Genomic DNA, 57,671 nt, shown 5'->3' with positions numbered 1-57,671 from the left:
TCTGCCTGTGGTGCAGCCTCGCCTGGGTCGCCACGATCATCATGTTCTGGTACGTGACCTCGTCCAACGTGCGCAACGACTTCCTGCCCGCCCCACGCTGGCTGAAGAGCTTCCTCGGCGAGTTCACCTGGGTCCTGCCGACCCTGCACATCGGCGTCATCGGCATGCTGATCCTGACCCGCTGGTGGGACTTCTGGACCAGCTGAGCCCGCCCCGGCCCCCGGGACCCGGGCCGGACCGCATTGTCAGTGGCGTGACATAGGGTTTTCCCCGTGGAGCCCGACCTGTTCACCGCCGCAGCCGAAGAACGCCAGGAGAAGGACCCGTCCAGCAGCCCCCTGGCCGTCCGGATGCGCCCGCGCACCCTCGACGAAGTCGTGGGCCAGCAGCATCTGCTGAAGCCGGGCTCCCCCCTGCGCAGACTCGTCGGCGAGGGCAACGGCGGGCCGGCCGGTCCCTCCTCGGTGATCCTCTGGGGCCCGCCCGGCACCGGCAAGACCACCCTCGCGTACGTCGTGTCCAAGGCCACGAACAAGCGCTTCGTGGAACTGTCGGCGATCACCGCGGGCGTGAAGGAGGTACGCGCCGTCATCGACGGGGCACGCCGCGCCACCGGCGGCTTCGGCAAGGAGACCGTCCTCTTCCTCGACGAGATCCACCGCTTCAGCAAGGCACAGCAGGACTCCCTGCTCCCGGCCGTGGAGAACCGCTGGGTCACGCTGATCGCCGCCACCACCGAGAACCCGTACTTCTCGGTGATCTCCCCCCTGCTCTCCCGCTCCCTGCTCCTCACCCTCGAACCCCTCACCGACGACGACCTGCGCGGCCTGCTGCGCCGTGCCCTCGCCGACGAGCGCGGCCTCAAGGAGGCCGTCACCCTCCCCGAGGACACCGAGGACCACCTGCTGCGCATCGCCGGCGGCGACGCCCGCCGCGCCCTGACCGCCCTGGAGGCCGCCGCGGGCGCGGCGATCGACAAGGGCGAGACGGAGATCGGCCTCCAGACCCTGGAGGAGACCGTCGACCGCGCCGCCGTGAAGTACGACCGCGACGGCGACCAGCACTACGACGTCGCGAGCGCCCTCATCAAATCCATCCGCGGCTCCGACGTCGACGCCGCGTTGCACTACCTGGCCCGGATGATCGAGGCCGGTGAGGACCCCCGCTTCATCGCCCGGCGCCTGATGATCTCCGCCAGCGAGGACATCGGCCTCGCCGACCCGAACGCGCTGCCCACAGCCGTCGCCGCCGCCCAGGCGGTCGCCATGATCGGCTTTCCCGAGGCCGCGCTCACCCTCAGCCACGCCACCATCGCCCTCGCCCTGGCCCCCAAGTCCAACTCCGCGACCACGGCGATCGGCGCCGCGATGGAGGACGTGCGCAAGGGGCACGCGGGCCCGGTGCCACCGCACCTGCGCGACGGCCACTACAAGGGCGCTGCCAAGCTGGGCCACGCCCAGGGGTACGTGTATCCGCACGACCTGCCCGAAGGCATCGCGGCCCAGCAGTACGCGCCGGAAGAGCTCAAGGACCGCGAGTACTACACCCCGACCCGGCACGGCGCCGAGGCGCGGTACGCGGACGCGGTGGAGTGGACCCGCAAGCATCTCGGGCGGGGCAGACCCTGACACGGGCCCGGCGCACCCTCCGGTCGAGAGGGGCCCGGAACCCCCTGTAGGATGACCGCAGCGCTGCGTCCCGTGTCCGGCTCCGGTCGGCACCACCAGAACGGGACATCCAGCCGGAGCCCCCGCCTCCACGGGGGGATTCCAGGAGCGTCGCGCACCGTCGAAGGTGTCGCGGGCAGCCCACCACCACCCGGTCACCGGGACGGTCGGTGGGCCACTCGCGTGCTGCACGTATGTGCCCAGACCAGGGAGCGGCTGCCCGGCAGGTCCGCAAGGACCCGCAGGGTTTCCCAGGCTGCGGATGCGACCTCCTCTAACCCTGGTGAAGCCGTATTCAGATCAGAAACATGAGGTGTTTGGTTCATGGCGAACCAGTCCCGCCCCAAGGTCAAGAAGTCGCGTGCCCTCGGCATCGCGCTGACCCCGAAGGCCGTCAAGTACTTCGAGGCCCGTCCCTACCCGCCGGGGGAGCACGGCCGCGGCCGCAAGCAGAACTCGGACTACAAGGTCCGTCTGCTCGAGAAGCAGCGTCTGCGCGCGCAGTACGACGTGTCCGAGCGCCAGCTCGTCCGCGCCTACGAGCGTGCCGCCAAGACTCAGGGCAAGACCGGTGAGGCTCTGGTCATCGAGCTCGAGCGCCGTCTCGACGCGCTGGTCCTGCGTTCGGGCATCGCCCGCACGATCTACCAGGCCCGCCAGATGGTCGTCCACGGCCACATCGAGGTCAACGGCCAGAAGGTCGACAAGCCCTCGTTCCGTGTCCGTCCCGACGACGTCGTGATGGTCCGCGAGCGCAGCCGCGAGAAGCCGCTGTTCCAGGTCGCGCGTGAGGGTGGCTTCGCCCCCGACGGCGAGACCCCGCGCTACCTCCAGGTGAACCTCCGCGCCCTGGCCTTCCGCCTGGACCGTGAGCCGAACCGCAAGGAGATCCCGGTGATCTGCGACGAGCAGCTCGTCGTCGAGTACTACGCCCGCTGATCCACCTGCGGACGCAGCACCACCTGCGCGTCAGCCCGCCGTCTCCCCGCCCTTCGAGGTGGGCGAGACGGCGGGCTCGCGCACGTCCGGGGGCAGCCGGGGCGGCGAAGGGACCGCACCGAGCGGCGGCGGCCCCGTCCGGCCCAGCGCCCGGACCACCGCCGCCTCCCGCCCGAGCAGCGCACCCTCCCGGACGCACTCCGCGTACCGCGCGTCCCCCAGGTGCTCCCGGGCCAGCGCCTCGCACCGCTCGTGCGGCACGCTGTAGTACGTCGAGCCGAAGAGCGGCAGGCCCACCGACGGCCACATCCGCGACGCCGCCCCCTGGAGCAGCGCCGCCTCGGCCGGATCGCCCTCCAGCGCCGTGACCAGGGCGAGCACCTCCACCGCGAGGACGGTGCCGAGAAGATCGTGGAAGGTGTGCGCGATGGCCAGGCACTCCCGCAGCAGCTGCCGGGTCCGCGCCGCGTCGCCCTCGGCCAGCGCCTGGTACGCGAGGACGTACAGCGCATAGGCCAGGGCCCAGCGCTCCCCGTGGTCCTCGCAGACCCGCCGGACGTCCTCGCACAGCCTCACCGCGCCCGGCAGATCGCCCTGGAAGGCCAGGGTCATCGCGAGCTCGACCTGGCCCATCAGCACATTGCTGTTCAGCTCGCCGATCTCGTGATACCGGTCCAGGGCCGAGCGCAGCAGGGTCTCCGCGCGCGCCATGTCGTCGGTGACCAGTGCCAGACAGCCGGTGCGGTGCTCGGCGTAGGCCACCGCCGTGGCGTTCCCGGTGCGCTCCGCCTCCTCCCGGCACTCCTGGAGCGCGGACAGCGCGGGCACCGTGTCGCCCTGGAGCACCGCGACGTAGCCGAGCACCCACAGGGCCTTCAGCCGCGACTGGTCGCGGTCGCCGTCCAGGTCCACGCTGCGCTCCAGCCAGTGTCTGCCCTCCGACAGCCGCCCGCAGCCGACCCAGTAGAACCACAGGGTGCCCGCCAGATACTGGCCCAGATGCGCGTCGCCCGGCTCGGTCAGACAGTGCTCCAGGGCGCGGCGCAGATTCGGCAGCTCCGACTCGACGCGCGCCGCCACCTCGCCCTGCCGGGGCGAGAACCAGTCCAGCTCGCACCAGGTGGCCAGGCCCATGTACCAGTCGCGGTGGCGGCGTCGCAGCCGCTCGGCGTCGCCCGTCGCCTCCAGCCAGTCCGCCCCGTACGCCCGGACCGTCTCCAGCATGCGGTAGCGCACACCCGCCACCGTCTCCTCGCGCGACAGCACGGACTGCGCGAGCAGCTCGCCCAGTACGTCGAGGACGCGGTCGGCGGCCAGTCCCTCGCCGGTGCACACGTACTCAGCGGCCTCCAGGTCGAACTGCCCGGCGAACACCGACAGCCGTGACCACAGCAGCCGCTCCTCGGGCGTGCACAGCTCGTGGCTCCAGCCGATCGCCGTGCGCAGCGTCTGGTGCCGCGCCGGGGCGTCGCGCGCACCCCCGGTCAGCAACCGGAAGCGGTCCTCCAGCCGGGAGAGCAACTGCGCGGGCGAGAGGGTGTTCAGACGTCCCGCCGCCAGCTCGACGGCGAGCGGGATCCCGTCGAGGCGCCGGCACAGCTCCGCCACCACCGACCGGTTGCCGTCGTGCACCGCGAAGCCGGGCAGCCGGGCCGCGGCCCGGTCCGCGAACAGCTCGGCGGCGTCCCGCCCGGGCAGCGGCGCCAGCGGGAACAGCTGCTCGCCGGCGACACCCAGCGGTCTGCGCCCCGCGGCCAGCACCCGCAGTCCCGGCGCACCGCGCAGCAGCCCGCCCACCAGCGAGGCACTCGCGTCCACGAGATGCTCGAACCCGTCGAGGATCAGGAGGAGTTGACGTTCGGCGAGGTGGTCGAGGAGCGTCTCGCGCGGCGGTCGCGACGTCTGGTCCGTCAGGCCGAGGCCCTCGACGACCGCGTACTCGACGAGGCCCGGGTCGCGGATCACGGAGAGGTCCACACGCCACACCCCGTCGCGCCGCTCGGCCTGGGCCGCGGCACGCGCCGCCAGTCTCGACTTGCCGACGCCTCCCATGCCGGTGACGGTCACCAGCCGCGCCGTGCCCAGGGCCCCGGCCAGCCCGGCCAGTTCGGCCGAGCGCCCCACGAACGCGTCGAGTTCCAGGGGCAGATTGCCGGGCACCGGACCACCGGCGCCCCGAGGGCCGTGAGAGCGTCGCATGGGACACGGAGAGTACTGATCCGTAAGCGTTCCGTACAATCACTTCCCGCAACTCCGCACGGGGCGGGCGGTAATGCGGTACGGAGCGGCGGCCCCGGCGCGATAGGCTCGGGGGACGACTTTTCGATGTTCAGGCATGCAGTCAGGGAGCGGGTGCGCAGTGTCGGGTGGAGAGGTGGCCGGGATCCTCGTGGCCGTCTTCTGGGCGATCCTGGTCTCCTTCCTCGCCGTCGCTCTGGCGAGGCTGGCCCAGACGCTCAGGGCGACGACCAAGCTCGTCGCGGACGTGACCGAACAGGCAGTCCCGCTCCTGGCCGACGCGTCCGCCGCGGTGCGGTCCGCGCAGACGCAGATCGACCGGGTCGACGCCATCGCGTCGGACGTCCAGGAGGTCACGTCGAACGCGTCGGCGCTGTCGACCACCGTCGCCTCCACCTTCGGCGGCCCCCTCGTGAAGGTCGCGGCGTTCGGCTACGGCGTGCGGCGTGCCATCGGAGGCCGTCGTGAGAATGTGCCCGAGAAGGCCCCCCGACGTACCGTGATCGTGGGCCGCACCGTCCCGTCCGCGCGACGGAGCAAGCGGAAGAAGGACTGACGCAGCGATGTTCCGCCGTACGTTCTGGTTCACCGCCGGCGCAGCCGCGGGTGTGTGGGCCACCACCAAGGTCAACCGCAAGCTCAGGCAGCTGACCCCGGAGAGCCTCGCGGCGCAGGCCGCGAACAAGGCGATCGACGCGGGTCACCGGCTCAAGGAGTTCGCGCTCGACGTCCGCGACGGCATGGCCCAGCGAGAGGCCGAACTCGGCGAGGCCCTCGGTCTGAACCACCGCACGGACGCCGAGCTCCCCGCGCAGCGGGGCATCGCCGCCATCGGAAACGACAAGCAGATCAAGTACATCGAGAACACGACGTACTCGTACAACCGGAATGAGGACCACTGATGGAGTCGGCTGAAATCCGCCGCCGCTGGTTGAGCTTCTACGAGGAGCGCGGTCACACCGTCGTCCCTTCGGCGTCGCTCATCGCGGACGACCCGACTCTGCTCCTCGTCCCCGCCGGCATGGTGCCCTTCAAGCCGTACTTCCTCGGTGAGGTCAAGGCGCCGTGGCCGCGCGCCACCAGCGTGCAGAAGTGTGTGCGCACGCCCGACATCGAAGAGGTCGGCAAGACCACCCGCCACGGCACGTTCTTCCAGATGTGCGGCAACTTCTCCTTCGGCGACTACTTCAAGGAAGGCGCCATCACCTACGCCTGGGAGCTGCTCACCACGCCCCAGGACAAGGGTGGTTACGGACTCGACCCCGAGCGTCTGTGGATCACGGTCTACCTCGACGACGACGAGGCCGAGACCATCTGGCGCGACAAGATCGGCGTCCCGGCCGAGCGCATCCAGCGCCTGGGCAAGAAGGACAACTACTGGTCCATGGGCGTCCCGGGCCCCTGCGGCCCGTGCTCCGAGATCAACTACGACCGCGGCCCCGAGTTCGGCGTCGAGGGCGGCCCGGCCGTCAACGACGAGCGGTACGTGGAGATCTGGAACCTGGTCTTCATGCAGTACGAGCGCGGCGAGGGCACCTCGAAGGAGGACTTCGAGATCCTCGGCGAGCTGCCCAGCAAGAACATCGACACCGGTCTCGGCATGGAACGCCTCGCCATGATTCTGCAGGGCGTGCAGAACATGTACGAGATCGACACCTCCATTGCCGTCATCAAGAAGGCCACCGAGCTGACCGGCGTCGAGTACGGCGCCGCCCACGACTCCGACGTCTCCCTGCGCGTGGTCACCGACCACATGCGGACGTCCGTGATGCTCATCGGCGACGGCGTGACCCCCGGCAACGAGGGCCGCGGCTACGTGCTGCGCCGCATCATGCGCCGCGCCATCCGCAACATGCGCCTGCTCGGTGCCACCGGTCCGGTCGTCAAGGACCTGATCGACACCGTGATCGCGATGATGGGCCAGCAGTACCCGGAGCTCATCACCGACCGCGAGCGCATCGAGAAGGTCGCCCTCGCCGAGGAGGCCGCCTTCCTCAAGACCCTGAAGGCCGGCACCAACATCCTCGACACCGCCGTCACCGAGACCAAGCAGTCCGGTGGCACGGTCCTCGCCGGCGACAAGGCGTTCCTGCTCCACGACACCTGGGGCTTCCCGATCGACCTCACCCTGGAGATGGCCGCCGAGCAGGGCCTCTCCGTGGACGAGGACGGCTTCCGCCGCCTGATGAAGGAGCAGCGGGAGCGCGCCAAGGCCGACGCCCAGGCCAAGAAGACCGGCCACGCCGACCTCGGCGCCTACCGGCAGATCGCCGACGCCGCCGGCGAGACCGACTTCATCGGCTACGACCGTACCGAGGGCGAGTCGACGATCGTCGGCATCCTCGTCGACGGCGCGTCCTCGCCGGCCGCCACGGAGGGCGACCAGGTCGAGATCGTCCTCGACCGCACCCCGTTCTACGCCGAGGGCGGCGGTCAGATCGGCGACACGGGCCGCATCAAGGTCGACTCCGGCGCCGTCATCGAGATCCGCGACTGCCAGAAGCCCGTCCCGGGCGTGTACGTCCACAAGGGCGTCGTCCAGGTGGGCGAGGTCACCGTCGGCGCCAAGGCCCAGGCCTCCATCGACGTCCGCCGCCGCAAGGCCATCGCCCGCGCCCACTCGGCCACGCACCTCACGCACCAGGCCCTGCGCGACGCCCTCGGTCCGACGGCCGCCCAGGCCGGTTCGGAGAACCAGCCCGGTCGCTTCCGCTTCGACTTCGGCTCCCCGTCCGCCGTACCGACGGCCGTGATGACCGACGTCGAGCAGCAGATCAACGAGGTGCTCGCCCGCGACCTGGACGTCCAGGCCGAGATCATGAGCATCGACGAGGCCAAGAAGCAGGGCGCCATCGCCGAGTTCGGCGAGAAGTACGGCGAGCGCGTCCGCGTCGTCACCATCGGTGACTTCTCCAAGGAGCTGTGCGGCGGCACGCACGTCCACAACACCGCCCAGCTCGGCCTGGTCAAGCTGCTCGGCGAGTCGTCGATCGGCTCCGGCGTGCGCCGCATCGAGGCCCTGGTCGGCGTCGACGCCTACAACTTCCTCGCCCGCGAGCACACGGTCGTCGCCCAGCTCCAGGAGCTGATCAAGGGTCGTTCCGAGGAGCTCCCGGAGAAGGTCTCCGCCATGCTCGGCAAACTGAAGGACGCCGAGAAGGAGATCGAGAAGTTCCGCGCGGAGAAGGTCCTCCAGGCCGCCGGCGGTCTCGTCGACTCCGCCAAGGACGTCCACGGCGTCGCCCTCGTCACCGGCCAGGTGCCGGACGGCACGACCGCCGACGACCTGCGCAAGCTGGTCCTCGACGTGCGCGGCCGCATCCAGGGCGGACGGGCCGCGGTGGTCGCCCTGTTCACCACGGTCAACGGCAAGCCCCTGACGGTCATCGCCACGAACGAGGCCGCCCGCGAGCGCGGCCTCAAGGCCGGTGACCTCGTCCGCACGGCCGCCAAGACCCTCGGCGGCGGCGGCGGCGGCAAGCCGGACGTAGCCCAGGGCGGCGGCCAGAACCCGGCCGCGATCGGTGAGGCCATCGACTCGGTCGAGCGCCTCGTCGCCGAGACCGCCAAGTAGAGAACGGTCAGGACCATGCGCAGAGGACGTCGACTCGCGATCGACGTCGGGGACGCCCGCATCGGGGTCGCCTCGTGCGACCCCGACGGGATCCTCGCCACTCCGGTGGAGACGGTTCCGGGGCGTGACATCCCCGCGGCCCACCGCCGGCTGAAGCAGCTCGTCGAGGAGTACGAGCCGATCGAGGTCGTCGTGGGGCTGCCTCGCTCCCTCAAGGGGGGCGAGGGCCCGGCCGCGGTGAAGGTCCGCGCCTTCGCCCAGGAACTCGCCCGGGGGATCGCCCCCGTCCCGGTACGGCTCGTCGACGAGCGGATGACCACGGTGACGGCGAGTCAGGGGCTGCGCGCCTCCGGCGTGAAATCCAAGAAGGGCCGGTCGGTCATCGACCAGGCGGCGGCGGTCATCATCCTGCAGCAGGCCCTGGAATCCGAACGGGTGTCAGGTAAATCTCCCGGCGAGGGCGTCGAAGTGGTCATCTGATCGCGATACGGTAACGTTCCGCGCGATGTGGTGGTGTTCGAACAGCCGCCGCACAGCAAAGAGGCGGACGGGAGCCGGGCTCACCGCACCAGCAGCCGCCGTCTCGCGGCTCGTAGGGGATCGATGACTGAGTATGGCCGGGGCGCAGGCTCCGAACCGTGGCATCCGGAGGACCCGTTGTACGGGGACGGCGGATGGGGAGGACAGGCCGCCGACGGCCAGTCCCCCTACGGCGGCCAGCCACAGCACTACCCGCAGGAGCCGCAGCAGCAGGCGCAGTACGGCGGCTGGGGCACGGGTCAGCAGGACGGCTACGGCCAGGGGCAGCAGCAGTATCCGCACCAGGGCCAGCAGCAGTTTCCCGACCAGGGCCAGCAGCAGTACCCGGACCAGCAGTACGCGGGCCAGGGGCAGCAGTACGTCGACCAGGGGCAGCAGCAGTACAACGACGGCAGCTGGAACACCGGGTCGCACACCCAGGTCCCGTACGCCGCCGATCCGGCCGACCCCTACGGCGGCCAGTACAGCGGTGGGCAGCCCGACTACTACAACACTCCGGACGCCTATCCGCCGCCGGAGCCGCCGGCCCGCCGACGCGCCGAACCCGAGCCGAAGACGGACTGGGACCCCGGTCCCGACCAGGGCGAACACGCCTTCTTCGCCGGTGGCGGAGACGATGACGACGACGACTTCGACGACCCGCAGGGACGCCGGGGCCGGGGCGACCGCCGCGGCAAGGGCGGGAGCAAGGGGAAGAAACGTCGCAGCGGCTGCGCCTGCCTCGTGGTCGTCCTGGTCTTCGGAGGAGGACTCGGCGGAGTCGGATACTACGGGTACCAGTTCTACCAGAATCGTTTTGGCCCGGCTCCGGACTATGTGGGCGAAGGCACCGGCGAGAGCGTGAACGTCCAGGTGCCCAAGGGTGCGGGCGGCGCGGAGATCGGGCGCCTCATGCGGGACGCCGGCGTCGTCAAGAGCGTCGACGCGTTCGTGTCGGCGTTCACCCAGAACTCCGAATCGGGCTCCATCCAGGCCGGCGCGTACACCATGAAGAAGCAGATGTCCGCCGCGAGCGCCGTGAAATGGATGCTCGACCCCAAGAGTCAGAACAACCTGACCATCAGCGAGGGGCAGCGGAACTCCGCGGTCTACGAGGCCATCGACAAGAAGCTCCACCTTCCGGGCGGCACCACCGGCAAGGTGGCCCAGAAGGAGTACAAGAACCTCGGTCTGCCGGACTGGGCGAAGACCGGCAAGGACGTCAAGGACCCGCTGGAAGGGTTCCTCTACCCGGCCACGTATCCGGCCGCCAAGGGCATGAAGCCCGAGGACGTCCTGAAGAAGATGGTCGCCCAGGCCAACCAGAGGTACACCGAGCTCGACCTCAAGGGGAAGGCCAAGAGTCTCGGCCTGGAGAGCCCGTACCAGCTCGTCACGGTCGCGAGCCTGGTCCAGGCCGAGGGCAAGACGCACGACGACTTCCGCAAGATGGCCGAGGTCGTCTACAACCGCCTCAAGCCGACCAACACCGAGACCAACCAGCTGCTGCAGTTCGACTCGACCTTCAACTACCTGAAGAAGCAGAGCAACATCGACATCAGCGAGTCGGAGATCAACAGCAACCAGGACCCGTACAACACGTACACGCGCAAGGGGCTGCCGCCCGGCCCGATCGGAAACCCGGGCGACGAGGCGCTGCGGGCCGCGCTCAACCCGACGGACGACGGCTGGATCTACTTCGTGGCGACCGACGGCCAGAGCAACACCGAGTTCGCCAAGACCTACGCCGAATTCCAGAAGCTCAAGGAAAAATTCAATGACAGCTCGGGCAAGAACTGACGCACGTCGGGCCGCCGTCCTCGGTTCCCCCATCGCGCACTCGCTGTCCCCGGTGCTCCACCGGGCCGCGTACACGGAACTGGGGCTCGGCGACTGGTCGTACGACCGCTTCGAGGTCGACGAGGAGGCGCTGCCCGGGTTCTTCGCGGAGCTCGGCCCGGAGTGGGCCGGGCTGTCGCTGACCATGCCGCTCAAGCGGGCCGTCATGCCGCTGCTCGACGAGATCAGCGACACGGCGGCCTCCGTCGAGGCCGTCAACACGGTGGTGTTCGGCGCGGACGGGCGCAGCGTCGGCGACAACACGGACATCCCCGGAATGGTCGCCGCCCTGCGCGAGCGGGGCATCGAGGAGGTGGACTCCGCCGCCATCCTCGGCGCGGGCGCCACCGCGTCCTCCGCGCTGGCCGCGCTCGCCCGGATCTGCACCGGCGAGGTCGTCGCCTACGTCCGCAGCGAGGGGCGCGCCGCGGAGATGCGGCAATGGGGCGAACGGCTCGACGTCGAGGTGCGGACCGCGGACTGGGCGGACGCCGAGCAGGCGCTCCGCGCGCCGCTGGTGATCGCCACGACTCCGGCCGGGACCACCGACGCGCTGGCCGCCGCCGTCCCGGAACGGCCCGCCACCCTCTTCGACGTGCTCTACGACCCGTGGCCCACGGACCTCGCGGCGCGCTGGTCCGCCTACGGCGGGGCGGTGGTCAGCGGACTCGACCTGCTGCTGCACCAAGCGGTCCTTCAGGTCGAGCAGATGACCGGACGGTCGCCCGCTCCGCTCGACGCCATGCGCAAGGCGGGCGAGCACGCGCTCGCCGCCCGCTAGGCCACCTCCGGCGATTCCCGCCCGCCTTTCGGGCGGCACAGGAGTTGCCGGACCGGCCCCGGCCCGGCGGGGTTTCCCGAACGCGCGCACCGGCTGGCGGCATTGCGCCAGTGCCCGTGATCGCAGAACCGTCACCGCGACGGCCTCCTACTGTTCCCAGCGGATGTTGCATGGACCATCCGTTTCCCGCGTGAGCCGCGGGCCGACAGGGAGCAGGACGGCTGACAGGTGAAACTCCGAACGGCAAGAAAGAGATGGGCCGTCGTACTGACGTCGGCTCTGACCCTGGGCATGCTGCCCTCGGCGTACGCCCTCGCCGCACCCCAGGCGCCGGGCGACGGCGGGGCCCCGGCGGGCAAGGCGGCGAACACGGCCGCGCGGACGGCCGGGACGGCGGCTGATCCGTCGGGTCCGTCCGAGGTCGCCGATCCGGACCGTACGCTTCCGAAGGGCTGGCGGACGTCGGACGACCGGGCCGTCACCGTGGCGGGCGACGCGCGGGGACTGCACGTCCTGGTCGCCGACAGCGCCGACGCCTACCGGTGGCAGGAGGCGGCCACGCTGCGGGAGGACGGGTTCGACGCGGACGCGTGGATCGGCAACGTGTGCGTCACGGGCTCCGGCAAGCGTGCCGTGGTGGCCTACGCGCCGCGGACCTTCACCAACACTCCCGCGCTGTTCGACCGCGGCGCCTTCGCCGCTGTGGTCGACCTCGGCACCCACAAGGTGACCAAGCTGCCGCAGCAGGTCTCGCTCGCCTACTTCAACCCGGGCTGCGGCACGGGGGAGACGGCGGTGCTGACCCAGTCCGCCGACGAGGAGGTCGGCAAGACGCGGCTGCTGCGGCTGAACACCGTCACCGGCAAGGTGGGCCGGACGGTCACCGTGCGCGGCGAGGCGACGTCCGCCGTCCCGGTCGGGGACGCGACGGTCGCCGCCCTCGGCAACCGGCTCACCCGCATCACGGGCAGCGGTTCCACCAAGCTGATCGGCCGGACCTCGGGTCCCGCGTTCCGGCTGCACCCCGACGCGGACGGCGGCGTCGGCTTCCTCGACCGGCACGGCAACGATGTCGCGGTCCGCCGGGCCGCGGGCGGCAAGATCTCGGAGCTGGCACACGGAGCCCTCGGCAAGGTGGGGCTGTCCGCCGGCACCGGCGGGCGGCTGTTCATCACCGGGAAGCCGCAAGGCGTCGCCCAACTTCCCAGCGGCATAAGGCGACTGGAGGCCGACGCCGGTACGGAGGTCTCCTCGCACGGCCGACTGGTCATCGAGCGGGCCGTCTCCAAGGGACTGCGCTCCCACGTGACCAGCCCGCTCGCGGCCACCGGTGACGACGGCCCGCTGCCGTTCACCATCGAGGCCCGGGTGCCCGCCACCGACAAGAAGGTGGACTTCACCGTCCCGCCGGACACCACCACCGGGACCGGGCAGCACTCGCCCGCGCTGCGGACCGCCACCGCGGGCGGCAGCACCAAGCAGGCCCTCGCCGCCACCGCCGCGGCCTCGTCCAACACGACGTCCGACCCCGAGCGGACCTGCTCCGTCCCGCGCAACGACGAGTCGCAGCAGGCTCTCCAGCCCACCCCGAACCAGGTCGAGTGGGCCGTCGACATGGCGATCCGCGGAAACCTCACCAGCGGCTACATCACCCAGGGCGGCTGGCGTTCGGCCGACGGCCTCGGTTCCTCGGTCTCGCCGTCGACGATGTTCCCGGTGCCCGCGCTGAAGGGAGCCGCCTCGGGTTCGCGGATCCCGGCGCAGGTGCTGCTGGGCATCCTGGCGCAGGAGTCCAACCTGTGGCAGGCGTCGTACCACGCTCTGCCGGGCCAGACGGGCAACGCGCTGATCGGCAACTTCTACGGCACGAACATCTACCCGGGCACCACCGGTTACGACCCGACCAAGATCTGGTCGATCGACTGGGCCAAGGCGGACTGCGGGTACGGCATCGGCCAGCAGACCGACGGCATGAGCGTCGCCACCCGTCAGCAGCCCGGCAAGCCGGGCGCCCTCCCCGCGGACCAGCAGCGGGCCATCGCGCTCGACTACGCCGCGAACATCGCCGTCGCCGCGCAGACGCTCGCGAACAAGTGGAACGAGCTGCACACCGACGGCCAGACGATCAAGATCAACGACGACGACCCCAAGTACATCGAGAACTGGTTCGCCGCCGCCTGGAACTACAACCTCGGCTACAACACGCCCGACTCCAGCGGCAAATGGGGCCTGGGCTGGCTGAACAACCCGGCCAACCCCAAGTACCCGGCCGACCGGTTCGCCTTCCTCGACAACAACCACTACGCGGACGCCGCCCAGCCGCAGAAGTGGCCCTACCCGGAGAAGGTGATGGGCTGGGCCGCTTTCCCGATCGACACCGGCCGCTCCTACAGCGACGCCGGCGTGCAGGACAGCGGCAACACCCACGGCTTCCAGGCGGCGTGGTGGGGCAACGCGGGAGCCCGTACGCGGGTCAAGCCGTCCCTGGACACCTTCTGCAACGGCAGCAACGGCTGTGACTCGGGCAACCCGCCGCAGTGCACCACGGAGGACTGCTACAAGCAGTACTGGTACCACGCCGACGCCAGCTGGAAGACGACCTGTTCCATCGAGTGCGGCAACGAGACCCTCACCTACAAGACGCTGCGTGCCGAACTCGGCCGAGGCAACAGCGGCCAGCCCAACTGCTCCACGAGCGGGCTTCCGTCGGGCGCCCGGATCGTCGACGACGTGGCCGCCGGGGTGCCGACCATGCGCACCGACTGCTCCAAGAGCTGGAGCAACGCCGGAACCATGTCCTGGGACTTCGCCGACACCCCGGGGACCGTCACCACGTACGAGGGCAAGGAGGACTTCCACCAGGTCGGCGGCGGCTTCGGCGCCCACTTCTGGTTCGCGCACACACGCAACAGCGCCAACCGCATCACGCAGATGAAGGTGACCGGCACCTGGACGCTGACCCAGCGGCTCGACCAGTGGGCACGGGTCATGGTGCACCTCCCGTCCACCGGCTCCGAGTCGCAGCAGGCCAGGTACGACATCACCCTCGGAGACGGCTCGACGCGGCACCGCACCATCAACCAGGTGACGTCGAAGAACGAGTGGTACCCGCTCGGCACGTACCACTTCGTCAACGGCTCCAAGCCGCAGAGCGTCTCCTTGAGCAACGCCGCGGGCGACGGCACGGCCGACGACGACGTGGCCTGGGACGCGGTGGCCTTCGTACCGCTGTCCGCGAAGCCGAAGGACTTCGTCGTCGCGATGGGCGACTCGTTCTCGTCCGGTGAGGGCGCGGGATCCTACGCCCCCGAGTCGGACATGGACTACGGCAAGCGGACGTGGAACGCCTGCCACCGCAGCGCCAACGCCTGGAGCCGCAAGGCCGTCCTGCCGGGCCGCTCGTCCTCCATCGGCGCGCTCGCCGACGCGAACGACCCGACCCTGGACTACCAGTTCGTCGCCTGCTCGGGCGCCTACACGGACAACGCGCTCGGCAAGTACTCGGCGGGCCGCGACGACCAGACGGCCCCGTGGGGCTGGGGGAACGACGGAGAGTTCGGGGAGATCCCGCAACTGGGCTCCGGTGTGCTCAGCGCGGACACGACGCTGGTCACGATCTCCATCGGTGGCAACGACGCGCGGTTCTCGCCCCTGGCGGCGGCCTGCGCGGCCACGGACTGCTCCGACAGCGGATACACGTACAAGAGCGACCCCAAGCCGCTCACGGAGTACGAGCCGGAGTTCATCGCCAACAGTGTCGGCCCCTGGGTCTCGGAGACCCTGACCGAGATCCGCTCGCAGGCGCCCAACGCCAAGATCGTGCTCATGGGGTACCCCCGGCTGTTCAGCCCCACGGCGTGTGCGGTCGAGTACAACGACCGTGAGGTCGCGATCTTCAACTCGTGGGCGGACAACCTCGCCACGGCGATGAAGCAGGCGGCGACGAGTTTCGGCGACCCGAAGATCGTCTACACGAACCCGCAGTACAAGTTCGAGGGCCACGCCTTCTGTGACGGGCCCCATTACATCAATCCCATTCAGATGAGTCCGAACGGTCCGGGAGATTTCCAGGAGGCCGCGATGCCCAGTCGTGGATCCATTCATCCCAATGATCTCGGCACCACCGCTTATGCGCAGGTGCTGGAGGACGCCCTGAACGGCACCCTGCACTGACGGCAGGCGGCCGGGGTGTCGCCCGCAGCATGGGCGCACACCCCGGCCGCACAGGTCAGAAGACGAACCAGCCGCCCCCGAAGACGCTTCCGAGCAGGTACGAGACGCCGGCTCCGACCAGCAGGAAGAGAAGCAGCACCGCCAGCGTCGCGAGGAGGAACTGGCCGCCGACCGATCTCAAAAAACGTCTCGCATTCACGCCCCACAGACTAGGCCCGGAGAGTCTGGCCGTTCGGCGGGGCGCCGCCCCCGACGCGCGACCCGCATTCTCCTCGCGGCCGGTCTCGCGAATCCTTTCGCGTGCATGTGTCCGTCTTCTCTGTCAGGGGAATGCGCGAGGAAAGGAGCGGGTTTCCCGGAATGTGGCCGGAATTCGCCGGTCGCGCACAGGTGACGTCCGGTCGCGCGCACGTGACGATGTGCGTCCGCCTGATGGACCTGCGACCGGAGCCGAGCCCTGGACGTGGGAGGATCGGAAGTGGCGGGCCAGGGCCGCGCACCCGGTCGCGCCGTCGGCGTACGCGAGGACGCGCGTACGCAGCAGCAGTACCAGGGCGCGAGCATGAGGAGCACCGTTGAGCAGGTTGCGCTGGCTGACCGCGGGGGAGTCCCACGGTCCCGCACTTGTCGCGACGCTGGAGGGCCTTCCCGCCGGCGTGCCGATCACCACGGAGATGGTGGCCGACCACCTCGCCCGGCGGCGCCTGGGCTATGGACGCGGTGCCCGTATGAAGTTCGAGCGCGACGAGGTCACCTTCCTGGGCGGCGTGCGCCACGGCCTCACGCTCGGCTCGCCGGTGGCCGTCATGGTCGGCAACACCGAGTGGCCCAAGTGGGAACAGGTCATGGCCGCCGACCCGGTCGACCCCGAGGTCCTCGCCGAACTGGCCCGCAACGCCCCGCTGACCCGGCCGCGTCCCGGGCACGCCGACCTCGCCGGCATGCAGAAGTACGGCTTCGACGAGGCCCGGCCGATCCTGGAGCGCGCCTCCGCCCGCGAGACCGCAGCCCGCGTGGCACTGGGCGCGGTGGCCCGCTCGTACCTGAAGGAGACGGCCGGGATCGAGATCGTCTCGCACGTCGTCGAGCTGGCTCAGGCGAAGTCCCCCTACGGCGTCTACCCGAAGCCCTCGGACGTCGAGCGCCTCGACGCCGACCCGGTGCGCTGCCTCGACGCCGACACGTCGAAGGCGATGGTCGCGGAGATCGACCAGGCCCACAAGGACGGCGACACCCTCGGCGGCGTCGTCGAGGTCCTGGCGTACGGCGTGCCCGTCGGCCTCGGCTCCCACGTCCACTGGGACCGACGTCTCGACGCCCGGCTCGCCGCCGCGCTCATGGGCATCCAGGCCATCAAGGGCGTCGAGGTCGGCGACGGCTTCGAGCTCGCCCGTGTGCCCGGCTCGAAGGCCCACGACGAGATCGTCCACACCGAGGACGGCATCCGGCGCAGCTCCGGCCGCTCCGGCGGCACCGAGGGCGGCCTCACCACCGGCGAGCTGCTGCGCGTCCGCGCCGCGATGAAGCCGATCGCCACCGTGCCCCGCGCGCTCGCCACCATCGACGTCGCCACCGGCGAGGCCGCCAAGGCCCACCACCAGCGCTCCGACGTCTGCGCGGTCCCGGCCGCCGGCATCGTCGCCGAGGCGATGGTCGCGCTCGTCCTGGCCGACGCCGTCGCCGAGAAGTTCGGCGGCGACAGTGTCCCGGAGACCCGCCGGAACGTGCAGTCGTACCTTGAGAACCTGGCCATCCGGTGACCGCCCCGCGCGTTGTCCTCGTCGGGCCCATGGGCGTCGGCAAGTCCACGGTGGGCGCGCTCGTCGCCGAGCGGCTCGGCTGCGTCTACCGTGACACGGACGACGACATCGTGGCCGCGCAGGGCCGCACCATCGCCGACATCTTCGTCGACGACGGCGAGCCGGCCTTCCGCGCGATCGAGAAGCAGGCCGTGCGCGAGGCCCTCGCCGAGCACGAGGGAGTCCTCGCGCTCGGCGGCGGCGCGATCCTCGACGAGGACACCCGCACGCTGCTCGCCGCGCACCTGGTCGTCTATCTCTCGATGGACGTCGAGGAGGCGGTCAAGCGCACCGGCCTCAACACCGCCCGGCCGCTGCTCGCCGTCAACCCGCGCCGCCAGTGGCGCGAGTTGATGGACGCACGCCGCCACCTGTACACCGAGGTCGCCGGGGCCGTCGTGGCCACCGACGGCCGCACCCCCGAAGAGGTCGCCCAAGCGGTCCTCGACGCACTGGAGTTGAAGGAAGCATGAGCGAGGCAGTGACCCGTATCCAGGTCGGCGGCACGGCGGGCACCGACCCCTACGAGGTCCTGGTCGGCCGTCAGCTCCTCGGCGAACTGGGCGCACTGATCGGCGACCGTGCCAAGCGCGTCGCGGTCATCCACCCCGAGGCGCTCGCCGAGACCGGTGAGGCGCTCCGCGCGGATCTGGCCGAGCAGGGCTTCGAGGCGGTCGCCATCCAGGTGCCCAACGCGGAGGAGGCCAAGACCGCGGAGGTCGCCGCGTACTGCTGGAAGGCCCTCGGCCAGTCCGGCTTCACGCGCACCGACGTCATCGTCGGCGTCGGCGGCGGCGCCACCACCGACCTGGCGGGCTTCGTCGCGGCGACCTGGCTGCGCGGCGTGCGCTGGATCGCCGTTCCGACCACCGTGCTCGGCATGGTGGACGCGGCGGTGGGCGGCAAGACCGGCATCAACACGGCCGAGGGCAAGAACCTCGTCGGCTCCTTCCACCCGCCCGCCGGTGTGCTCTGCGACCTGGCCGCGCTCGAATCCCTGCCCGTCAACGACTTCGTCTCCGGGCTCGCGGAGATCATCAAGGCCGGCTTCATCGCCGACCCCGTGATCCTGGAGCTCATCGAGGCCGACCCTCAGGCGGCGCGCACCCCCGCGGGCCCGCACACCGCCGAGCTCATCGAGCGCTCGATCAAGGTCAAGGCCGAGGTCGTCTCCGGAGACCTCAAGGAGTCGGGGCTGCGCGAGATCCTCAACTACGGGCACACGCTCGCGCACGCCATCGAGAAGAACGAGCGCTACAAGTGGCGGCACGGCGCGGCCGTCTCCGTCGGCATGCACTTCGCCGCCGAACTCGGCCGCCTGGCGGGCCGCCTGGACGACGCGACCGCCGACCGCCACCGCACCATCCTGGAGTCCGTCGGCCTCCCGCTGAGCTATCGCTACGACCAGTGGCCCAAGCTCCTGGAGAACATGAAGGTCGACAAGAAGTCCCGCGGCGACCTGCTGCGCTTCATCGTCCTCGACGGGCTGGCCAAGCCCACCGTCATGGAGGGACCGGACCCCGCCGTGCTGCTCGCCGCGTACGGCGAAGTGGGCGAGTAAGTCCCACAGAGGCGCCGTCCGTCCGATTCGCCTTGCGGCACGGGCACTTCGGGCCGACCCCGGCCGTTCACCAAACGACGGCCGGGGACGGTACCGTTCGGTAGCGAAGCGGGGTTCGCGCCCTGCTGCCAGCGCGCATTGCCTGCGGCGAGTGAGCCGAAGGGTCGCGCCGGTGCGGAGAGGACGAGCGTGCGAGGGCCCGTGGGGTCGCGCACGGCCGGACTCCCGACACCGGCTCCGGCGCCCGGACGTGAACCGAGCCCGAGAAGAACGAGACGGAGTGGCACCGGATGCAGGACGCAGTGGGGGCTCCGCTGCCACCGCCCCACCAGCCGGGGCACGGACCGGCCGCCGGCTGGTCGTCGGCCGGACACCACCCGGGACACCCGGGTCCCGCACCCGCCCCGGGTTTCGCCGGAGCGCCCGTACCTCCCGGGGTGCCACCCGCCCCGGCTCCGCAGCACGTTCACGCGCAGCCCCCCCACCAGGGCGCGCCGCAGCATGTGCACCACGCACCGGTCCCGCCGACGCCGGACACCACCGGGCATGTGCAGCTGCCGTCCGGTGCCCCGGTGCCGGTGCCCGCGCCGTCGCCCGCCGCGGAAGCGCCCGACCCCGCGGCCACCACGCTCGCGGTCCTGCTCATCGGCCCCGCGGGGGCAGGCAAGACCAGCGTCGCCAAGTACTGGGCGGACCACCGCCGGGTCCCCACCGCGCACATCAGCCTCGACGACGTACGCGAATGGGTGCGCTCGGGCTTCGCCGACCCGCAGTCCGGGTGGAACGACAACTCGGAGGCGCAGTACCGTCTCGCCCGCCGCACCTGTGGTTTCGCCGCACGGAACTTCCTGGCCAACGGCATCTCCTGCATCCTGGACGACGCCGTCTTCCCGGACCGCCCGGTCGTCGGCCTCGGCGGCTGGAAGCGGCACGTGGGGCCCGGCCTGATGCCGGTCGTCCTGCTGCCCGGCCTGGAGATAGTCCTGGAGCGCAATGCCGAGCGCTCCGGAAATCGCCGTCTGTCCGACGAGGAGGTCGCCCGCATCCACGGCCGCATGGCCGGGTGGTACGGCTCCGGGCTGCCCATCATCGACAACTCCCAGCTCGACGTCCCGACCACGGCCCGCGTCCTGGACGACGTGCTCGCCCGCTCGATCGCCAGCCCGCCGCAGTGGTGACGCGCACCTCCCCGCACCGCGGGTGAGCGGCGCAGGTCCGCCGCCGCGGTGAGGGCCCGGCCCGCCATCGCGACGACGGGCGGCCCGCGTCCACGGCGGTGGCGGACAGCCGCCGCGACGGCTCCTGCGCGCGCCGTCCGGCCCGCCCACCAGGCCCGCGGCGGCTGGGTGCCCGGCCGCTCCGCCTCCCGCCGGCCGGCCATCGCGCACTCCCGCCGGTTCACCGGAACGGCCCTTCTGGACCCGTCCGGCCTCTCTGGACCGGCGACATCCGGCCACCGCTCGTACGCTCGGTTCATGCCAGAGGTGTACGCGGCCCGCAGAGAGCGGCTCCGGGAGCGCTGTGCGGCCGGCGGGAGCGAGACGGCGCTCGTCACCCGCCCGGCCAATGTGAGGTACCTCGCCGGCGCGGCCCCGGCCGGTGCCGTGCTCCTGCTGGGAGTGACCGAGGACCTCCTGCTGTGCGGCAGTCCGCCGAGCGGCGAGGCAGGAGAAGGACGCCCCGACGAGACCCTGCTCGTGCGGGTGCTGCCGCGCGCCGGCGGTGATGCCGCCGTCGCCGCCGCCGACGTCGCTGCGTCCCAGGGCGCCGAGTCCGTCGCCGTCGAGGAGCATCATCTGACCGTGGCACGGCACCGCGCCATCCTCTCCGTGGCGCCGCAGCTGCGCCTCGGCGACCTGGGCGGAGCGGTGGAGCAGCTGCGGGTGATCAAGGACGAGGAGGAGATCTCCGCGCTGCGGATCGGCGCCGAGATCGTCGACCAGGCGCTGGGGGAGCTCCTGGAGTCCATCCTCGTCGGCCGCACGGAGCGGCACCTCGCCCTGGAACTGGAGCGCCGCCTCGTCGACCACGGTGCCGACGGCCCGGCCTTCCCGACCGCCGTCGGCACCGGCCCGAACTCCGGGCGGCGCGGGCACCGGCCCACCGACCGGCGTGTCGAGGAGGGCGACTTCCTCTCCGTCTGCCTCGGCGCGACCTACCGCGGCTACCGCTGCGAGATCGGCCGCACCTTCGTCATCGGCACCTCGCCCGCGGACTGGCAGATCGAGCTCTACGACCTGGTCTTCGCCGCCCAGCGGGCCGGGCGGGAGGCGTTGACACCCGGCGCCGCCTACCGTGACGTGGACCGGGCCGCCCGTCAGGTACTGGACTCCGCGGGGTACGCGGAGGCACTTCCTCCGCTGACCGGGCACGGTGTCGGGCTCGAAATCGACGAGGACCCGCAGCTGGCCCCCGCGGCCATGGGTAAACTGGACGCTTGTGTGCCGGTCACCGTCGAACCGGGGGTCCACCTCCCGGGCCGGGGCGGTGTCCGGATCGATGACACGCTCGTCGTCCGCCCCGAGGCGGACGGCGGACCCGAGCTACTCACCATCACGACCAAGGAGCTGCTCGCGCTCTAGCTTCGAGCTGTGCGCGTGTCCCGGGGTCGTCCACGTCAGTCCAGGAGATTCCGCAACCGTGGCTTCCACGAACGACCTCAAGAACGGCATGGTGCTCAAGCTCGAAGGCGGCCAGCTCTGGTCCGTCGTCGAGTTCCAGCACGTCAAGCCCGGCAAGGGCCCGGCCTTCGTGCGCACCAAGCTCAAGAACGTGCTCTCCGGCAAGGTCGTCGACAAGACGTTCAACGCCGGTGTCAAGGTCGAGACGGCCACTGTCGACAAGCGCGACATGCAGTTCTCGTACATGGACGGCGAGTACTTCGTCTTCATGGACATGGAGACCTACGACCAGCTGCACATCGACCGGAAGGCCGTCGGCGACGCCGCGAACTTCCTGATCGAGGGCTTCACCGCCACCGTCGCGCAGCACGAGGGCGAGGTGCTCTTCGTCGAGCTGCCGGCCGCTGTCGAGCTCGTCATCCAGGAGACCGAGCCGGGCGTCCAGGGCGACCGCTCCACCGGTGGCACCAAGCCCGCCACCCTGGAGACCGGCCACCAGATCAACGTGCCGCTCTTCATCACCACCGGCGAGAAGATCAAGGTCGACACCCGCACGAGCGACTACCTCGGCCGGGTGAACAGCTAACCGTGGCTGCCCGCAACACGGCACGCAAGCGCGCCTTCCAGATCCTCTTCGAGGGCGACCAGCGCGGCGTGGACGTCCTGACGGTCCTCGCGGACTGGATCCGGCACTCCCGGACCGACACGCGGCAGCCTCCGGTGAGCGAGTACACGATGGAGCTGGTCGAGGGCTACGCCGAGAAGGTGTCGCGGATCGACGAGCTCATCGCGCAGTACGCCGTCGGCTGGACGCTGGACAGGATGCCGGTCGTCGACCGCAACATCCTCCGCCTCGGCGCCTACGAGCTGATCTGGGTCGACGAGACCCCGGACGCCGTGGTGCTCGACGAGGCGGTGCAGCTGGCCAAGGAGTTCTCCACGGACGACTCGCCCTCGTTCGTGAACGGCCTGCTGGGCCGGCTGAAGGACCTGAAGCCGTCGCTCCGCCGCGACGAGGCCTAGCCGCACGACGCGCACCCGGGCGTGCGCCCGCAAGGGCGGTGCCCGCGGGTGTGCGCCACCGGGCGTGTGGCGCACGCGCAGGCGCGGTACCACGCACGCCACGCGCGCGGAGGTACGAAACGCCGGAGGGCCCGCAGCAGATCGTGCTGCGGGCCCTCCGGCGTTCTGGTATCCGGGAGGCTCCTGAGGCGCTCAGAAGGCCGCCGGGGTGGCCGGAACACCATGGTTCCGGCCACCCCGGCGGCACGTTTCTGCTGAGTGGTGCGAAGGGCTCAGGCCTCTTCGTGGGTGACGGCGCGACGCGCGTCCGCGTCCAGGACACCCCAGCTGATCAGCTGCTCGGTGAGGACCGAGGGCGACTGGTCGTAGATGACGGCGAGGGTGCGCAGGTCGTCCTGGCGGATCGACAGCACCTTGCCGTTGTAGTCACCGCGCTGCGACTGGATCGTGGCCGCGTATCGCTGGAGAGGGCCTGCCTTCTCCGCCGGGACGTGGGCAAGACGCTCCAGGTCGAGGACGAGCTTCGGCGGCGGCTCGGCGGCTCCGCCCGGGGTGGTGCCCGGCAGCAGCTCCTGCACCGGCACTCCGTAGAAGTCCGCCAGCTCCGCGAGGCGCTGCACGGTGACCGCGCGGTCTCCGCGCTCGTACGATCCGACCACGACCGCCTTCCAGCGACCCTGGGACTTCTCCTCGACGCCGTGGAGGGAAAGGCCCTGCTGGGTGCGGATGGCGCGGAGCTTGGCCCCGAGCTGTTTGGCGTATTCGCTGGACATATAGCTCCCCGGACGCTGTATCAACGTGCGGCTCCGCCGCGCGGCTGGTGACTCTGGTGACTCACTGTGAGGTTACGCAGCGTTACTCTTCCCCGTCAAGCCGAACGGTTCGCAGCGACCCTTCCGTGGGAGTCACGCGCGGTGGCTCAAAGGGATGTGATCAGGCGCGTTGCCGGGCTGGTAAGGTCGATGGCGCAATTCCGACGTCCTTTAATGATCCGTCCCGTGAGGCGGAGAAGGAGGTCCGTTTCGTATGGACACAGAGCAGGACAAGCCGCAGCACGAGTCCGATGCACGGCCCGTTCTCGAAGGCCCCGACATCGCGCGGGTGCTGACCCGTATCGCCCACGAGATCGTCGAGCGCGCCAAGGGCGCCGACGACGTGGTGCTCCTCGGCATTCCCACCCGAGGCGTCTTCCTGGCCCGCAGACTCGCGGCCAAGCTCGAAGAGATCACCGGCCGAAAGATCCCGGTCGGCTCCCTCGACATCACCATGTACCGCGACGATCTGCGCATGCACCCGCCGCGCGCGCTGGCCCGCACCGAGATCCCCGGTGACGGCATCGACGGCCGCCTGGTCGTCCTCGTCGACGACGTGCTCTTCTCCGGCCGCACCATCCGCGCCGCGCTCGACGCGCTGAACGACATCGGCCGTCCGCGTGCCGTGCAGCTCGCCGTGCTCGTCGACCGCGGCCACCGCGAACTGCCCATCCGTGCCGACTACGTCGGCAAGAACCTCCCCACGTCGTTGCGGGAGACGGTCAAGGTCCAGCTCGCCGAGGAGGACGGTCGCGACACCGTGCTGCTCGGCGCGAAGCGGACCTCCCCGGGCGAGCGGCAGTAGCACTCCGCCGTACGGCACCGCCGTACGCCGAACGAGTGCCCTGCGCGCCCCCGCATGCCCGAATCCTCCTGAACTGCCTTACGGAGCCTGACAGATGCAGCGTCATCTCATCTCGGCCGCCGACCTCACCCGCGACGACGCCGTCCTGATCCTCGACACCGCCGAGGAGATGGCCCGGGTCGCCGACCGGCCGATCAAGAAGCTGCCGACCCTGCGCGGCCGCACCGTCGTGAACCTCTTCTTCGAGGACTCGACCCGGACCCGGATCTCCTTCGAGGCCGCCGAGAAGCGCCTCTCGGCGGACGTCATCAACTTCACCGCCAAGGGGTCGAGCGTCTCCAAGGGCGAGTCCCTCAAGGACACCGCCCAGACCCTCGAAGCCATGGGCGTCGACGCCGTCGTCATCCGGCACGGCGCCTCCGGAGCCCCCTACCGGCTGGCCACCTCCGGCTGGATCGACGCCGCCGTCATCAACGCCGGCGACGGCACCCACCAGCACCCCACCCAGGCGCTGCTCGACGCCTTCACCATGCGGCGCCGCCTCGTCGGCCGAGACGCCGGCATCGGCCAGGACCTGTCCGGCAAGCGCATCACGATCGTCGGCGACGTCCTGCACAGCCGCGTCGCCCGGTCCAACGTCGACCTGCTGCACACCCTCGGCGCCGAGGTCACCCTCGTCGCCCCGCCGACCCTGGTGCCCGTCGGCGTCGAGTCCTGGCCGTGCGAGATCTCCTACGACCTCGACAGCACCCTGTCCAAGTCCGACGCGGTGATGATGCTGCGCGTCCAGCGCGAGCGGATGAACGCGGCGTTCTTCCCGACCGAGCGCGAGTACTCGCGGCGCTACGGCCTCGACGGCGACCGCATGGCGCGGATGCCCGAGCACGCCATCGTGATGCACCCCGGCCCGATGGTCCGCGGCATGGAGATCACCGCCGAGGTCGCCGACTCCGACCGCTGCACCGTCGTCGAGCAGGTCGCCAACGGCGTCTCCATCCGGATGGCCGTCCTGTACCTGCTGCTCGGCGGCAACGAGCCCGCCGTCACCCACACCCGCCCGCCCGTCTCCCACCACCAGCCTTCCAACGAGCGCGCCGCGCACACCATTTCCGCGGACGAGGAGAAGTAAGACCATGAGCAAGATCCTGATCCGTGGTGCGAAGGTGCTCGGGGGCGAGCCGCAGGACGTCCTCATCGACGGCGAGGTCGTCGAGGCGGTCGGCACCGGGCTGTCCGCCGACGGCGCCGAGGTCGTCGAGGCCGACGGCAAGGTGCTCCTTCCTGGACTCGTCGACCTGCACACCCACCTGCGCGAGCCGGGCCGCGAGGACTCCGAGACCGTGCTCACCGGCACCCGCGCCGCGGCCTGCGGCGGCTACACAGCCGTCTTCGCCATGGCCAACACCTTCCCCGTCGCCGACACCGCCGGCGTCGTCGAGCAGGTCTACCGGCTCGGGCGGGAGCACGGCTACTGCGACGTGCAGCCCATCGGCGCCGTCACCGTCGGCCTGGAGGGCAAGAAGCTCGCCGAACTGGGCGCCATGCACGAGTCCGCGGCCGGCGTGACCGTGTTCTCCGACGACGGCAAGTGCGTGGACGACGCGGTGATCATGCGCCGTGCGCTGGAGTACGTGAAGGCCTTCGGCGGCGTCGTCGCCCAGCACGCCCAGGAGCCCCGCCTCACCGAGGGCGCCCAGATGAACGAGGGCGTCGTCTCGGCCGAGCTGGGCCTCGGCGGGTGGCCTGCGGTGGCCGAGGAATCGATCATCGCCCGGGACGTCCTGCTCGCCGAGCACGTCGGCTCGCGCGTCCACATCTGCCACCTCTCGACCGCCGGCTCCGTCGAGATCGTCCGCTGGGCCAAGTCCCGCGGCATCGACGTCACCGCCGAGGTCACCCCGCACCACCTCCTGCTCACCGACGAAATGGTGCGCACCTACGACCCGGTCTACAAGGTCAACCCGCCGCTGCGCACCGAGCGCGACGTCATGGCCCTGCGCGAGGCCCTCGCCGACGGCACGATCGACATCGTCGCCACCGACCACGCGCCCCATCCGCACGAGGACAAGGACTGCGAGTGGGCGGCGGCGGCGATGGGCATGGTCGGCCTGGAGACCGCCCTGTCCGTCGTCCAGCAGACGATGGTGGAGACCGGACTGCTCGACTGGGCCGGTGTCGCCGACCGCATGTCCGTCAATCCCGCGCGGATCGGCCGGGCCGCCGGTCACGGACGTCCCGTCTCGGCTGGTGAGCCCGCGAACCTCACGCTGGTGGACACGGCATACCGTGGGGCCGTGGACCCCGCGGGCTTCGCCTCGCGCAGCCGCAACACCCCCTACGAGGGCCGCGAGCTGCCGGGCCGGGTCACGCACACCTGGCTGCGGGGCAAGGCCACCCTCGTCGACGGGAAGCTCGCGTGACACCTCTCATCTCGATGGCCGCCGAACAGAAGTCGGCGGAAGTGACCGACTGGGCCGCCCGGATCGGCTGGCTCGTGGGCCTCGCCCTGTTCGTCGCACTCGTCTACTGGCTGATGCGCGAGGGCTGGAAGTGGCGCGGCACCCTCCAGGGAGACCTGCCCGAGCTGCCCACCCGCCCGTGGGCCGGCACCCTCGACGCATCCGGCGAGCCGCGGCTGCCTGGAGTGCCGGAACACCCCGGCCCGGCGAGACTGAGCATGAGCGGCCGTTACCACGGCTCCACCACCGCCGGGCAGTGGCTCGACCGGATCGTGGCGCACGGCCTGGGCACCCGCAGCCGGGTCGAGCTCACCCTGACGGACGAGGGACTGGACGTCGTGCGCCCCGGCGCCGCCGACTTCTTCGTCCCGGCCGCCGCGCTGCGCGAGGCCCGGCTGGACAAGGGCATCGCCGGCAAGGTCCTCACCGAGGGCGGGCTGCTGGTCGTCACCTGGGCGCACGGCGAGAGGCTGATCGACTCCGGCTTCCGCTCGGACCGCGCGGCCGAGCACGGCGACTGGGTCGACGCAATCAACTCCATGATCAACAAGACGGAAACGGAAGGCGCACGATGACGACCTCCACAAGGGGAGCCTCGAAGGTTCCCGCGGTACTCGTCCTGGAGGACGGCCGGATCTTCCGCGGCCGCGCCTACGGGGCCGTGGGGGAGACCTTCGGCGAAGCGGTGTTCTCCACCGGCATGACCGGCTACCAGGAGACCCTCACCGACCCGTCGTACCACCGCCAGGTCGTGGTGATGACCGCCCCGCACGTCGGCAACACCGGCGTCAACGACGAGGACCCCGAGTCGGAGCGCATCTGGGTCTCCGGCTATGTCGTACGCGACCCCGCGCGCGTGCCCTCCAACTGGCGGGCCAAGCGCTCGCTGGACGAGGAGCTGCGCCACCAGGGCGTCGTCGGCATCAGCGGGATCGACACCCGCGCCCTCACCCGCCACCTGCGCGAGCGCGGCGCCATGCGCGTCGGCATCTTCTCCGGCAACGCCCTGCCCGACGAGGGCACCATGCTCGCCGAGGTGCGCCAGGCGCCCGAGATGAAGGGCGCGAACCTCTCCGCCGAGGTCGCCACCAAGGAGACGTACGTCGTGCCCGCGATCGGCGAGAAGAAGTTCACCGTCGCCGCGGTCGACCTGGGCATCAAGGGCATGACCCCGCGGCGGATGGCCGAGCGCGGCATCGAGGTGCACGTCCTGCCCGCGACGGCCACGGCCGAGGACGTCTTCGCCGTGAACCCCGACGGCGTGTTCTTCTCCAACGGCCCGGGCGACCCGGCCACCGCCGACGGCCCCGTCGCGCTCATGCGGGCGGTGCTGGAGCGCAGGACCCCGCTCTTCGGCATCTGCTTCGGCAACCAGATCCTCGGCCGTGCGCTCGGCTTCGGCACCTACAAGCTGAAGTACGGCCACCGCGGCATCAACCAGCCCGTGCAGGACCGCACGACCGGCAAGGTCGAGGTCACCGCGCACAACCACGGCTTCGCCGTCGACGCCCCGCTCGACAAGGTGTCCGACACCCCCTACGGCCGCGCCGAGGTCTCCCACGTCTGCCTCAACGACAACGTGGTGGAGGGCCTCCGACTGCTCGACCAGCCGGCCTTCAGCGTCCAGTACCACCCCGAAGCGGCAGCCGGCCCGCACGACGCCGCCTACCTGTTCGACCGCTTCGTATCCCTGATGGAGGGCCAGCGTGCCTAAGCGCACCGATATCCAGTCCGTCCTGGTCATCGGCTCCGGCCCGATCGTCATCGGCCAGGCCGCCGAGTTCGACTATTCCGGCACCCAGGCGTGCCGGGTCCTGAAGTCCGAGGGCCTGCGGGTCATCCTCGTGAACTCGAACCCGGCGACGATCATGACCGACCCGGAGATCGCCGACGCCACCTACGTCGAGCCGATCACCCCGGAGTTCGTCGAGAAGATCATCGCCAAGGAGCGCCCCGACGCGCTGCTGCCCACCCTCGGCGGCCAGACGGCGCTCAACACCGCGATCTCCATGCACGAGCAGGGTGTGCTCGCGAAGTACGGCGTCGAGCTCATCGGCGCCAACGTCGAGGCGATCAACAAGGGCGAGGACCGCGACCTCTTCAAGGGCGTCGTCGAGGCCGTGCGCGAGAAGATCGGCCACGGCGAGTCCGCCCGGTCCGTCATCTGCCACTCCATGGACGACGTCCTCAAGGGCGTCGACACGCTCGGCGGCTACCCCGTCGTCGTGCGCCCCTCCTTCACCATGGGCGGCGCCGGCTCCGGCTTCGCCCACGACGAGGAGGAACTGCGCCGCATCGCCGGCCAGGGGCTCACGCTCTCCCCGACCACCGAGGTGCTCCTGGAGGAGTCCATCCTCGGCTGGAAGGAGTACGAGCTGGAGCTGATGCGCGACAAGAACGACAACGTCGTGGTCGTCTGCTCCATCGAGAACTTCGACCCGATGGGCGTCCACACCGGCGACTCCATCACCGTCGCGCCGGCCATGACGCTGACCGACCGCGAGTACCAGCGGCTGCGCGACATCGGCATCGCGATCATCCGCGAGGTCGGCGTCGACACCGGCGGCTGCAACATCCAGTTCGCGGTCAACCCGGACGACGGCCGCATCATCGTCATCGAGATGAACCCGCGCGTCTCGCGCTCCTCGGCGCTCGCCTCCAAGGCGACCGGCTTCCCGATCGCCAAGATCGCGGCCAAGCTCGCCGTCGGCTACACGCTCGACGAGATCCCGAACGACATCACCGAGAAGACCCCGGCGTCCTTCGAACCGACCCTCGACTACGTCGTCGTGAAGGCCCCGCGTTTCGCCTTCGAGAAGTTCCCCTCCGCCGACTCCACGCTGACCACGACCATGAAGTCGGTCGGCGAGGCCATGGCGATCGGCCGCAACTTCACCGAGGCGCTCCAGAAGGCGCTGCGCTCGCTCGAGAAGAAGGGCAGCCAGTTCACCTTCGTCGGCGAGCCCGGCGACAAGGCCGAGCTGCTGCGCGAGGCCGTCCGGCCCACCGACGGGCGCATCAACTCCGTCATGCAGGCCATCCGCGCCGGGGCCACGCCCGAGGAGGTCTTCGAGGCGACGAAGATCGACCCGTGGTTCGTCGACCAGCTCTTCCTGATCAAGGAGCTCGCGGACGAGCTGGCCGCCGCCGAGAAGCTGGACCCGGAGCTGCTCGCCGAGGCCAAGCGGCACGGCTTCTCCGACGCGCAGATCGCCGAGATCCGCGGGCTGCGCGAGGACGTCGTCCGTGAGGTGCGGCACGCGCTCGGCGTGCGCCCGGTGTACAAGACGGTGGACACCTGCGCCGCCGAGTTCGCCGCGAGGACGCCGTACTTCTACTCCTCGTACGACGAGGAGAGCGAGGTCGCCTCGCGCGAGAAGCCCGCCGTGATCATCCTGGGCTCCGGCCCGAACCGCATCGGCCAGGGCATCGAGTTCGACTACTCCTGCGTCCACGCCTCCTTCGCGCTCAGCGACGCCGGCTACGAGACCGTGATGGTCAACTGCAACCCGGAGACCGTGTCGACCGACTACGACACCTCCGACCGGCTGTACTTCGAGCCGCTGACCCTCGAGGACGTCCTGGAGATCGTCCACGCGGAGTCGCTGGCCGGCCCGATCGCGGGTGTGGTCGTGCAGCTCGGCGGCCAGACCCCGCTGGGCCTGTCGCAGGCACTCAAGGACAACGGCGTGCCGGTCGTCGGCACGTCCCCCGAGGCGATCCACGCCGCCGAGGACCGCGGCGCCTTCGGCCGCGTCCTCGCCGAGGCGGGCCTGCCGGCCCCCAAGCACGGCACGGCCACCACCTTCGCCGAGGCCAAGGCCATCGCCGACGAGATCGGCTACCCGGTCCTGGTGCGCCCCTCGTACGTCCTCGGCGGGCGCGGCATGGAGATCGTCTACGACGAGACCCGGCTGTCGTCCTACATCGCCGAGTCCACCGAGATCAGCCCGTCCCGGCCGGTCCTGGTCGACCGCTTCCTCGACGACGCGATCGAGATCGACGTCGACGCGCTCTACGACGGCGAGGAGCTCTACCTCGGCGGCGTCATGGAGCACATCGAGGAGGCCGGCATCCACTCCGGCGACTCGGCGTGCGCCCTGCCTCCGATCACGCTCGGCGGCTTCGACATCAAGCGCCTGCGGGCCTCGACCGAGGCCATCGCGAAGGGCGTCGGCGTCCGCGGTCTGATCAACATCCAGTTCGCGATGGCCGGCGACATCCTCTACGTCCTCGAGGCCAACCCGCGCGCCTCGCGCACCGTCCCCTTCACCTCGAAGGCGACCGCGGTGCCGCTGGCGAAGGCCGCCGCCCGCATCTCGCTGGGCGCGACCGTCGCCGAACTGCGGGCCGAGGGCCTGCTGCCGGCGAACGGCGACGGCGGCACGCTGCCGCTCGACGCGCCGATCTCCGTCAAGGAGGCCGTCATGCCGTGGTCGCGCTTCCGCGACATCCACGGGCGCGGCGTCGACACGGTGCTCGGCCCGGAGATGCGCTCCACCGGCGAAGTCATGGGCATCGACTCGGTGTTCGGCACGGCCTACGCCAAGTCGCAGGCGGGCGCGTACGGTCCGCTGCCGACCAAGGGCCGCGCCTTCATCTCGGTCGCCAACCGCGACAAGCGCTCGATGATCTTCCCGGCGCGTGAACTCGTCGCCCACGGTTTCGAACTGCTCGCGACGTCCGGCACCGCCGAGGTCCTCAAGCGCAACGGCATCAACGCCACGATCGTGCGCAAGCAGAGCGAGGGCGAGGGGCCGAACGGCGAGAAGACCATCGTCCAGCTGATCCACGACGGCCAGGTCGACCTCATCGTCAACACGCCGTACGGCACCGGCGGCCGCCTCGACGGCTACGACATCCGTACGGCCGCGGTGGCCCGCTCCGTGCCCTGTCTCACCACGGTCCAGGCGCTCGCCGCCGCCGTCCAGGGGATCGACGCGCTCAACCACGGCGACGTGGGCGTGCGCTCGCTCCAGGAACACGCCGAGCATCTGACCGCGGCCCGCGACTAGCAGCCCCGAGGGGGACACCGGAAACGGTGTCCCCCTCTTCATGAGGCTCCTCATGAGGTCCCGGTCCCTGGGTCTCACGAGGACACGTCTGACGAGGACACAGAGATGTACAAGCTTTTCTTCCGTCTGGTTTTCAAACGGATGGACCCCGAGCAGGCCCACCACCTCGCCTTTCGCTGGATCTGTCTGGCCGCCCGCGTCCCCGTGCTGCGGACGTTCCTCGCGGCGGCGCTGGCGCCCCGCCACGAGGAACTGCGCACGGAGGCGTTCGGCCTGCGCATGCACGGCCCCTTCGGGCTTGCGGCCGGCTTCGACAAGAACGCCGTCGCCATCGACGGCATGTCGATGCTGGGCTTCGACCACATCGAGATCGGCACCGTGACGGGGGAGCCGCAGCCCGGCAACCCGAAGAAGCGGCTGTTCCGCCTCGTCGAGGACCGGGCACTGATCAACCGCATGGGGTTCAACAACGAGGGCTCCGCGGCCGTCTCCGAGCGGCTGGCCGCCCGCACGCCCGTCTTCAGGACGGTCGTCGGCGTCAACATCGGCAAGACCAAGGCCGTCCCCGAGGAGGACGCCGTCGGCGACTACGTGAAGTCGACCGAGCGACTCGCCCGGCACGCCGACTACCTCGTCGTCAACGTCAGCTCCCCGAACACACCCGGTCTGCGCAATCTCCAGGCGACCGAGGCACTGCGCCCGCTGCTGAGCGCCGTGCGCGAGGCCGCCGACCGCTCGGTCACCGGCCGCCGCGTGCCGCTCCTGGTCAAGATCGCTCCCGACCTCGCCGACGAGGACGTCGACGCGGTCGCCGACCTCGCCGTGGAGCTCGGTCTGGACGGCATCATCGCGACCAACACCACCATCGCGCGCGAGGGCCTCGGCCTGAAGTCCGACGCCTGCCTGGTCAAGGAGTCCGGCGGCCTCTCCGGAGCGCCCCTGAAGGCGCGCTCCCTGGAGGTCCTGCGCCGCCTCTACGCGCGCGTGGGCGACCGGATCACCCTGGTGGGCGTCGGAGGCATCGAGAACGCCGAGGACGCCTGGCAGCGCATCCTGGCCGGCGCCACGCTGGTCCAGGGCTACAGCGCCTTCGTCTACGAGGGCCCCTTCTGGGGCCGCGCCATCCACAAGGGGCTCGCCGCGCGCCTCCGTACGAGCCCGTACGCCACCCTCGCCGACGCCGTCGGCGCCGACGTGAGGAAATCCGCATGAGCCTGGAACCCTTCGGCGCACGTCTGCGCCGCGCGATGGACGAGCGCGGGCCCCTGTGCGTGGGCATCGACCCGCACGCGTCCCTGCTCACCGACTGGGGCCTCGGCGACGACATCGCGGGCCTGGAGCGCTTCAGCCGCACCGTCGTGGAGGCGCTGGCCGACCGGGTGGCGGTCCTCAAGCCGCAGAGCGCGTTCTTCGAGCGCTTCGGCTCACGCGGGATCGCGGTGCTGGAGAAGTCGGTCGAGGAGGCCCGTGCGGCCGGTGCCCTGGTCGTCATGGACGCCAAGCGCGGCGACATCGGCTCGACCATGGCCGCGTACGCGGAGACCTTCCTGCGCAAGGACGCGCCGCTCTTCTCGGACGCGCTGACCGTCTCGCCGTACCTCGGCTACGGCTCGCTGAAGCCCGCGGTGGAACTGGCCCGCGAGAGCGGTTCCGGCCTCTTCGTGCTCGCGCTGACGTCCAACCCGGAGGGCGGCGAGGTCCAGCACGCCGTCCGTGCCGACGGCCGGAACGTCGGGGCGACCGTGCTCGGGCACCTGGCCGCCGAGAACGCGGGGGAGTCGCCGCTCGGCTCCTTCGGCGCCGTGGTCGGTGCCACGCTCGGTGATCTGTCCTCCTACGACCTCGACATCAACGGCCCCCTTCTCGCGCCGGGGATCGGCGCCCAGGGAGCTAAGGCGGGCGATCTGGCGGGTGTCTTCGGAGCGGCCGTGCGCAACGTCGTCCCGAACGTGAGCCGGGGTGTTCTGAGTCACGGTCCCGACGTCGTCGCGCTGCGGGAGGCCGCGGAGCGTTTCGCGGAGGAGATCAGGGCCGCCGTCGAGGCCGCCTGAGGGCCTTCGGCCGCCGCTCGCCGGACCGCCGGGACGGTCCGGCGAGCACTCCGACCCTCGATCGGCAGTCCTCCGATGAGTGTCCGCGGAGCGCCTTGAGTCTGAATACATCCTCAAATCCGGGGCAGTATGTCGGAAATGTCTGGCTCCAGGGAGGCTGACCAGGACTTTTCCGCTGTTCTCGCTGACTCTGGCGCGCTTGCCCGCTAGTCTCCGTCGAGTGGGGGCACCTCCCACGCTTCAAGGCAGTGGGGGAGAACGGGCAAGCGTGTTGCTCGTAGCTCCCCAGGTGTGGGGCGACTAGGTTCCTCACCGGTCCGTATCCGACAGTTCGACATCCGAGGTGACGTAGGCGTGGCTCTTCCGCCCCTTACCCCTGAACAGCGCGCAGCCGCGCTCGAAAAGGCCGCCGCGGCTCGCCGGGAGCGGGCCGAGGTCAAGAATCGACTCAAGCACTCCGGCGCCTCCCTTCACGAGGTCATCAAGCAGGGCCAGGAGAACGACGTCATCGGCAAGATGAAGGTCTCCGCCCTCCTTGAGTCCCTGCCGGGCGTGGGCAAGGTCCGCGCCAAGCAGATCATGGAGCGACTCGGGATCTCCGAGAGCCGCCGCGTGCGCGGCCTCGGCTCGAACCAGATCGCCTCCCTGGAGCGCGAGTTCGGCGGCTCCGGCGCCTGAGTCCTGGGCACTCCGGGATTGCTGGAATAATCGCTGCATGAGTGAACGTCCGCGGCTGACCGTGCTCTCCGGCCCCTCCGGGGTCGGCAAGAGCACGGTCGTCGCCCATATGCGCAAGGAACACCCCGAGGTCTGGCTCTCCGTGTCGGCGACGACACGCAAGCCGCGCCCCGGTGAGAAGCACGGAGTCCACTACTTCTTCGTCTCCGACGAGGAGATGGACAAGCTCATCGCCAACGGTGAGCTCCTGGAGTGGGCCGAGTTCGCCGGCAATCGCTACGGGACGCCGCGCGCGGCGGTCCTGGAGCACCTGGAGGCCGGCGTGCCGGTCCTCCTGGAGATCGACCTCCAGGGCGCACGTCAGGTTCGCGAGTCCATGCCGGAGGCTCTGCTCGTGTTCCTGGCTCCGCCCTCCTGGGAGGAGCTGGTGCGCAGGCTCACCGGGCGGGGCACGGAACCGCCCGAGGTGATCGAGCGCCGTCTGGAAGCGGCCAAGATCGAGCTGGCGGCCGAGCCGGAGTTCGATGTCACCCTGGTCAACACCTCCGTCGAGGACGTGGCGCGCGAGCTGCTAGCCTTGATGGACGTTGTGTGATCTTCACTGATCAATCCCACCTTTCGGAAGGCAGAGCGTGTCCTCTTCCATCACCGCGCCCGAGGGCATCATCAACCCTCCGATCGACGAGCTCCTTGAGGCCACCGACTCGAAGTACAGCCTCGTGATCTACGCCGCCAAGCGCGCCCGTCAGATCAACGCGTACTACTCGCAGCTCGGCGAGGGCCTTCTCGAGTACGTCGGTCCGCTCGTCGACACCCACGTCCACGAGAAGCCGCTCTCGATCTCCCTGCGCGAGATCAACGCGGGTCTGCTGACCTCCGAGGCCATCGAGGGCCCGGCGTAGTCGGCAATCTCACACCGTAAGCAAGATCTGCAGATTGCAGAAGTCTTGTCCACAGGCCCGGCAGCGCGACTGTCGGGCCTGTGGTGTGTCATGGGGTTGTACGTAGTCGAGTGCGGGGAGGTCCGGTGGACAAGCCGAAGGTCGTTCTGGGGGTCAGCGGCGGCATCGCCGCCTACAAGGCGTGTGAGCTGCTGCGACGGCTGACGGAGTCCGGTCACGACGTACGCGTCGTGCCCACCGCGTCCGCGCTGCACTTCGTCGGCGCGGCCACCTGGTCTGCCCTCTCCGGCCACCCCGTGTCCACCGAGGTCTGGTCGGATGTCCACGAGGTCCCGCACGTCCGCATCGGACAGCAGGCCGACCTCGTCGTGGTGGCTCCCGCGACGGCCGACACGCTCGCCAAGGCGGCCCACGGCCTGGCCGACGACCTCCTGACCAACACCCTGCTCACCGCCCGCTGCCCGGTCGTCTTCGCGCCCGCCATGCACACGGAGATGTGGGAACACCCCGCCACCCAGGAGAACGTGGCGACGCTCCGCCGCCGCGGGGCCGTCGTCATCGAACCCGCGGTCGGGCGACTGACCGGCGTCGACACCGGCAAGGGGCGGCTGCCCGAGCCCGCGGAGATCTTCGAGGTCTGCCGCCGGGTGCTGGCCCGCGGCGTGACCGAGCCCGACCTCGCCGGACGGCATGTCGTCGTCAGCGCGGGCGGCACGCGCGAACCCCTCGACCCGGTCCGCTTCCTCGGCAACCGTTCCTCCGGCAAGCAGGGGTACGCCCTCGCCCGCACCGCCGCCGCACGCGGAGCCCGCGTCACGCTGATCGCCGCGAACACCGGCATGCCGGACCCCGCGGGCGTGGACGTCGTCCAGGTCGGCACCGCCGTACAGCTGCGCGAGGCGGTGCTGAAGGCGGCCCGGGACGCCGACGTCGTCGTGATGGCGGCGGCGGTCGCCGACTTCCGCCCGGCGGCTTACGCGGCGGGGAAGATCAAGAAGAAGGACGGCCAGGAGCCCGAGCCCGTCGCCCTGGTCCGCAACCCCGACATCCTCGCGGAGATCTCGGCCACGCGGGCGCGCGCCGGCCAGGTGGTGGTCGGCTTCGCCGCCGAGACGGACGACGTCCTCGCGAACGGCCGGAAGAAGCTGGAGCGCAAGGGCTGCGACTTCCTCGTGGTGAACGAGGTGGGCGAGCGCAAGACCTTCGGCTCCGAGGAGAACGAGGCCGTCGTGCTCGGAGCCGACGGCAGCGAGACCCCGGTGGCCCACGGGCCCAAGGAAGCGCTGGCCGATACCGTGTGGGACCTCGTGACGCGCCGATCGGAGTAGCTTTCTCACCCGTCCCGGCAGATGCCTCCCGGCGCGCAAAAACAGGTGCGGTGGCCCTGGCGGAGGCGGATCGCCATGGCGCAGAATGCCCGTGCCGCAGGTCACAGCGCTTCCGACAAGCGAGACAGGGGGACCTGCCGGTGGGCACGACAGATAAACTGTTCTCGGACGACGCCGGGCGCAGCCCCCGTCCCGTCCACCAATGATCAGCCAGCAGCCGCTGCAACCACAGGGAGCGTTGTGTCCCGTCGCCTGTTCACCTCGGAGTCCGTGACCGAAGGTCACCCCGACAAGATCGCTGACCAGATCAGCGACACCATTCTCGATGCGCTCCTGCGTGAGGACCCCACGTCCCGCGTCGCCGTGGAGACGCTGATCACGACCGGCCTGGTGCACGTGGCCGGCGAGGTCACGACCAAGGCGTACGCGCCGATCGCGCAGCTGGTGCGCGACAAGATCCTCGAGATCGGCTACGACTCGTCCAAGAAGGGCTTCGACGGAGCCTCCTGCGGCGTCTCGGTGTCGATCGGCTCGCAGTCCCCGGACATCGCGCAGGGTGTCGACACGGCGTACGAGTCCCGGGTCGAGGGCGACGAGGACGAGCTGGACAAGCAGGGCGCCGGCGACCAGGGCCTGATGTTCGGTTACGCGACCGACGAGACGCCGAACCTGATGCCGCTGCCGATCCACCTGGCGCACCGGCTCTCGCGGCGCCTGTCCGAGGTCCGCAAGAACGGCACCATCCCCTACCTCCGCCCCGACGGCAAGACCCAGGTCACCATCGAGTACGACGGCGACAAGGCGGTCCGCCTGGACACGGTCGTCGTCTCCTCGCAGCACGCGAGCGACATCGACCTGGACTCGCTCCTGGCCCCCGACATCCGCGAGTTCGTCGTCGAGCCGGAGCTGAAGGCGCTGCTGGACGACGGCATCAAGCTGGACACCGAGGGCTACCGCCTGCTGGTCAACCCGACCGGCCGCTTCGAGATCGGCGGCCCGATGGGCGACGCCGGCCTCACCGGCCGCAAGATCATCATCGACACGTACGGCGGCATGGCCCGCCACGGCGGCGGCGCCTTCTCCGGCAAGGACCCGTCCAAGGTCGACCGCTCCGCCGCCTACGCCATGCGCTGGGTCGCGAAGAACGTCGTCGCCGCGGGCCTCGCCTCTCGCTGCGAGGTCCAGGTCGCCTACGCCATCGGCAAGGCCGAGCCCGTCGGCCTCTTCGTCGAGACCTTCGGCACCGCAAAGGTCGAGGCCGAGAAGATCGAGACCGCCATCAGCGAGGTCTTCGACCTCCGCCCCGCGGCCATCATCCGCGACCTCGACCTGCTGCGCCCGATCTACTCGCAGACGGCGGCGTACGGCCACTTCGGCCGCGAGCTGCCCGACTTCACCTGGGAGCGCACGGACCGCGTGGACGCGCTGCGCCGGGCCGCGGGTCTGTAAGGCCCGACCGGTACCGTCACCAGGCCCGGCTGCCCTTCGGGGGAGCCGGGCCTCGGTGTTCGTGACGGGGACCGGTGTCCGGCCCGGGCCACGGCGCTCGGGCGCCCGGCCCGTGGCGTGAGGTGCGGGATGCCCGGCCCCTGCCGGTGGGCGCCGGGACGCCCGTCCCGTGTCGGTGGCGTCTGGTAGGAATGCTGCTGTGAGCAGCGAGAACGGTCAGGGGGAAGGCGGCGCGGAGAGTGCGCCGCCCGAGCAGCTCGCGCTGATCCGGGAGGCCGTGCGCAAGGCCAAGGCGCCGAAGGCCAAGCCGCGTACCTGGCGGGGGGCTGCGCTGGCTAAGGAGCTGCCCGTGGCGCGGGTGCTGGTCGACAAGGGCGTGCTGCATCTCGACCGGTACTTCGACTACGCGGTGCCCGAGGAGCTCGACGAGGCCGCGCAGCCGGGCGTGCGGGTCCGGGTCAGGTTCGGCGCCGGCGGCCGCAATGTGCGCGACGGGCGCCGTGAGGGCGGCGGACTCATCGACGGGTTCGTCGTCGAGCGGATCGCCGAGTCCGACTACAGCGGGCCGCTGGCCGCGCTCGCGCAGGTCGTGTCGCCCGAACCCGTCCTGGACGCCGAACTGCTGGGCCTCGCCCGGGCCGTCGCCGACCGCTACGCCGGCTCCCTGGCCGATGTGCTGCAACTCGCCGTCCCGCCCCGGCACGCGCGGGCCGAGGCCCGGGAGTCCACACCCGCACCGCCTCCGCCCCCGGCCCCCGCCCCGGGCACCTGGCAGCGGTACGGCCGCGGGGCGGACTTCCTCGCCTCGCTCGCCTCCGGCGGTGCCCCACGGGCCGTGTGGACCGCGCTGCCCGGGCCCCAGTGGGCCGAGGAGATCGCCCGGGCCGTGCAGGCGACGCTGGCCTCCGGGCGCGGGGCACTGGTCGTCGTACCGGCGGGCCGGCCCGCCGCCCGCGTCGGCGCCGCCCTGACGGCACTGCTGGGGGAGGGACAGCACGCCGTGCTGACGGCCGACGCCGGGCAGGAGCGGCGCTACCGCGAATGGCTCGCCGTACGGCGCGGGGCCGTGCGGGCAGTCGTCGGCACCCGCGCCGCCATGTTCGCGCCCGTGAGGAACCTGGGGCTCGTCGTCGTCTGGGACGACGGCGACGCCGGACACAGCGACGACAACGCCCCCTTCCCGCACGTCCGGGAGGTGCTGGAGCTGCGGGCCTCGCGCGACCGGTGCGGCTTCCTGCTGGGCGGCTGGAGCTGCACGGTGGAGGCCGCGCAGCTCGTCGAGAGCGGATGGGCGCTGCCGCTGGTCGCGGACCGCGACCAGGTCCGTGCGGCGGCGCCACTCGTACGGACCGTCGGCGACGGGGACCTCGCCCGGGACGAGGCGGCCCGCGCGGCCAGACTGCCCACACTCGCCTGGCAGACCGTCAGGGAGGGACTGCGGCACGGCCCCGTGCTGGTGCAGGTGCCGCGTCGCGGCTACGTACCCCGGATGGCCTGCGCGCAGTGCCGGGCCCCCGCGCGCTGCCGCCACTGCGCGGGACCGCTCCAGGCGCAGGACGCGGGCGAGCTGCGGTGCGACTGGTGCGGGCGCGGGGAGCCTGCCTGGCACTGCCCCGCATGCGGAGGCTTCCGGCTGCGGGCACAGATCGTGGGGGCGCGGCGCACCGCCGAGGAGCTGGGGCGGGCCTTCCCGGCCGTCCCGGTCCGTACGTCCGGGCGGGAGCAGGTGCTGGACACCGTCTCCGAGGCGCCCGCCCTGGTCGTGAGCACTCCGGGCGCCGAACCGGTGGCCGAGGGCGGGTACGCGGCCGCGCTGCTCCTGGACGGCTGGGCGATGCTCGGGCGGCCCGATCTGCGGGCCGGCGAGGACGCGTTGCGGCGCTGGCTGGCCGCGGCGGCGCTCGTCCGTCCGCAGGGCGCCGGCGGGACCGTGGCGGTCGTCGCCGAGCCGACGCTGCGTCCGGTCCAGGCACTGGTCCGCTGGGATCCGGTCGGGCACGCAGTGCGGGAGCTCGCCGAGCGGGCCGAGCTGGGTTTCCCGCCGGTGTCGCGGATGGCCGCGGTGTCCGGTGCGCCGGAGGCGCTGGCGGAGTTCCTCGCGGCCGCCCAACTGCCCCACGATGCACAGGTGTTGGGGCCCGTCCCGGTGCCCGGTACGGAGGCGGGGCGGCCTCGGCGGGCCGGTGGGCCGCCGCCCGGGGAGCACTGGGAGCGGGCCCTCGTGCGGGTGCCACCGGGGAGCGGAGCCGCGCTGGCGGCCGCGTTGAAGACCGCGCAGGCGGCGCGGTTGGCGCGCGGCGGGAGCGAGCCGATACGGATCCGCGTCGATCCGCTCGACATCGGGTGAGTCCCGCCCGGCGCGATGCGGCGGCGTTCGCAGCGGCCGCCCGGGTCGGTGTGGGGTGGGTGCTTGCGTCGGTCGTCCTGCGCGGCGTGAGGGCGGGTGCTCGTGTCGGCTGTTCGGCTCGGCACGGGGTGGGTGCTCGTGTCGGTTGTTCGGCGCGGCGTGGGTGCGGGTGCTCGTGTCGGCCGTTCGGCTCGGTGCGGAGTGGGTGCTCGTGTCGGTCGTTCGGCGCGGTGTGGGGTGAGAGTTCGCGTCGGCCGTTCGGCTCGGTGCCGGGTGGGTGCTCGCACGAGCGTTCCGCTAGACATGGCGTGGGCGCTCGCACAGAGCGTTCGGCCGGGCGCGAGGCCGGCGTCGGTCCGTGTGTTCTGCCGGGGCCCTCGACCGGTGCTCGCCCGACGGGTCTGCCCGCCGGGTGCGCGTCCGGCCCGGGCCGACTGCGGTTGGGGTGCCCGGCAGGACTCGGCACGCGCGCGGGCATACGTCTGCCCCCCGGGTCGGCTTTGGACACCGGGAGGCAGAGACGGCGGATCAGCCGTTGCGCGGGCCCGGGAACGCCGTGGGCCTGACCTCTTCGCGGAGGGTGGGGCTCCCCGTCGGCTGAGTCGGCATGGAGCGGGCGGCGGGGACGGTCGGCACCGTGGGGATGCCGGTGTTGACGGCCACGGCACGGGTGCCCGCCGTCTCCGTGGGGATGCCGGTGTTGACGGCCACGGCGCGGGTGCCCGCCGTCTCCGTGGCGCGCTCCGCCTCCGCGGCGGCCTGGGCGGCGGCGCGGCGGGCACCGTAACGGCGGTGCACCGCCTGCTTGGTGACCCCGAGGGCCGAGCCCACCGCGTCCCACGAGAAACCGAGTGAGCGGTCGAAGTCCACGGCGGCCGTGACCAGGGTCTCGACGCTGTCCCGCAGCTCCTGCGCGAGACGGACGGTCGGGGCGGGGGCGCGCCCGTAGACGACGAAGCCCGTGGAGGGGCCGGAGCGGCGCGGACGGTAGACGTTGCCCAACTGGGCGGTGAGCGTGCGCAGTGCGTCCACCTGCCGGCGGACCCGCTCGATGTCGCGCACCAGCAAGTGCAGGCTGGCCCGAGCCTGGGCGTCGTGGGTTGCGTGGTCGGCCATGAACAAGCCTCTCGAACCGGCGTTGAAAAGGATCGGGCCGCGTATGCGGCCCTTGTGGTCAACTCTTTCTTGACCAACGCGTTTCCGGGTGAGTGGTCACGCTGCGGGCGCGTAAGGGCATATGCACGGGGCGCGTCTTGACGCGTACGCCCCCAGAAGGCGGATGGGGAGGCGCGCCGTTCGGCCCGCCTCCCGGGGGCGTACGCGCCCCGCGCGGATACTCCCGAGCCGTGGGCCCCCGTGCCGCATAGACTGGTGCGTTGCCCCGCACGACCTGGTTCGCCGGCTGTCGCGCGAGCCGATACGAACTCCCGCCCGAGAGGCCAGCCGCCACCCATGAAGCTCGTCTTCGCAGGTACCCCCGAGGTCGCCGTTCCCGCCCTGGACGCCCTGATCGCCTCCGGGCGCCACGAGGTGGCCGCCGTCGTCACGCGGCCCGACGCCCCGGCCGGACGGGGCCGCCGGCTCGTCGCGAGCCCGGTCGCCCAGCGCGCGGAGGAGGCCGGGATCGAGGTGCTGAAGCCGGCCAAGCCGCGCGACGAGGACTTCCTGGCCCGGCTGCGGGAGATCGCTCCGGACTGCTGCCCCGTCGTCGCCTACGGCGCGCTGCTGCCCCGGGTCGCGCTGGACGTCCCCGCGCACGGGTGGGTCAACCTGCACTTCTCGCTGCTGCCAGCCTGGCGCGGCGCGGCCCCCGTGCAGCACGCGATCATGGCGGGGGACGAGATCACCGGCGCCTCCACCTTCCTGATCGAGGAGGGCCTCGACTCGGGCCCGGTGTACGGCACCGTCACCGAGGAGATCCGGCACACGGACACCAGCGGGGACCTGCTCACACGGCTCGCCTTCGCCGGGGCGGGGCTGCTCTCCGCGACGATGGACGGCATCGAGGACGGCACCCTCAAGGCGGTGCCGCAGCCCGCCGACGGCGTCACCACGGCGCCGAAGATCACCGTCGAGCTCGCCCACGTCGACTGGTCCGCCCCGGCGCTCCGCGTCGACCGGCTGGTGCGCGGCTGCACGCCCGCGCCGGGCGCGTGGACCCTCTTCCGGGGTGAGCGGCTCAAGCTCATCCAGGTCGCCCCGCTCCCGGACCACACCGACCTCGCCCCGGGCGAGCTGGCCGTCGGCAAGAACAACGTGTACGCGGGGACCGGTTCGTACGCCGTGGAGCTGCTCTGGGTCCAGGCCCAGGGCAAGAAGCCGATGCGCGCCGCGGACTGGGCGCGCGGAGTGCGCATCCCCTCCGGGGAGCGGCTCGGCGTCTGATGACGACGTCCCCGCGGGCCGGGTGCGCGCACGCGCGCGCACCCGGCCCGCGGGGTCGGCCGTGCCCGTACGGACGTAGGCTGGACGGGTCGAACCATCCAGGATCCGGAGCACCTTTTTCGTGAGTGAGCAGTCCCGTCGGCCGCGCAAACCCGGCAAGCCCTACCGCCGTCCCCAGAAGGACCCGGTCCGCATGCTCGCCTTCGAAGCGCTGCGGGCCGTGGACGAGCGTGACGCGTACGCGAACCTCGTCCTGCCGCCGCTGCTGCGCAAGGCCCGGGAGAAGGGCGACTTCGACGGGCGGGACGCGGCGCTGGCCACCGAGCTGGTCTACGGAACGCTGCGCCGGCAGGGCACGTACGACGCCGTCATCGCGGCCTGCGTCGACCGGCCGCTGCGTGAGGTCGATCCGCCGGTGCTGGACGTGCTCAGCCTGGGCGTGCACCAGCTGCTCGGGACGCGGATCCCGACGCACGCCGCTGTCTCCTCCGCCGTCGAACTCGCCCGGGTCGTGCTCGGTGACGGGCGCGCCAAGTTCGTGAACGCCGTGCTGCGCAAGGTCGCGCAGCAGGATCTCGACGGCTGGCTGGAGCAGGTCGCACCGCCCTACGACGAGGACCCCGAGGACCATCTCGCCGTCGTGCACTCGCATCCGCGCTGGGTCGTCTCCGCGCTGTGGGACTCGCTCGGCGGCGGCCGTGCCGGAATCGAGGACCTGCTCGAAGCGGACAACGAACGGCCCGAGGTCACGCTCGTCGCCCGACCCGGCCGTCTCGGCGCCGACGAACTGCTCGACGCGCTCGGCGAGGAGTCCGCGCTCCCTGGCCGCTGGTCGCCCTACGCGGTCCGGCTCACCGAGGGCGGCGAGCCGGGCGCCATCGACGCCGTGCGGGAGGGGCGCGCGGGCGTCCAGGACGAGGGCAGCCAGCTGGTCGCGCTCGCCCTCGCGAACGCGCCGCTGGACGGGCCCGACCGGACCTGGCTGGACGGCTGCGCCGGCCCCGGTGGCAAGGCCGCCCTGCTGGCCGGGCTCGCCGCCGAACGCGGCGCGGTGCTGCTGGCCTCCGAGAAGCAGCCGCACCGCGCGGGTCTGGTGGCGAAGGCCCTCGCGGGAAACCCCGGGCCCTACCAGGTCATCGCCGCCGACGGCACCCGGCCGCCGTGGCGGCCCGGCACCTTCGACCGTGTGCTCATGGACGTCCCCTGCACGGGTCTGGGCGCGCTGCGCCGCCGTCCCGAGGCCCGCTGGCGGCGTCGCCCCGACGACCTCGACGGTTTCGCCCCCCTCCAGCGCGGGCTGCTGCGGACGGCGCTCGACTCGGTGCGGGTCGGCGGTGTCGTGGGATACGCGACCTGCTCGCCGCACCTCGCGGAGACCCGCGCGGTCGTCGACGACGTGCTCAAGCACTACGACGCCGGCTCCGCCGAACTGCTCGACGCCCGCCCGTTCCTGCCGGGCGTACCGGCCCTGGGCGACGGCCCCGACGTTCAGCTGTGGCCGCATCTGCACGGCACGGACGCGATGTACCTCGCCCTGATCCGCCGCACCGGGTGAACGCCACAGGACGCCGACGGCCGTTCACTGCGGGGGGCCGACGCCCGTTCACCGCGGGACGGTGACACCGGTTCACCGCGGGAGCCGGCTTTGGTCCACCGCTGGACGGTCGTTCCCGTCCGGCGCGGACGGTGGGGGCACCGCGTGACGGTGGCGTCGGATCCCGGCCCGGCGGGGACCCGGTCGTCGCCGCCACGGCGCCCGGGCGGCCCGGACGCCTCCCTCCGGGACGCTGCCGCGCGGCCTACTCCTGTCGCGCCGCCGGTTCCGGGGCCGCCGGGGAGTTCGGCTTCGTGCGGCCGGAACGCTCTTCGTGGGTGAGGCGGTGCGGCCACCACACCTTCTCTCCGGCGTCGAGGAACAGGGACGTCACCAGGACCGAGCGCACGACGAAGGTGTCCAGCAGCACGCCCAGCGCCACCGCGAAGCCGATCTCCGCGAAGGCGACCATCGGCAGGGTGCCGAGAGCGGCGAACGTGCCGGCCAGGACGAGACCGGCGGACGTGATGACGGCGCCGGTCGCGGCCAGGCCCGTCACCACACCCGTGCGGGTGCCCTCGCGGGCGGCCTCTTCGCGGATCCGGGTGGTCAGGAAGATGTTGTAGTCGATGCCCAGGGCCACCAGGAACACGAACACGAAGAGCGGGAAGTCGGTCTGCTCGCCCGCGTAGTCGAAGACGTGCCGGAAGAACAGCGCGCTCGCGCCGAGGGCCGCCGCGAAGGACAGCACGACGGTGCCGATCAGCAGCAGCGGGGCCACCAGGGCGCGCAGCAGGACCCCCAGGATCAGCAGCACGACCACCAGGACCGCCGGGATGACCAGGATGTTGTCGTGGGTGGTCGCCTCGGCCATGTCGAGGAGGGACGCGGTGCCGCCGCCGACCTCGGCATGGGCGCCGGGCACCGCGTGCACCGCGTCGCGCACCCGCTCGACGGTCCGTTTCGCGGCGTCGCCGTCCGCCGGGTCGGTCATCGTCGCCTCGAACAGCACCTTGCCGTCGTACGAGGGTTTCGTGCCCTCGGGCACGGCGATGCTGTCCGGCACCACGCCCTTGGTCCCGGCCACCGCTGCGCGCACCTGGTCCGCACGTGCCTGGTCGGAGATGACGACCAGGGGGTCGCCGCTGCCTGCCGGGAAGTACCGCGCGGAGACCTCCTGGCCGGTGATCGAGTCCGGTCTGCCGGTGAACGCGTCCGCGTTGCCGATCCCGCCGGCGCGGAGCTGGAGCAGACCGAGCGAGAGGACGGCGAGGGCGAGGGCGGTGGCGGCCCACACCACGCGCGGGCTGCGCGCGATGCGCCCGCCCATGCGGGCCCACACGCCGCTCACGGTCGGGTCGGCCGAGCCGAGATGAGGGATCACCGGCCAGAAGATCCAGCGGCCGAGGACGAGCAGCAGGGCCGGGAAGAGGGTGAGCATGGCGAGCAGGGCGATCGCCACGCCGATCGCGGCCACCGGACCGAGGCCGCGCGTCGAGTTCATCTCGGCGGCCAGGAGCACGAGCATGCTGAGGACGACCGTGGCGCCGGAGGCGAGCACGGCTGGGCCCGCGCGGTGCAGGGCGAGCGCCATCGCCTCGTGGCGGTCCTCGTGGCGGCGGAGTTCCTCGCGGTAGCGGGCGACCAGCAGCAGTGCGTAGTCGGTACCCGCGCCGAAGACGAGGACGGTGAGGATGCCCGCGCTCTGGCCGTTGACGGTCAGTCCCGCGTGTTTCGCGAGGAGGTAGATCAGCGCCTGGGCCGCGAAGAGCGCCGCGACCACACCGATCAGCGGTACGAAGATCAGGGTCGGGCTGCGGTACGTGAGCAGCAGCATCACGATCACGACGGCCATCGCGGAGAACAGCAGCGTCGAGTCGATGCCCTCGAAGGCCTTGGAGAAGTCGGCGGAGGTGCCTCCCGGGCCCGTGATGTGCACGCTGAGTCCGGCGCCGCTCCGGCCCACCCGGTCGCGCAGCGAGTCGACCGCGGGCGCGATCTCCTCCCAGCCCTTCTCGTCCATCGTGATCGGGACGAAGATCTGGGCGGCCTCGGGGGCGGTCGGCGTGTCGTAGACGGGACCGCGGGTCTCGGCGCCGCGTACGCCGTGGGCCGCGAGCGCCTTGATCTCCCGGACGTCATCGGTGATCCGCTGCCGGTCCCGGTCGGTGAGCCCGCCGTCGCGGGCGTAGACGACGACCGCGGGAATCTGCTCGGGCCTGAACCGGTCGGACGCGTCCAGGACTCGGGTGGACTCGGCGGAGCCGGGCAGCCAGGAGGCCGCGTCGTTGTCCTGCGCTTCGGTGAGCTTCGAGGCGAGCGGTGCCGCGACCACGAGCACCACGAGCCACAGTCCGACGATCAGCCACTTGCTTCGGCGACCGCACACGAAGCCGATGAGAGCCTGGCGCACACGGCGCCCCTGTCCGTCCGTCATGGCCACCCCCGTAGCCCTTTCTGGATCCGGTCGGCGGCCAGCATGGCATGACGGAGGGCCCCGCAACATCCGCCTGAGGGTCCAGGTACGGACCGGGGAGAGCAACCGGCCCGGGGCATGGCAGGCTTGGGGCATGGCCGTGCAGATCAACCCCAGCATCCTGTCCGCCGACTTCGCCCGCCTTGCCGAGGAGGCAAATGCGGTGGAAGGGGCGGACTGGCTCCATGTCGACGTCATGGACAACCATTTCGTACCGAACCTCACGCTCGGTGTGCCGGTCGTAGAGTCCCTGGCCCGTGCGACGGACACGCCTCTGGACTGTCATCTGATGATCGCGGACGCGGATCGGTGGGCACCGCAGTACGTCGAAGCGGGGGCGGGTTCCGTCACCTTCCACGCCGAGGCCGCCGCGGCCCCGGTGCGGCTGGCCCGGGAGATCCGCGCCAAGGGCGCCCGCGCCTCGATGGCGCTGAAGCCCGCGACCCCCATCGAGCCGTACGAGGATCTGCTGCCCGAGCTGGACATGCTGCTGATCATGACGGTCGAGCCGGGCTTCGGCGGCCAGGCCTTCCTCGACATCATGCTCCCGAAGATCCGTCGCACCCGTGAGCTGATCAGCAAGCACGGCCTCGAACTGTGGCTCCAGGTGGACGGCGGCGTGTCGGCTTCCACGATCGAGCGGTGTGCGGAGGCGGGGGCCGACGTGTTCGTCGCGGGCTCGGCGGTCTACGGGGCGGCGGACCCGGCGCAGGCGGTACGTGCATTGCGCACCCAGGCCCGGGAAGCCACGGCCCAGGCGGCATGGGCGTGCGACCACTGAGCCAAGGGAACGTGAACGGCGCCCATCCGGGCTGATCAAGTACGCCGGATCTGCAAGGATGAACGGCGAATCCAGAATGTGAACAGCAGTGAGGAGATCGCCGTGTCGGGTATGTCGGCGGGCCGGTCAGCCATGCGGATGGGACCCGCTGAGCTGGTGCAGGCGGCGGCCATGGCCCGCCGCTTCTACCTCGAGGGCAAATCCAAGATCCAGATCGCGGAGGAGTTCGGCGTCAGCCGCTTCAAGGTGGCCCGGGTCCTGGAGACCGCTCTCGAACGAGATCTCGTGAGGATCGAGATCCGTGTGCCCGCAGAGCTGGACGCGGAGCGCTCCGACGCGCTGCGCGCCCGCTACGGGCTGCGGCACGCCGTCGTCGTCGAGTCCCCTGCCGAGGCGGAGGAGTCGACCGACCCCGAGAACCTCGGCGAGGTCGCCGCCGACCTGCTCGGCGAGCTGGTCAACGAGGGCGACGTGCTGGGTCTGGCCTGGGGCCGCTCCACCATCCACATGGCGGCCGCGCTCGACCGGCTGCCGCCGTGCACCGTGGTGCAGCTGACGGGTGTGTACGACGCCGGGACCGCCGAGCGCGGTTCGGTGGAGGCCGTGCGCCGCGCGGCCCAGGTCTCGGGCGGGGACGCGCACCCCATCTACGCGCCGATGCTGTTGCCCGACGCGGCCACCGCGGCCGCGCTGCGCCACCAGACGGGGATCGCCCGCGCCTTCGAGTACTTCGACAAGGTCACGGTCGCGTGCGTCTCCATCGGTTCCTGGGAGCCCGGCATCTCCACGGTGCACGACATGCTCAGCGACGAGGAGCGCGCGCACTACGCGTCCCTCGGCGTCGCCGCCGAGATGTCCGCGCACCTCTTCGACGCGGAGGGGCGCCGGATCGGGCGCGATCTGGGCGAGCGCTGCATCACGGTCGAGGCCGACCGGCTGCGGCGCATCCCCGAGGTCGTCGCCATCGCGGGCGGGCAGCGCAAGGCCGCCGCGATCGACGCCGTGCTGCGTTCCGGGCTGGTCACCAGCCTGGTGACGGACACCTCCGCGGCGGACTACCTGATGACGGCCGGGCCGACGCCGCGTCCCGCGCTCAACCGGGCGGACCCGGACGGGCCCTGACAGCGCGCCCGTCCGGGGTGGCCGTGGCAGCATCGGCGACATGCTGCTGCGGTCCGTCCCCCGTGCGCTGTGCGGCCTCCTGCTGTGCCTCGCGGTTCTCCTGACGGGCTGCGCGTCGACGGACACGAACCCCTCGACGGGCACGACTGCGACGGACACGCGAGACTCCACCGGCACGCGGGCGTCCTCCGGCACGCCGGCACCGACGGGCGCGGGCAGGCCGACGGCGCCCCCCTCCTGGGCCGGCGACCTGCCCACCGTCGCCGAGTCCCGGCTCCCGGCCGAGGCCCGCCGGACCCTTGTACTCATCGACCGAGGCGGCCCTTTCCCGTACGCCAAGGACGGAGCCGTCTTCGGCAACTTCGAACGACTGCTTCCGCGGCACGAGCGCGGGTACTACCACGAGTACACGGTCCCGACCCCGGGCGAGCGGGACCGGGGCGCCCGACGGCTGGTCACCGGGCTGCACGGCGAGGTGTACTACACCGATGACCACTACGAGTCGTTCAGGGCGGTGCTGAGATGACCCGAGGCCCCCTCGCGGAGGTCTGCCACGCGGCCGGCTGGCAGGTCACCGTGCTCGACCTGACGGGGATCACCGACAAGGCGGGCTTCATGGCGCGCTGCGTGCGCGCACTCGACCTGCCGGACTGGTTCGGACGGAACTGGGACGCGCTCGCGGACGTCCTCGGCGACCCGGACTGGGGACCCGCGAGTCCGGGCAGACTGCTCGTGGTGACCGGCTGGCGGCGGTACGCGAAGGCGCGGCCCGACGAGTGGGAGGTCGCGCAGCAGGTGCTGGAGTCGGCCGCCGGGCACTACGAACGGTTCGACGCGGCACTCTCCGTCGTCCTCTCTCTCGGAGGATCCGACGAACTGCTCCCTGACCAGCCTGGATGATCTGTGCGGGCACCGCATACAGGGCGGCATGGGACAATGAAGTACGTGCTCTTCCCCCTGGCTGACCTGTCCGGGGGCCACCTCTGATCGACTGGGATGTGCAGCACGTGCGTTTCCTCAATGACATCCAGCCCCCTTACGACCTGACGTACGACGACGTCTTCATGGTGCCGAGCCGCTCCGCGGTCGGCTCGCGTCAGGCCGTGGACCTCACCTCTCCGGACGGCACGGGTACCACGATCCCGCTCGTCGTCGCCAACATGACGGCGATCGCGGGCCGCCGGATGGCCGAGACCGTCGCCCGCCGCGGCGGCCTCGTCGTCATCCCGCAGGACATCCCGATCGAGGTCGTCACCGAGGTCATCAGCTGGGTCAAGGGACGCCACCTGGTGCTCGACACCCCCATCGTCCTCGCGCCCCACCAGACCGTCGCCGACGCGCTGGCGCTGCTGCCCAAGCGTGCGCACGACGCGGGTGTCGTGGTGGACGAGGCCGGCCGCCCGGTCGGCGTGGTCACCGACGCCGACCTCACCGGCGTGGACCGGTTCACGCAGCTGTCCGAGGTCATGTCCCGGGACCTGCTGCTGCTCGACGCGGAGATCGAGCCGCGCGAGGCCTTCAACAGGCTCGACGCCGCCAACCGCCGCTACGCCCCCGCGGTGGACGGGGACGGCAGGCTCGCCGGCATCCTCACCCGCAAGGGCGCCCTGCGCGCCACGCTGTACACGCCGGCCACCGACGCGGGCGGCAGGCTGCGCATCGCCGCGGCCGTCGGCATCAACGGCGACGTCGCGGGCAAGGCCAAGCAGCTCCTCGACGCGGGCGTCGACACGCTCGTCATCGACACCGCGCACGGTCACCAGGAGTCGATGATCAGCGCGATCCGGACGGTGCGCGGGCTCGACCCGCAGGTGCCGATCGTCGCGGGCAACATCGTCGCCGCCGAGGGCGTGAAGGACCTCGTCGATGCGGGCGCGGACATCATCAAGGTCGGTGTCGGGCCGGGCGCCATGTGCACCACCCGCATGATGACCGGCGTCGGCCGGCCGCAGTTCTCCGCCGTCCTGGAGTGCGCCGCGGAGGCGAAGAAGTACGGCAAGCACGTGTGGGCCGACGGCGGTGTCCGGCACCCCCGCGACGTCGCCATGGCGCTGGCCGCCGGCGCGTCGAACGTGATGATCGGCTCCTGGTTCGCCGGGACGTTCGAGTCCCCGGGCGACCTCCAGCAGGACGCCGACGGCCGTCTCTACAAGGAGTCCTTCGGGATGGCGTCCGCCCGCGCCGTCCGGAACCGCACCAGCGACGAGTCGGCGTACGACCGGGCCCGCAAGGCGCTGTTCGAGGAGGGCATCTCCACCTCGCGCATGTTCCTCGACCCGGCTCGTCCGGGCGTCGAGGACCTGATCGACTCGGTCATCGCGGGTGTCCGCTCCTCCTGCACCTACGCCGGTGCCAACTCCCTGGACGAGTTCGCCCAGAAGGCCGTCGTCGGTATCCAGAGCGCGGCCGGCTACGCCGAGGGCAAGCCGCTGCACGCCAGCTGGAGCTGACGGGCGCACCCGCCGTACGGCCCCTTTCCCCGCTGCGGGGGGAGAGGGGCCGTACGCATGTTCTGCCCCGGACGGGCGGGCGGGTGCCGGGGGACGACCGGGCGGGTGAAGGGCGCACCGGCGGCCGTCAGGTTCGCTTGACGTCAAGCTCGCTTGACGTGACTCTGGAGACATGACGACGCCACAGAGCATCGAACCGCGGCACACCCTGCTGACCGCCGTGGCCCGCCTCGACGACCTGCGGGCGCGGGATTCGCTGGCCGGGGCGGGGAGCGACGCCGAGTCCCTCGACCGGGCCGAGCTCCTCGAGCTCCTCGCGCTGAGCGAGGTGGTCGCCCGCAAGGCGGCCCACGGCCGTCAGCTCACCGTCCGCGCCGCCCGCGAGAGCGGCGCCTCCTGGTCGCAGATCGGCGCGGCTCTGGGCACCAGCAAGCAGGCCGCCTGGGAGGCCCATACGCGCTGGATCGACGCGCAGGCGGCGGCCTACGGGCAGCCCGGACACATGGGCTTCGACGCCGAAGACACGGCACGGGCGCGCGCGTTGGCCGGGGATCCGGACGAGAGCTGAGACAGGCGGCGGGCTCGGCCGTCGGCACGCCGTCACCGCCCCGGGGCGTGGACACGGTGCCCGGTCGGCTGTGCGCCGCTGAGGCCCGCCGGCCGGGCGCACGGGTCGCCTGCCGGCTGCCCACGCCTGGTGGCGAGGAGGGGCGGGCCGGTGGGGCGGGTGCGCGGCTCGCGGTTGTCGGGGTAAAGGGCCACCCGAAGACCGGCGTGCCCCGCGCGAACACGGTGATCGTCTCGCTCTTCCGCGGCGTCCTCGCCGCCTGCATCCCGCTCGGCCGGCGGGCCGACGCCACCAGGGTCGGCACGCTCTTCGCCTTCGCGCTGGTCAATGTCGCCGTGGTGGTGCTGCGCCGGACCCGCCCGGACATGCGGCGCACCTTCCGGGTGCCGCCGTCGCCCGTGCTGCCCGCGATCGGCTTCGCGCCGTGCGTGTGGACGATGGGCAGCCTCTCGGCCGTCACCTGGGTGGTCTTCGGAGTCTGGATAGCCGTCGGGCTCGTGTTCTACTTCAGTTACGGCTGTCGCCGCTCCCATATCGCCACCGTAGAAAAGTGAACCACCCGCAGTGCTGAACGATCTCGACGAACGCATCGTGCACGCCCTCGCCGAGGACGCCCGCCGCTCCTACGCCGACATCGGGCAACTCGTCGGCCTCTCCGCGCCCGCCGTGAAGCGGCGCGTGGACCGGCTGCGCGCGACCGGCGCCATCACCGGATTCACCGTACGGGTGGACCCGGCGGCGCTCGGCTGGGAGACCGAGGGGTTCGTCGAGATCTACTGCCGGCGCAACACCTCACCGGAGACGATCCAGCGAGGGCTGGAGCGCTATCAGGAGGTCGTGGCCGCCTCCACCGTCACCGGGGAGGCGGACGCGGTCGTGCAGGTCTTCGCCTCCGACATGCGGCACTTCGAGCGGGTCCTCGAGCGGATCGCCGGGGAGCCGTTCGTCGAGCGCACGAAGTCGGTGCTGGTGCTGTCGCCGCTGCTGCGTCGGTTCTCCTCAGGGTCGCCCACGTAGTCGGCAGGCCTGCAAGTGACCTTGTGCGCCCACGGGGTGGGGAGGCGGGTCGTGCGCGGGTGCGGGGTCTGTGGGGGCCGGTCGCGTCGTTCCTGGTGTCCCTTCGGGGGGTGCTGCGGGGCGGTTCGGTGCGGGTGGGCGGGGGCTTGGCGGGCCGTTCCTCGCGCCCCTAGCGGGGCTGTTTTGCCGTCTTCCTCGCCAGGGCGTTGTTTCCCGTCGAGTTGTGCACGCTGAAGCTCACGGCGTCCGAGCGGTAGCGGTCGTCGGACCACTCCACCGGGCGCCCTTCGCGTGTCGTGGTGACCCGGCGGACCCGCAGCAGCGGGCTGGTGCGGCGCACGCCGAGCAGCTCGGAGTCCTGGGCGCCCGCCGCGACCGCGTCGATGACGTGCTCGCCGTAGGCGAAGACCACGCCGGTGTCCTCGAAGAGCCGCTGGGTGACGGACGGGCAGTCCGGTTCGATGGCCTCGACGGCGGGGGAGACCCAGTCCGCGTACACCGTCCGCTCCAGCAGCACCGGCTCGCTGTCCAGGCCGCGGACCCGCAGCACGTGCAACACCCTTGTCCCCTCGCGGAGTTGAAGGCGTACGGCGTCCTCCGTCGTCGCCGGGTGGTACTCCTGCGCCACCACGTGCCCGGTCGCCTCACGCCCCATCGCGCGCGCCCACTGGGCGAAACTGCGCAGCTCGGCGAAACTCTGGCTGCGCCGGCTGGCCAGGACCACGCGCCGGGCGCCCTGCCGTGAGCCTATGAGCCCCTCGGCGGTCAGCGCCGCCACCGCCTGGCGGACCGTGCCGCGCGACACTCCGTACTGGGCCGCGAGGTCCGTCTCCGCGGGCAGCAGACTGCCCACCGTGTACTCCTCGCGGTCGATCGCCCGCCGCAGTTCGTCGGCGATCTCCTCGTGTCGCGCCGCCATGCTTCCCCTCGGATCCGGCTGCTGTGCACAGCGTGATCAGCCTAATCGAGATCGGGACGAGTTCGGGCATGCCCGGGATTGTGCAGAGAATCAGGGCTCACGGTTTCGCCGGAGTTTACGGACAGGACACCACTGGCGGGCCTACTGAGGCCAACTTGTTCATACAAGTTCTCCGCTTCACCACACCCTCGTGCGTACTCCTGGAGAGACCGTGACCGTGTTCCTGCCGAGGACCGCCCTCCTCACCGGCGGCCTCGCCGTCGCCGCCGCACTCGCCCTGAGCGCCTGCGGCGCCGCCCCCGACGACAAGGCGACCACCGCCGACGGCAGGAGCGCGGCCACCGCGACCTCCGCCGCGGACCTCGGCGGCCTCGACGCCCTCGTCCGGGCCGCCAAGAAGGAGGGCACACTGCACGCGATAGCGCTGCCCCGCGACTGGGCGAACTACGGCGCCCTCATCGACGGCTTCAAGAAGAAGTACGGCATCCGGGTCGAGGTCGAGAACCCGGACGGCTCCAGCCAGGACGAGATCAACGCCGTCACGTCCCGCAAGGGCCAGGACCGCGCTCCCGACGTCCTCGACCTCGGCAGCTCCTTCGCGTTGAGCGCCGCCCAGCAGGGGCTGCTCGCCCCCTACAAGGTAGCCGGGTTCGGTGACATCCCCGCGGGCCAGAAGGACGCGGAGGGCCGCTGGTACAACGACTACGGCGGCTACATCTCCATCGGCTGCGACGCCAAGAAGGTCAAGGAGTGCCCGACGACCTTCAAGGACCTCCTCAAGCCGCAGTACAAGGGCAAGGTCGCGCTCAACGGCAATCCCACCAAGTCCGGTTCGGCCTTCGGCGGCGTCTACGCGGCCTCGCTCGCGAACGGCGGCTCCTTCGACGACATCCAGCCCGGCCTGGACTTCTTCGCCGAGCTGAAGAAGAACGGCAACTACACGCCCGTCGAGTCGACGCCGGCCACCGTCGAGAAGGGCGAGACGCCGATCAGCATCGACTGGGACTACCTGAACGCCGGTTACGCCGAAGAATTCAAGTCCAAGGGCGTCGACTGGAAGGTCGCCGTCCCGTCGGACGGCCAGTTCTCCCAGTACTACTCGCAGGCCGTCAACAAGGGCGCCCCGCACCCCGCGGCCGCGCGCCTGTGGCAGGAGTACCTGTACAGCGCCGAAGGCCAGAACCTCTGGCTCAAGGGGTACGCCCGCCCGGCCCTGATGACCGCCATGGACAAGGCCGGCACGCTCGACAAGACCGCCGCCGGCAAGCTGCCCGCCGTCTCCGGCACGCCGAGCTTCCCCAGCGAGGCCCAGCAGAGCAAGGCCAAGACGGTCCTCGCCCAGGGCTGGGGCAAGGCCGTCTCCGGATGACCGCCGTCCTCACCGAGGCCGACACGGCGCCCGCCGCTGCAGGCAAGCAGCAGCGGCGGCGCCGCGCCTCCGGCCGGCTCGCCGTCGTCCCGCTGCTCGTCTTCGTCGCGATCGCGTTCGGCATCCCGGCCCTGGCCATGCTGAACGGCGCCTTCACCGTCAAGGACCAGGCCACCGGCGCCACGTCGTACACCACGGCCAACCTGACCGCCTCGCTCCAGGGTGCCTATCTGACCGCGCTGGTCGGCAGCGTCAAGCTGTCGGCCGTCTCCGCGGCCATCGCGACCGTCCTCGGACTGCCGCTCGCCCAGGCGGTGGTGACCTCCCGCTCGCGTGCCCTGCGCGAGGCCGTGCTCACCGCGTCCGGCGTCCTCGCCAACTTCGGCGGTGTCCCGCTGGCCTTCGCCTTCGTCGCCACCCTCGGCAACTCCGGTGTGCTCACCCGGCACCTGGGCCTGACCGGCAAGGGCTGGAACCTGTACAGCTTCTGGGGCCTGGTCGTCGTCTACCTGTACTTCCTCGTCCCGCTCATGGTGCTCACCATCACGCCCGCCCTCGACGGACTGCGCTCCCAGTGGCGCGAGGCCGCGCAGAACAACGGCGCGAGCGCATCCCAGTACTGGCGGCACGTGGCCCTGCCCGTCCTCGCGCCCTCACTCCTCGGCGGCCTGGTGCTGCTGTTCGGCAGCGCCTTCGCCGCGTACGCGACCGCCGCGGCCATGGTGGGCAGCGCGGTACCGCTGGTCACCCTCCAGATCGCCGACGCCATCTCCGGCAACGTCCTGGTCGGCCAGGAGAACGTGGCGCTGGCCCTCAGCCTCGACATGGTCCTCGTCGCCGGACTGGTCATGGCCGTGTACCTGCCCCTGCAACGACGGAGCGCGCGATGGCTCGCCTGAACCTGTGGCGCCGGGCCGCCCTGGCCCTCGCCGGGCTGTATTTCCTGGTGCCCCTGACGGCGTCCGTGATCTTCACGGTGGACGTGCCCGGCCGGGGTGTCACCCTCGACGCGTACAGCGAGATCGTCTCCACCGACGGTTTCGCCTCCAGCCTGCTGCTCTCGCTGGAACTGGCCGCCGCCACCATCGCCGTCGTCCTGCTGCTCATGGTGCCCGCCATGGTCGCCCTGCGGCTCGGCGCACCCCGGCTGCGGCCGGTCGTGGAGGTGGTCTGCTCGCTGCCGCTGGTCGTCCCGCCGATCGCGTTCGTCGCCGGGATCTCCACCGTGCTCAAGTGGGGTCCCGAACACCTCTCCCGCACCCCGCTGTTCCAGACGTTCGTGGCCCTCCAGAACCCCGACTTCCCGTTCGTGCTCGTCCTCGCGTACGTCGTGATGGCACTGCCGTTCGTGCACCGTGCCCTGGACGCGGGGCTGCGTGCCGTCGACGTACGCACCCTCGTCGAGGCCGCCCGCAGCTGCGGCGCCGGCTGGCCGCAGGCGTTGGCCCGGGTGGTCCTGCCCAATCTGCGCGGGGCCCTGCTGAACGCCTCCTTCCTCACACTGGCCCTCGTCCTCGGCGAGTTCACGGTCGCCCAGCTGCTCGGCTTCCAGCCGTTCGCCGTGTGGATCTACAGCGTCGGAGGTTCGCAGGCCCAGCTGTCCGTCGCCGTCTCCGTGCTCAGCCTCCTCGTCACCTGGGCACTGCTCCTCACGCTCGCCGTCCTCGGCGGGCGCTCCCGTACCGCAACCGCTTCGGCAGACCGGGGATGAACCAATGACCGTCGCCACGCTCGAAAAGGCCGCCACCGTCGAATTCCGGTCCCTACGACGAGAGTTCGGTCCGACCGTCGCCCTCGACGGGCTCGACCTGACGGTGCGGCCGGGTGAACTCCTCGCCCTCCTCGGCCCGTCCGGCTGCGGCAAGACCACGGCACTGCGCATGCTGGCCGGGTTCGAACACCCCGACTCGGGCGAGGTGCTGGTCGACGGCGAGGACGTCACGGGAGTCCCGGCGCACCGCCGTGACGCCGGGATGGTCTTCCAGTCCTACAGCCTCTTCCCGCACCTGAGCGCCCTCGACAACGTGGCCTTCGGGCTGCGCATGCGCAAGGTGCGTACCGCCGAACGGCGCTCCCGCGCGGCCGAGTTGCTCGACCTCGTGGGACTGGCCGACAAGGGCGAACGCTTCCCTCACCAGCTCTCCGGCGGACAGCAGCAGCGGGTCGCCCTCGCCCGGGCGCTCGCGCTGCGGCCCCGTGTCCTGCTGCTGGACGAGCCGCTCTCCGCGCTGGACGCCAAGGTGCGGCTCACCCTCCGCGAGGAGATCCGCCGCCTCCAGCAGGAACTCGGCATCACCACCGTGTTCGTGACACACGATCAGGAGGAGGCGCTCTCCATGGCGGACCGGGTCGCGGTCATGCGCGCCGGGCGGCTCGAACAGTGCGCCGCACCCGCCGAGCTGTACGGGCGCCCGGCCACCGCCTTCGTCGCCGAGTTCGTGGGCACGATGAGCCGGATCCGCGGGCAGCT

The 57,671-nt window shown here is 71.4% G+C and carries 50 protein-coding genes and 1 pseudogene (2 of these 51 cut by a window edge); 45 read left to right on the top strand and 6 right to left on the bottom strand.

Annotation, left to right across the window (positions count from 1 at the left end):
• From H305_RS0129900 to rpsD, 3 genes are all read left to right on the top strand, one after another.
• Positions 1-206 carry part of the coding region annotated (locus H305_RS0129900; RefSeq protein WP_028803710.1) for a vitamin K epoxide reductase family protein on the top strand (this coding region is incomplete at its 5' end). Its footprint begins 360 nt before the window's first position, so 206 of the 566 annotated nt are shown.
• Between the two features lie 66 nt (positions 207-272).
• Positions 273-1,628, top strand: a complete 1,356-nt coding sequence (locus tag H305_RS0129895) for a replication-associated recombination protein A (RefSeq protein ID WP_028803709.1) — start codon at positions 273-275, stop codon at positions 1,626-1,628.
• 363 nt (positions 1,629-1,991) lie between these two features.
• A complete protein-coding gene (gene rpsD, locus H305_RS0129890; protein WP_028803708.1) occupies positions 1,992-2,606 on the top strand; it encodes a 30S ribosomal protein S4 in 615 nt (204 codons plus the stop codon).
• A gap of 30 nt (positions 2,607-2,636) precedes the next feature.
• Here rpsD and H305_RS0129885 read toward each other — a convergent pair whose 3' ends face one another.
• Entirely contained in the window at positions 2,637-4,805 is a 2,169-nt protein-coding gene (locus H305_RS0129885; protein ID WP_028803707.1) for an ATP-binding protein, read from the bottom strand.
• A 160-nt stretch (positions 4,806-4,965) separates the two neighbouring features.
• Between H305_RS0129885 and H305_RS0129880 the strand changes: the two genes are divergently transcribed.
• The 7 genes from H305_RS0129880 (at position 4,966) to H305_RS0129850 (ending at position 15,730) form a co-directional block, all read left to right on the top strand.
• Positions 4,966-5,400 carry a DUF948 domain-containing protein gene (locus H305_RS0129880; RefSeq protein ID WP_028803706.1) on the top strand — a complete coding sequence of 145 codons (435 nt, stop codon included), beginning with the start codon at positions 4,966-4,968 and terminating at the stop codon, positions 5,398-5,400.
• 7 nt (positions 5,401-5,407) lie between these two features.
• Entirely contained in the window at positions 5,408-5,746 is a 339-nt protein-coding gene (locus H305_RS0129875; protein ID WP_028803705.1) for a DUF6167 family protein, read from the top strand.
• Positions 5,746-8,418, top strand: coding sequence for an alanine--tRNA ligase (alaS, locus tag H305_RS0129870; RefSeq protein WP_028803704.1), 2,673 nt, complete (start codon positions 5,746-5,748; stop codon positions 8,416-8,418). The genes H305_RS0129875 and alaS overlap by 1 nt, the downstream gene beginning before the upstream one ends.
• A gap of 15 nt (positions 8,419-8,433) precedes the next feature.
• Positions 8,434-8,898 carry a Holliday junction resolvase RuvX gene (gene ruvX, locus H305_RS0129865; RefSeq protein ID WP_028803703.1) on the top strand — a complete coding sequence of 155 codons (465 nt, stop codon included), beginning with the start codon at positions 8,434-8,436 and terminating at the stop codon, positions 8,896-8,898.
• A 123-nt stretch (positions 8,899-9,021) separates the two neighbouring features.
• Positions 9,022-10,737 carry an endolytic transglycosylase MltG gene (gene mltG, locus H305_RS0129860; RefSeq protein WP_051371049.1) on the top strand — a complete coding sequence of 572 codons (1,716 nt, stop codon included), beginning with the start codon at positions 9,022-9,024 and terminating at the stop codon, positions 10,735-10,737.
• Positions 10,715-11,557 carry a shikimate dehydrogenase gene (locus tag H305_RS0129855; RefSeq protein WP_028803701.1) on the top strand — a complete coding sequence of 281 codons (843 nt, stop codon included), beginning with the start codon at positions 10,715-10,717 and terminating at the stop codon, positions 11,555-11,557. The genes mltG and H305_RS0129855 overlap by 23 nt, the downstream gene beginning before the upstream one ends.
• A gap of 228 nt (positions 11,558-11,785) precedes the next feature.
• Entirely contained in the window at positions 11,786-15,730 is a 3,945-nt protein-coding gene (locus tag H305_RS0129850) for a GDSL-type esterase/lipase family protein (RefSeq protein WP_234021095.1), read from the top strand.
• 55 nt (positions 15,731-15,785) lie between these two features.
• Here the strand turns inward: H305_RS0129850 and H305_RS53535 are convergent, their stop codons facing one another.
• A complete protein-coding gene (locus H305_RS53535; RefSeq protein ID WP_158690584.1) occupies positions 15,786-15,929 on the bottom strand; it encodes a hypothetical protein in 144 nt (47 codons plus the stop codon).
• 376 nt (positions 15,930-16,305) lie between these two features.
• Here H305_RS53535 and aroC point away from each other — a divergent pair, with 376 nt between their 5' ends.
• From aroC to nusB, 7 genes are all read left to right on the top strand, one after another.
• On the top strand, positions 16,306-17,490 hold the full coding sequence (gene aroC, locus H305_RS0129840) for a chorismate synthase (RefSeq protein ID WP_028803699.1): 1,185 nt from the start codon (positions 16,306-16,308) through the stop codon (positions 17,488-17,490).
• 29 nt (positions 17,491-17,519) lie between these two features.
• Positions 17,520-18,002, top strand: a complete 483-nt coding sequence (locus tag H305_RS0129835; protein ID WP_051371062.1) for a shikimate kinase — start codon at positions 17,520-17,522, stop codon at positions 18,000-18,002.
• Complete coding sequence (gene aroB, locus H305_RS0129830) at positions 17,999-19,090, top strand: 3-dehydroquinate synthase (protein WP_028803697.1); 1,092 nt, start codon at positions 17,999-18,001, stop codon at positions 19,088-19,090. Before H305_RS0129835 ends, aroB begins: the two co-directional genes overlap by 4 nt.
• Positions 19,091-19,380: 290 nt before the next feature.
• Positions 19,381-20,268, top strand: coding sequence for a Pro-rich N-terminal domain-containing protein (locus H305_RS0129825; RefSeq protein ID WP_078629293.1), 888 nt, complete (start codon positions 19,381-19,383; stop codon positions 20,266-20,268).
• Positions 20,269-20,565: 297 nt separating this feature from the next.
• Complete coding sequence (locus tag H305_RS0129820) at positions 20,566-21,672, top strand: aminopeptidase P family protein (protein WP_028803695.1); 1,107 nt, start codon at positions 20,566-20,568, stop codon at positions 21,670-21,672.
• Positions 21,673-21,730: 58 nt separating this feature from the next.
• Entirely contained in the window at positions 21,731-22,297 is a 567-nt protein-coding gene (efp, locus tag H305_RS0129815; protein ID WP_028803694.1) for an elongation factor P, read from the top strand.
• 2 nt (positions 22,298-22,299) lie between these two features.
• Positions 22,300-22,734 carry a transcription antitermination factor NusB gene (gene nusB / locus H305_RS0129810; RefSeq protein WP_028803693.1) on the top strand — a complete coding sequence of 145 codons (435 nt, stop codon included), beginning with the start codon at positions 22,300-22,302 and terminating at the stop codon, positions 22,732-22,734.
• A gap of 272 nt (positions 22,735-23,006) precedes the next feature.
• Here nusB and bldD read toward each other — a convergent pair whose 3' ends face one another.
• Complete coding sequence (gene bldD, locus H305_RS0129805; RefSeq protein WP_028803692.1) at positions 23,007-23,507, bottom strand: transcriptional regulator BldD; 501 nt, start codon at positions 23,505-23,507, stop codon at positions 23,007-23,009.
• A gap of 253 nt (positions 23,508-23,760) precedes the next feature.
• On the opposite strand from bldD, the gene pyrR reads away from it, so the two are divergent.
• From pyrR to H305_RS0129735, 14 genes are all read left to right on the top strand, one after another.
• A complete protein-coding gene (gene pyrR / locus H305_RS0129800) occupies positions 23,761-24,351 on the top strand; it encodes a bifunctional pyr operon transcriptional regulator/uracil phosphoribosyltransferase PyrR (RefSeq protein ID WP_028803691.1) in 591 nt (196 codons plus the stop codon).
• Between the two features lie 94 nt (positions 24,352-24,445).
• Entirely contained in the window at positions 24,446-25,480 is a 1,035-nt protein-coding gene (locus H305_RS0129795; protein ID WP_028803690.1) for an aspartate carbamoyltransferase catalytic subunit, read from the top strand.
• Between the two features lie 4 nt (positions 25,481-25,484).
• On the top strand, positions 25,485-26,771 hold the full coding sequence (locus H305_RS0129790; protein WP_028803689.1) for a dihydroorotase: 1,287 nt from the start codon (positions 25,485-25,487) through the stop codon (positions 26,769-26,771).
• Complete coding sequence (locus tag H305_RS0129785) at positions 26,768-27,385, top strand: hypothetical protein (RefSeq protein WP_028803688.1); 618 nt, start codon at positions 26,768-26,770, stop codon at positions 27,383-27,385. Before H305_RS0129790 ends, H305_RS0129785 begins: the two co-directional genes overlap by 4 nt.
• Positions 27,382-28,524, top strand: coding sequence for a glutamine-hydrolyzing carbamoyl-phosphate synthase small subunit (gene carA / locus H305_RS0129780; protein WP_028803687.1), 1,143 nt, complete (start codon positions 27,382-27,384; stop codon positions 28,522-28,524). The genes H305_RS0129785 and carA overlap by 4 nt, the downstream gene beginning before the upstream one ends.
• On the top strand, positions 28,517-31,825 hold the full coding sequence (gene carB / locus H305_RS0129775) for a carbamoyl-phosphate synthase large subunit (RefSeq protein WP_028803686.1): 3,309 nt from the start codon (positions 28,517-28,519) through the stop codon (positions 31,823-31,825). Before carA ends, carB begins: the two co-directional genes overlap by 8 nt.
• 105 nt (positions 31,826-31,930) lie before the next feature.
• The gene (locus tag H305_RS0129770; protein ID WP_028803685.1) at positions 31,931-33,037 is read left to right on the top strand and encodes a quinone-dependent dihydroorotate dehydrogenase; all 1,107 of its coding nucleotides are present in this window, start codon (positions 31,931-31,933) and stop codon (positions 33,035-33,037) included.
• Positions 33,034-33,876, top strand: a complete 843-nt coding sequence (gene pyrF, locus H305_RS0129765) for an orotidine-5'-phosphate decarboxylase (RefSeq protein WP_028803684.1) — start codon at positions 33,034-33,036, stop codon at positions 33,874-33,876. Before H305_RS0129770 ends, pyrF begins: the two co-directional genes overlap by 4 nt.
• Before the next feature lie 354 nt (positions 33,877-34,230).
• The gene (locus H305_RS0129760; RefSeq protein WP_016638838.1) at positions 34,231-34,554 is read left to right on the top strand and encodes an integration host factor; all 324 of its coding nucleotides are present in this window, start codon (positions 34,231-34,233) and stop codon (positions 34,552-34,554) included.
• Between the two features lie 37 nt (positions 34,555-34,591).
• Entirely contained in the window at positions 34,592-35,149 is a 558-nt protein-coding gene (gmk, locus tag H305_RS0129755; protein WP_028803683.1) for a guanylate kinase, read from the top strand.
• A 37-nt stretch (positions 35,150-35,186) separates the two neighbouring features.
• Positions 35,187-35,456: a DNA-directed RNA polymerase subunit omega gene (rpoZ, locus tag H305_RS0129750; protein WP_028803682.1), complete on the top strand. Its 270-nt coding sequence runs from the start codon at positions 35,187-35,189 to the stop codon at positions 35,454-35,456.
• Between the two features lie 125 nt (positions 35,457-35,581).
• Entirely contained in the window at positions 35,582-36,784 is a 1,203-nt protein-coding gene (gene coaBC, locus H305_RS0129745) for a bifunctional phosphopantothenoylcysteine decarboxylase/phosphopantothenate--cysteine ligase CoaBC (protein WP_028803681.1), read from the top strand.
• Positions 36,785-37,024: 240 nt separating this feature from the next.
• Complete coding sequence (gene metK / locus H305_RS0129740) at positions 37,025-38,233, top strand: methionine adenosyltransferase (RefSeq protein WP_028803680.1); 1,209 nt, start codon at positions 37,025-37,027, stop codon at positions 38,231-38,233.
• A 199-nt stretch (positions 38,234-38,432) separates the two neighbouring features.
• Positions 38,433-40,580 (top strand): primosomal protein N', encoded by a 2,148-nt coding sequence (locus H305_RS0129735; RefSeq protein WP_028803679.1) that lies wholly within the window; start codon positions 38,433-38,435, stop codon positions 40,578-40,580.
• A 528-nt stretch (positions 40,581-41,108) separates the two neighbouring features.
• Here H305_RS0129735 and H305_RS0129730 read toward each other — a convergent pair.
• Positions 41,109-41,696 (bottom strand): hypothetical protein, encoded by a 588-nt coding sequence (locus H305_RS0129730; RefSeq protein WP_028803678.1) that lies wholly within the window; start codon positions 41,694-41,696, stop codon positions 41,109-41,111.
• A gap of 336 nt (positions 41,697-42,032) precedes the next feature.
• Here H305_RS0129730 and fmt point away from each other — a divergent pair, with 336 nt between their 5' ends.
• Together fmt and H305_RS0129720 are read left to right on the top strand one after the other, a co-directional pair.
• Positions 42,033-42,965 (top strand): methionyl-tRNA formyltransferase, encoded by a 933-nt coding sequence (gene fmt / locus H305_RS0129725; protein ID WP_028803677.1) that lies wholly within the window; start codon positions 42,033-42,035, stop codon positions 42,963-42,965.
• Positions 42,966-43,086: 121 nt separating this feature from the next.
• Positions 43,087-44,520 carry an RsmB/NOP family class I SAM-dependent RNA methyltransferase gene (locus H305_RS0129720; protein WP_028803676.1) on the top strand — a complete coding sequence of 478 codons (1,434 nt, stop codon included), beginning with the start codon at positions 43,087-43,089 and terminating at the stop codon, positions 44,518-44,520.
• Between the two features lie 244 nt (positions 44,521-44,764).
• On the opposite strand, the gene H305_RS47310 is transcribed toward H305_RS0129720, so the two are convergent.
• Positions 44,765-46,936: an MMPL family transporter gene (locus tag H305_RS47310; RefSeq protein WP_051371060.1), complete on the bottom strand. Its 2,172-nt coding sequence runs from the start codon at positions 46,934-46,936 to the stop codon at positions 44,765-44,767.
• Positions 46,937-47,069: 133 nt separating this feature from the next.
• On the opposite strand from H305_RS47310, the gene rpe reads away from it, so the two are divergent.
• From rpe to H305_RS0129675, 8 genes and pseudogenes are all read left to right on the top strand, one after another.
• On the top strand, positions 47,070-47,756 hold the full coding sequence (rpe, locus tag H305_RS0129710; RefSeq protein WP_028803675.1) for a ribulose-phosphate 3-epimerase: 687 nt from the start codon (positions 47,070-47,072) through the stop codon (positions 47,754-47,756).
• A gap of 78 nt (positions 47,757-47,834) precedes the next feature.
• A complete protein-coding gene (locus H305_RS0129705; RefSeq protein ID WP_028803674.1) occupies positions 47,835-48,878 on the top strand; it encodes a sugar-binding transcriptional regulator in 1,044 nt (347 codons plus the stop codon).
• A gap of 40 nt (positions 48,879-48,918) precedes the next feature.
• On the top strand, positions 48,919-49,404 hold the full coding sequence (locus H305_RS0129700; protein ID WP_028803673.1) for a ribonuclease domain-containing protein: 486 nt from the start codon (positions 48,919-48,921) through the stop codon (positions 49,402-49,404).
• Positions 49,401-49,778, top strand: coding sequence for a barstar family protein (locus H305_RS0129695; RefSeq protein ID WP_028803672.1), 378 nt, complete (start codon positions 49,401-49,403; stop codon positions 49,776-49,778). The genes H305_RS0129700 and H305_RS0129695 overlap by 4 nt, the downstream gene beginning before the upstream one ends.
• A gap of 107 nt (positions 49,779-49,885) precedes the next feature.
• Positions 49,886-51,328, top strand: a complete 1,443-nt coding sequence (locus H305_RS0129690) for a GuaB1 family IMP dehydrogenase-related protein (RefSeq protein ID WP_028803671.1) — start codon at positions 49,886-49,888, stop codon at positions 51,326-51,328.
• Positions 51,329-51,500: 172 nt separating this feature from the next.
• Positions 51,501-51,896, top strand: coding sequence for a hypothetical protein (locus tag H305_RS0129685; protein WP_028803670.1), 396 nt, complete (start codon positions 51,501-51,503; stop codon positions 51,894-51,896).
• Between the two features lie 185 nt (positions 51,897-52,081).
• Positions 52,082-52,450: pseudogene (locus H305_RS0129680) on the top strand (amino acid permease C-terminal domain-containing protein); the annotation flags it as partial.
• A 10-nt stretch (positions 52,451-52,460) separates the two neighbouring features.
• Positions 52,461-52,913, top strand: a complete 453-nt coding sequence (locus H305_RS0129675) for an Lrp/AsnC family transcriptional regulator (RefSeq protein WP_015661832.1) — start codon at positions 52,461-52,463, stop codon at positions 52,911-52,913.
• A gap of 169 nt (positions 52,914-53,082) precedes the next feature.
• Here H305_RS0129675 and H305_RS0129670 read toward each other — a convergent pair whose 3' ends face one another.
• Complete coding sequence (locus tag H305_RS0129670; protein WP_028803668.1) at positions 53,083-53,832, bottom strand: GntR family transcriptional regulator; 750 nt, start codon at positions 53,830-53,832, stop codon at positions 53,083-53,085.
• 211 nt (positions 53,833-54,043) lie between these two features.
• Here H305_RS0129670 and H305_RS0129665 point away from each other — a divergent pair, with 211 nt between their 5' ends.
• The 4 genes in view from H305_RS0129665 to H305_RS0129650 are tightly spaced (at most 4 nt apart) and all read left to right on the top strand, a layout consistent with a single transcriptional unit that may run on beyond the window.
• Positions 54,044-55,201 carry an ABC transporter substrate-binding protein gene (locus tag H305_RS0129665; protein ID WP_028803667.1) on the top strand — a complete coding sequence of 386 codons (1,158 nt, stop codon included), beginning with the start codon at positions 54,044-54,046 and terminating at the stop codon, positions 55,199-55,201.
• Positions 55,198-56,100, top strand: a complete 903-nt coding sequence (locus H305_RS0129660; RefSeq protein WP_028803666.1) for an ABC transporter permease — start codon at positions 55,198-55,200, stop codon at positions 56,098-56,100. The genes H305_RS0129665 and H305_RS0129660 overlap by 4 nt, the downstream gene beginning before the upstream one ends.
• Entirely contained in the window at positions 56,088-56,912 is an 825-nt protein-coding gene (locus tag H305_RS0129655) for an ABC transporter permease (protein ID WP_028803665.1), read from the top strand. Before H305_RS0129660 ends, H305_RS0129655 begins: the two co-directional genes overlap by 13 nt.
• Positions 56,913-56,916: 4 nt before the next feature.
• On the top strand, positions 56,917-57,671 hold the 5' portion of the coding sequence (locus tag H305_RS0129650) for an ABC transporter ATP-binding protein (RefSeq protein ID WP_028803664.1). The gene runs 307 nt beyond the window's last position; 755 of the gene's 1,062 nt are visible here — the first part of the coding sequence; it begins with the start codon at positions 56,917-56,919; its stop codon lies beyond the right edge, outside the window.

The sequence above is a fragment of the Streptomyces sp. 142MFCol3.1 genome, from assembly GCF_000424945.1.
In the GTDB taxonomy this organism is placed as follows: domain Bacteria; phylum Actinomycetota; class Actinomycetes; order Streptomycetales; family Streptomycetaceae; genus Streptomyces; species Streptomyces siamensis.
The sequence above is the reverse complement of the archived record's forward strand: the minus strand, read 5'-3'. Positions and strand labels throughout refer to the sequence as shown.

Coding starts and splice junctions, on each gene's coding strand:
- bldD (WP_028803692.1), bottom strand. CDS start 23,507: ATGTCCAGCGAATACGCCAAACAGCTCGGGGCCAAGCTCCGCGCCATC.
- H305_RS0129770 (WP_028803685.1), top strand. CDS start 31,931: ATGTACAAGCTTTTCTTCCGTCTGGTTTTCAAACGGATGGACCCCGAG.
- H305_RS0129825 (WP_078629293.1), top strand. CDS start 19,381: ATGCAGGACGCAGTGGGGGCTCCGCTGCCACCGCCCCACCAGCCGGGG.
- H305_RS0129795 (WP_028803690.1), top strand. CDS start 24,446: ATGCAGCGTCATCTCATCTCGGCCGCCGACCTCACCCGCGACGACGCC.
- H305_RS0129835 (WP_051371062.1), top strand. CDS start 17,520: ATGGGCGTCGGCAAGTCCACGGTGGGCGCGCTCGTCGCCGAGCGGCTC.
- rpsD (WP_028803708.1), top strand. CDS start 1,992: ATGGCGAACCAGTCCCGCCCCAAGGTCAAGAAGTCGCGTGCCCTCGGC.
- H305_RS0129820 (WP_028803695.1), top strand. CDS start 20,566: ATGCCAGAGGTGTACGCGGCCCGCAGAGAGCGGCTCCGGGAGCGCTGT.
- H305_RS0129885 (WP_028803707.1), bottom strand. CDS start 4,805: ATGCGACGCTCTCACGGCCCTCGGGGCGCCGGTGGTCCGGTGCCCGGC.
- H305_RS0129660 (WP_028803666.1), top strand. CDS start 55,198: ATGACCGCCGTCCTCACCGAGGCCGACACGGCGCCCGCCGCTGCAGGC.
- gmk (WP_028803683.1), top strand. CDS start 34,592: ATGAGTGAACGTCCGCGGCTGACCGTGCTCTCCGGCCCCTCCGGGGTC.
- H305_RS47310 (WP_051371060.1), bottom strand. CDS start 46,936: ATGACGGACGGACAGGGGCGCCGTGTGCGCCAGGCTCTCATCGGCTTC.
- carA (WP_028803687.1), top strand. CDS start 27,382: ATGACGACCTCCACAAGGGGAGCCTCGAAGGTTCCCGCGGTACTCGTC.
- pyrR (WP_028803691.1), top strand. CDS start 23,761: ATGGACACAGAGCAGGACAAGCCGCAGCACGAGTCCGATGCACGGCCC.
- H305_RS0129700 (WP_028803673.1), top strand. CDS start 48,919: ATGCTGCTGCGGTCCGTCCCCCGTGCGCTGTGCGGCCTCCTGCTGTGC.
- H305_RS0129670 (WP_028803668.1), bottom strand. CDS start 53,832: ATGGCGGCGCGACACGAGGAGATCGCCGACGAACTGCGGCGGGCGATC.
- alaS (WP_028803704.1), top strand. CDS start 5,746: ATGGAGTCGGCTGAAATCCGCCGCCGCTGGTTGAGCTTCTACGAGGAG.
- mltG (WP_051371049.1), top strand. CDS start 9,022: ATGACTGAGTATGGCCGGGGCGCAGGCTCCGAACCGTGGCATCCGGAG.
- fmt (WP_028803677.1), top strand. CDS start 42,033: ATGAAGCTCGTCTTCGCAGGTACCCCCGAGGTCGCCGTTCCCGCCCTG.
- rpe (WP_028803675.1), top strand. CDS start 47,070: ATGGCCGTGCAGATCAACCCCAGCATCCTGTCCGCCGACTTCGCCCGC.
- H305_RS0129695 (WP_028803672.1), top strand. CDS start 49,401: ATGACCCGAGGCCCCCTCGCGGAGGTCTGCCACGCGGCCGGCTGGCAG.
- H305_RS0129855 (WP_028803701.1), top strand. CDS start 10,715: ATGACAGCTCGGGCAAGAACTGACGCACGTCGGGCCGCCGTCCTCGGT.
- H305_RS0129655 (WP_028803665.1), top strand. CDS start 56,088: ATGGCTCGCCTGAACCTGTGGCGCCGGGCCGCCCTGGCCCTCGCCGGG.
- ruvX (WP_028803703.1), top strand. CDS start 8,434: ATGCGCAGAGGACGTCGACTCGCGATCGACGTCGGGGACGCCCGCATC.
- pyrF (WP_028803684.1), top strand. CDS start 33,034: ATGAGCCTGGAACCCTTCGGCGCACGTCTGCGCCGCGCGATGGACGAG.
- aroB (WP_028803697.1), top strand. CDS start 17,999: ATGAGCGAGGCAGTGACCCGTATCCAGGTCGGCGGCACGGCGGGCACC.
- H305_RS0129875 (WP_028803705.1), top strand. CDS start 5,408: ATGTTCCGCCGTACGTTCTGGTTCACCGCCGGCGCAGCCGCGGGTGTG.
- H305_RS0129685 (WP_028803670.1), top strand. CDS start 51,501: ATGACGACGCCACAGAGCATCGAACCGCGGCACACCCTGCTGACCGCC.
- H305_RS0129790 (WP_028803689.1), top strand. CDS start 25,485: ATGAGCAAGATCCTGATCCGTGGTGCGAAGGTGCTCGGGGGCGAGCCG.
- H305_RS0129730 (WP_028803678.1), bottom strand. CDS start 41,696: ATGGCCGACCACGCAACCCACGACGCCCAGGCTCGGGCCAGCCTGCAC.